The sequence below is a fragment of the Ruegeria sp. BHSA123 genome (assembly GCF_059613425.1).
In genome coordinates this window covers 113,247-169,677 of record NZ_JBXWSL010000002.1, presented here as the reverse complement: position 1 = coordinate 169,677, position 56,431 = coordinate 113,247, and the positions used below count along the sequence as shown (strand labels likewise).

The 56,431-nt window shown below is 57.3% G+C and carries 57 protein-coding genes and 1 other RNA gene (2 of these 58 only partly in view); 25 read left to right on the top strand and 33 right to left on the bottom strand.

Translation table 11 applies throughout. From position 1 onward, the window contains the following. The 7 genes from uppS to AC2FNC_RS01885 all read right to left on the bottom strand — a co-directional run. On the bottom strand, positions 1-64 hold the beginning of the coding sequence (uppS, locus tag AC2FNC_RS01915) for an undecaprenyl pyrophosphate synthase (protein WP_480553445.1). Its footprint begins 668 nt before the window's first position; only the first 64 of its 732 coding nucleotides appear in the window; its start codon is at positions 62-64; the stop codon falls past the left edge of the window. A 9-nt stretch (positions 65-73) separates the two neighbouring features. Then, positions 74-637 carry a ribosome recycling factor gene (gene frr, locus AC2FNC_RS01910; RefSeq protein ID WP_480472657.1) on the bottom strand — a complete coding sequence of 188 codons (564 nt, stop codon included), beginning with the start codon at positions 635-637 and terminating at the stop codon, positions 74-76. A 181-nt stretch (positions 638-818) separates the two neighbouring features. After that, complete coding sequence (acuI, locus tag AC2FNC_RS01905) at positions 819-1,814, bottom strand: acryloyl-CoA reductase (protein WP_496714500.1); 996 nt, start codon at positions 1,812-1,814, stop codon at positions 819-821. A gap of 106 nt (positions 1,815-1,920) precedes the next feature. Then, positions 1,921-3,024, bottom strand: a complete 1,104-nt coding sequence (locus AC2FNC_RS01900) for a dimethylsulfoniopropionate demethylase (protein ID WP_496714499.1) — start codon at positions 3,022-3,024, stop codon at positions 1,921-1,923. After that, positions 3,025-3,159 carry a DinB family protein gene (locus AC2FNC_RS01895; RefSeq protein WP_480623060.1) on the bottom strand — a complete coding sequence of 45 codons (135 nt, stop codon included), beginning with the start codon at positions 3,157-3,159 and terminating at the stop codon, positions 3,025-3,027. Between the two features lie 153 nt (positions 3,160-3,312). Continuing rightward, positions 3,313-4,017, bottom strand: a complete 705-nt coding sequence (locus AC2FNC_RS01890) for a DUF1326 domain-containing protein (protein WP_480516951.1) — start codon at positions 4,015-4,017, stop codon at positions 3,313-3,315. A gap of 4 nt (positions 4,018-4,021) precedes the next feature. Beyond that, on the bottom strand, positions 4,022-4,786 hold the full coding sequence (locus AC2FNC_RS01885; RefSeq protein WP_480517738.1) for a DUF2182 domain-containing protein: 765 nt from the start codon (positions 4,784-4,786) through the stop codon (positions 4,022-4,024). 115 nt (positions 4,787-4,901) lie between these two features. Between AC2FNC_RS01885 and AC2FNC_RS01880 the strand changes: the two genes are divergently transcribed. The 8 genes from AC2FNC_RS01880 (at position 4,902) to AC2FNC_RS01845 (ending at position 11,645) form a co-directional block, all read left to right on the top strand. Continuing rightward, positions 4,902-5,633 carry a FadR/GntR family transcriptional regulator gene (locus tag AC2FNC_RS01880; RefSeq protein ID WP_480472647.1) on the top strand — a complete coding sequence of 244 codons (732 nt, stop codon included), beginning with the start codon at positions 4,902-4,904 and terminating at the stop codon, positions 5,631-5,633. Positions 5,634-5,750: 117 nt separating this feature from the next. After that, positions 5,751-7,151 (top strand): selenium-binding protein SBP56-related protein, encoded by a 1,401-nt coding sequence (locus AC2FNC_RS01875; RefSeq protein WP_496714498.1) that lies wholly within the window; start codon positions 5,751-5,753, stop codon positions 7,149-7,151. A 13-nt stretch (positions 7,152-7,164) separates the two neighbouring features. Continuing rightward, positions 7,165-7,815, top strand: coding sequence for a hypothetical protein (locus AC2FNC_RS01870; RefSeq protein ID WP_480472643.1), 651 nt, complete (start codon positions 7,165-7,167; stop codon positions 7,813-7,815). Positions 7,816-8,032: 217 nt separating this feature from the next. Continuing rightward, positions 8,033-8,379: a transfer-messenger RNA gene (gene ssrA / locus AC2FNC_RS01865) on the top strand. Positions 8,380-8,478: 99 nt separating this feature from the next. Then, on the top strand, positions 8,479-8,910 hold the full coding sequence (locus AC2FNC_RS01860; protein ID WP_496714497.1) for an ester cyclase: 432 nt from the start codon (positions 8,479-8,481) through the stop codon (positions 8,908-8,910). A 131-nt stretch (positions 8,911-9,041) separates the two neighbouring features. Next, positions 9,042-9,857 (top strand): chromate resistance protein ChrB domain-containing protein, encoded by an 816-nt coding sequence (locus AC2FNC_RS01855; protein ID WP_480516947.1) that lies wholly within the window; start codon positions 9,042-9,044, stop codon positions 9,855-9,857. Further along, positions 9,854-11,107 (top strand): chromate efflux transporter, encoded by a 1,254-nt coding sequence (gene chrA, locus AC2FNC_RS01850; RefSeq protein ID WP_480553436.1) that lies wholly within the window; start codon positions 9,854-9,856, stop codon positions 11,105-11,107. Before AC2FNC_RS01855 ends, chrA begins: the two co-directional genes overlap by 4 nt. 76 nt (positions 11,108-11,183) lie before the next feature. Beyond that, positions 11,184-11,645, top strand: a complete 462-nt coding sequence (locus tag AC2FNC_RS01845) for an SspB family protein (RefSeq protein ID WP_480472635.1) — start codon at positions 11,184-11,186, stop codon at positions 11,643-11,645. Positions 11,646-11,672: 27 nt separating this feature from the next. Here the strand turns inward: AC2FNC_RS01845 and AC2FNC_RS01840 are convergent, their stop codons facing one another. Further along, the gene (locus AC2FNC_RS01840) at positions 11,673-12,236 is read right to left on the bottom strand and encodes a hypothetical protein (protein WP_480472633.1); all 564 of its coding nucleotides are present in this window, start codon (positions 12,234-12,236) and stop codon (positions 11,673-11,675) included. A gap of 206 nt (positions 12,237-12,442) precedes the next feature. On the opposite strand from AC2FNC_RS01840, the gene fumC reads away from it, so the two are divergent. Genes fumC through AC2FNC_RS01820 form a run of 4 tightly spaced genes read left to right on the top strand, consistent with a single transcriptional unit; the run spans position 12,443 to position 14,893 of the window. Then, positions 12,443-13,837 carry a class II fumarate hydratase gene (gene fumC, locus AC2FNC_RS01835; protein WP_480472631.1) on the top strand — a complete coding sequence of 465 codons (1,395 nt, stop codon included), beginning with the start codon at positions 12,443-12,445 and terminating at the stop codon, positions 13,835-13,837. Next, a complete protein-coding gene (locus tag AC2FNC_RS01830; RefSeq protein WP_480516943.1) occupies positions 13,837-14,013 on the top strand; it encodes a DUF4169 family protein in 177 nt (58 codons plus the stop codon). Before fumC ends, AC2FNC_RS01830 begins: the two co-directional genes overlap by 1 nt. Beyond that, positions 14,010-14,231, top strand: coding sequence for a ribbon-helix-helix domain-containing protein (locus AC2FNC_RS01825; protein ID WP_267364385.1), 222 nt, complete (start codon positions 14,010-14,012; stop codon positions 14,229-14,231). Before AC2FNC_RS01830 ends, AC2FNC_RS01825 begins: the two co-directional genes overlap by 4 nt. Positions 14,232-14,290: 59 nt before the next feature. Beyond that, entirely contained in the window at positions 14,291-14,893 is a 603-nt protein-coding gene (locus tag AC2FNC_RS01820; RefSeq protein ID WP_496714496.1) for a DNA-3-methyladenine glycosylase I, read from the top strand. A gap of 3 nt (positions 14,894-14,896) precedes the next feature. Here the strand turns inward: AC2FNC_RS01820 and AC2FNC_RS01815 are convergent, their stop codons facing one another. The 4 genes from AC2FNC_RS01815 to AC2FNC_RS01800 all read right to left on the bottom strand — a co-directional run bounded on the left by AC2FNC_RS01815 (position 14,897) and on the right by AC2FNC_RS01800 (position 19,215). Beyond that, a complete protein-coding gene (locus AC2FNC_RS01815; RefSeq protein ID WP_496714495.1) occupies positions 14,897-15,778 on the bottom strand; it encodes a fructose bisphosphate aldolase in 882 nt (293 codons plus the stop codon). Positions 15,779-15,851: 73 nt separating this feature from the next. Then, positions 15,852-17,201: a cytochrome P450 gene (locus AC2FNC_RS01810; RefSeq protein ID WP_496714494.1), complete on the bottom strand. Its 1,350-nt coding sequence runs from the start codon at positions 17,199-17,201 to the stop codon at positions 15,852-15,854. Beyond that, positions 17,198-18,400, bottom strand: coding sequence for a hypothetical protein (locus AC2FNC_RS01805; protein WP_496714493.1), 1,203 nt, complete (start codon positions 18,398-18,400; stop codon positions 17,198-17,200). Before AC2FNC_RS01805 ends, AC2FNC_RS01810 begins: the two co-directional genes overlap by 4 nt. A gap of 62 nt (positions 18,401-18,462) precedes the next feature. Beyond that, a complete protein-coding gene (locus tag AC2FNC_RS01800) occupies positions 18,463-19,215 on the bottom strand; it encodes a cytochrome c biogenesis CcdA family protein (protein WP_480472619.1) in 753 nt (250 codons plus the stop codon). 106 nt (positions 19,216-19,321) lie between these two features. On the opposite strand from AC2FNC_RS01800, the gene AC2FNC_RS01795 reads away from it, so the two are divergent. Further along, a complete protein-coding gene (locus tag AC2FNC_RS01795; RefSeq protein WP_480481072.1) occupies positions 19,322-19,555 on the top strand; it encodes a sulfurtransferase TusA family protein in 234 nt (77 codons plus the stop codon). A 43-nt stretch (positions 19,556-19,598) separates the two neighbouring features. Here AC2FNC_RS01795 and AC2FNC_RS01790 read toward each other — a convergent pair whose 3' ends face one another. The 7 genes from AC2FNC_RS01790 to purC form a co-directional block, all read right to left on the bottom strand. Next, positions 19,599-22,382, bottom strand: a complete 2,784-nt coding sequence (locus AC2FNC_RS01790) for an Rne/Rng family ribonuclease (protein WP_496714492.1) — start codon at positions 22,380-22,382, stop codon at positions 19,599-19,601. A gap of 505 nt (positions 22,383-22,887) precedes the next feature. Beyond that, positions 22,888-24,222, bottom strand: coding sequence for a sigma-54-dependent transcriptional regulator (locus AC2FNC_RS01785; protein WP_480553879.1), 1,335 nt, complete (start codon positions 24,220-24,222; stop codon positions 22,888-22,890). Between the two features lie 12 nt (positions 24,223-24,234). Next, a complete protein-coding gene (locus AC2FNC_RS01780) occupies positions 24,235-25,980 on the bottom strand; it encodes a sensor histidine kinase (protein ID WP_480481076.1) in 1,746 nt (581 codons plus the stop codon). Positions 25,981-26,049: 69 nt separating this feature from the next. Next, positions 26,050-26,718 carry a phosphoribosylformylglycinamidine synthase subunit PurQ gene (gene purQ / locus AC2FNC_RS01775; RefSeq protein WP_480493251.1) on the bottom strand — a complete coding sequence of 223 codons (669 nt, stop codon included), beginning with the start codon at positions 26,716-26,718 and terminating at the stop codon, positions 26,050-26,052. An 11-nt stretch (positions 26,719-26,729) separates the two neighbouring features. Beyond that, entirely contained in the window at positions 26,730-27,773 is a 1,044-nt protein-coding gene (locus tag AC2FNC_RS01770) for a zinc-dependent alcohol dehydrogenase family protein (RefSeq protein WP_480516929.1), read from the bottom strand. 3 nt (positions 27,774-27,776) lie between these two features. Further along, the gene (purS, locus tag AC2FNC_RS01765) at positions 27,777-28,007 is read right to left on the bottom strand and encodes a phosphoribosylformylglycinamidine synthase subunit PurS (protein WP_117872765.1); all 231 of its coding nucleotides are present in this window, start codon (positions 28,005-28,007) and stop codon (positions 27,777-27,779) included. 285 nt (positions 28,008-28,292) lie between these two features. Further along, positions 28,293-29,048 (bottom strand): phosphoribosylaminoimidazolesuccinocarboxamide synthase, encoded by a 756-nt coding sequence (gene purC / locus AC2FNC_RS01760; protein ID WP_209504015.1) that lies wholly within the window; start codon positions 29,046-29,048, stop codon positions 28,293-28,295. 186 nt (positions 29,049-29,234) lie between these two features. Here purC and AC2FNC_RS01755 point away from each other — a divergent pair, with 186 nt between their 5' ends. Further along, positions 29,235-29,555 carry a DUF1476 domain-containing protein gene (locus AC2FNC_RS01755; RefSeq protein WP_496714490.1) on the top strand — a complete coding sequence of 107 codons (321 nt, stop codon included), beginning with the start codon at positions 29,235-29,237 and terminating at the stop codon, positions 29,553-29,555. Between the two features lie 124 nt (positions 29,556-29,679). Continuing rightward, positions 29,680-30,693, top strand: a complete 1,014-nt coding sequence (gene bmt, locus AC2FNC_RS01750) for a betaine--homocysteine S-methyltransferase (protein ID WP_480472607.1) — start codon at positions 29,680-29,682, stop codon at positions 30,691-30,693. A 6-nt stretch (positions 30,694-30,699) separates the two neighbouring features. Here the strand turns inward: bmt and AC2FNC_RS01745 are convergent, their stop codons facing one another. The 10 genes from AC2FNC_RS01745 to AC2FNC_RS01700 all read right to left on the bottom strand — a co-directional run bounded on the left by AC2FNC_RS01745 (position 30,700) and on the right by AC2FNC_RS01700 (position 42,114). After that, complete coding sequence (locus AC2FNC_RS01745) at positions 30,700-31,476, bottom strand: enoyl-CoA hydratase-related protein (protein ID WP_496714488.1); 777 nt, start codon at positions 31,474-31,476, stop codon at positions 30,700-30,702. Positions 31,477-31,551: 75 nt separating this feature from the next. After that, positions 31,552-32,007, bottom strand: a complete 456-nt coding sequence (locus AC2FNC_RS01740; RefSeq protein ID WP_480472603.1) for a cytochrome c-type biogenesis protein — start codon at positions 32,005-32,007, stop codon at positions 31,552-31,554. Then, entirely contained in the window at positions 32,004-33,968 is a 1,965-nt protein-coding gene (locus tag AC2FNC_RS01735) for a heme lyase CcmF/NrfE family subunit (RefSeq protein WP_480472601.1), read from the bottom strand. The genes AC2FNC_RS01740 and AC2FNC_RS01735 overlap by 4 nt, the downstream gene beginning before the upstream one ends. Before the next feature lie 75 nt (positions 33,969-34,043). Continuing rightward, entirely contained in the window at positions 34,044-34,622 is a 579-nt protein-coding gene (locus AC2FNC_RS01730) for a holin family protein (protein WP_496714486.1), read from the bottom strand. Then, a complete protein-coding gene (locus tag AC2FNC_RS01725; RefSeq protein ID WP_480553424.1) occupies positions 34,613-35,224 on the bottom strand; it encodes a holin-associated N-acetylmuramidase in 612 nt (203 codons plus the stop codon). Before AC2FNC_RS01725 ends, AC2FNC_RS01730 begins: the two co-directional genes overlap by 10 nt. A gap of 118 nt (positions 35,225-35,342) precedes the next feature. Further along, positions 35,343-35,789: a cytochrome c maturation protein CcmE gene (gene ccmE / locus AC2FNC_RS01720; protein WP_209504023.1), complete on the bottom strand. Its 447-nt coding sequence runs from the start codon at positions 35,787-35,789 to the stop codon at positions 35,343-35,345. Positions 35,790-35,796: 7 nt separating this feature from the next. Continuing rightward, positions 35,797-36,825: an N-acetyl-gamma-glutamyl-phosphate reductase gene (gene argC, locus AC2FNC_RS01715; protein WP_480553420.1), complete on the bottom strand. Its 1,029-nt coding sequence runs from the start codon at positions 36,823-36,825 to the stop codon at positions 35,797-35,799. A 94-nt stretch (positions 36,826-36,919) separates the two neighbouring features. Continuing rightward, a complete protein-coding gene (gene murI / locus AC2FNC_RS01710) occupies positions 36,920-37,729 on the bottom strand; it encodes a glutamate racemase (RefSeq protein ID WP_496714483.1) in 810 nt (269 codons plus the stop codon). 8 nt (positions 37,730-37,737) lie between these two features. Further along, positions 37,738-38,616, bottom strand: coding sequence for a lysophospholipid acyltransferase family protein (locus AC2FNC_RS01705; protein ID WP_480472591.1), 879 nt, complete (start codon positions 38,614-38,616; stop codon positions 37,738-37,740). 78 nt (positions 38,617-38,694) lie between these two features. Further along, entirely contained in the window at positions 38,695-42,114 is a 3,420-nt protein-coding gene (locus AC2FNC_RS01700) for an indolepyruvate ferredoxin oxidoreductase family protein (protein WP_496714481.1), read from the bottom strand. 169 nt (positions 42,115-42,283) lie between these two features. On the opposite strand from AC2FNC_RS01700, the gene AC2FNC_RS01695 reads away from it, so the two are divergent. The 6 genes from AC2FNC_RS01695 to grxD all read left to right on the top strand — a co-directional run bounded on the left by AC2FNC_RS01695 (position 42,284) and on the right by grxD (position 49,247). Continuing rightward, positions 42,284-43,192 carry a LysR family transcriptional regulator gene (locus AC2FNC_RS01695; protein WP_480472587.1) on the top strand — a complete coding sequence of 303 codons (909 nt, stop codon included), beginning with the start codon at positions 42,284-42,286 and terminating at the stop codon, positions 43,190-43,192. A gap of 271 nt (positions 43,193-43,463) precedes the next feature. After that, positions 43,464-45,710, top strand: coding sequence for a mechanosensitive ion channel family protein (locus AC2FNC_RS01690; protein WP_480623079.1), 2,247 nt, complete (start codon positions 43,464-43,466; stop codon positions 45,708-45,710). Between the two features lie 180 nt (positions 45,711-45,890). Then, on the top strand, positions 45,891-48,050 hold the full coding sequence (gene purL, locus AC2FNC_RS01685; RefSeq protein WP_480493260.1) for a phosphoribosylformylglycinamidine synthase subunit PurL: 2,160 nt from the start codon (positions 45,891-45,893) through the stop codon (positions 48,048-48,050). Between the two features lie 135 nt (positions 48,051-48,185). Further along, complete coding sequence (locus AC2FNC_RS01680; RefSeq protein WP_480472581.1) at positions 48,186-48,422, top strand: BolA/IbaG family iron-sulfur metabolism protein; 237 nt, start codon at positions 48,186-48,188, stop codon at positions 48,420-48,422. Between the two features lie 185 nt (positions 48,423-48,607). Continuing rightward, positions 48,608-48,898 carry a hypothetical protein gene (locus AC2FNC_RS01675; protein WP_480553410.1) on the top strand — a complete coding sequence of 97 codons (291 nt, stop codon included), beginning with the start codon at positions 48,608-48,610 and terminating at the stop codon, positions 48,896-48,898. Continuing rightward, positions 48,885-49,247, top strand: a complete 363-nt coding sequence (gene grxD / locus AC2FNC_RS01670; protein WP_496714477.1) for a Grx4 family monothiol glutaredoxin — start codon at positions 48,885-48,887, stop codon at positions 49,245-49,247. Before AC2FNC_RS01675 ends, grxD begins: the two co-directional genes overlap by 14 nt. 6 nt (positions 49,248-49,253) lie before the next feature. Here grxD and AC2FNC_RS01665 read toward each other — a convergent pair whose 3' ends face one another. From AC2FNC_RS01665 to AC2FNC_RS01655, 3 genes are read right to left on the bottom strand one after another with little or no spacing between them, the layout of a single operon-like run. Beyond that, positions 49,254-49,601 carry an MliC family protein gene (locus tag AC2FNC_RS01665; RefSeq protein ID WP_480553408.1) on the bottom strand — a complete coding sequence of 116 codons (348 nt, stop codon included), beginning with the start codon at positions 49,599-49,601 and terminating at the stop codon, positions 49,254-49,256. Further along, the gene (locus AC2FNC_RS01660; RefSeq protein WP_480472573.1) at positions 49,598-49,993 is read right to left on the bottom strand and encodes a cell division protein ZapA; all 396 of its coding nucleotides are present in this window, start codon (positions 49,991-49,993) and stop codon (positions 49,598-49,600) included. Before AC2FNC_RS01660 ends, AC2FNC_RS01665 begins: the two co-directional genes overlap by 4 nt. Further along, positions 49,993-50,736 (bottom strand): hypothetical protein, encoded by a 744-nt coding sequence (locus tag AC2FNC_RS01655; RefSeq protein WP_480553407.1) that lies wholly within the window; start codon positions 50,734-50,736, stop codon positions 49,993-49,995. Before AC2FNC_RS01655 ends, AC2FNC_RS01660 begins: the two co-directional genes overlap by 1 nt. 236 nt (positions 50,737-50,972) lie before the next feature. Between AC2FNC_RS01655 and tkt the strand changes: the two genes are divergently transcribed. Then, on the top strand, positions 50,973-52,997 hold the full coding sequence (tkt, locus tag AC2FNC_RS01650) for a transketolase (protein WP_496714474.1): 2,025 nt from the start codon (positions 50,973-50,975) through the stop codon (positions 52,995-52,997). A gap of 55 nt (positions 52,998-53,052) precedes the next feature. Here the strand turns inward: tkt and AC2FNC_RS01645 are convergent, their stop codons facing one another. Further along, positions 53,053-54,015: a DUF808 domain-containing protein gene (locus AC2FNC_RS01645; protein ID WP_496714473.1), complete on the bottom strand. Its 963-nt coding sequence runs from the start codon at positions 54,013-54,015 to the stop codon at positions 53,053-53,055. 181 nt (positions 54,016-54,196) lie between these two features. Between AC2FNC_RS01645 and gap (AC2FNC_RS01640) the strand changes: the two genes are divergently transcribed. The 3 genes from gap (AC2FNC_RS01640) to gap (AC2FNC_RS01630) form a co-directional block, all read left to right on the top strand. Further along, entirely contained in the window at positions 54,197-55,198 is a 1,002-nt protein-coding gene (gene gap, locus AC2FNC_RS01640) for a type I glyceraldehyde-3-phosphate dehydrogenase (protein WP_496714471.1), read from the top strand. 71 nt (positions 55,199-55,269) lie between these two features. Beyond that, positions 55,270-55,413: a hypothetical protein gene (locus AC2FNC_RS01635; RefSeq protein ID WP_480493268.1), complete on the top strand. Its 144-nt coding sequence runs from the start codon at positions 55,270-55,272 to the stop codon at positions 55,411-55,413. 82 nt (positions 55,414-55,495) lie between these two features. Then, positions 55,496-56,431 carry the 5' portion of a type I glyceraldehyde-3-phosphate dehydrogenase gene (gap, locus tag AC2FNC_RS01630; RefSeq protein ID WP_480516901.1) on the top strand. The gene runs 69 nt beyond the window's last position, so 936 of the gene's 1,005 nt are visible here — the first part of the coding sequence; it begins with the start codon at positions 55,496-55,498; its stop codon lies off the right edge, out of view.

Below are 56,431 nucleotides of genomic sequence, written 5' to 3'. Positions count from 1 at the left end.
CATCCATGATGATAGCGACATGGCGCGGGCCGCAGACCGGATCGGTTTGGGGATCTTTCGGCATCAGACCAGATCAGACCTGCATGATTTCAGTTTGCTTGGTTTCAAGCGCCGCATCTACAGCCTTGATCATCGCATCCGTCAGATCCTGCACTTCGCTTTCCCACAGCTTCTGGTCGTCTTCAGACATACCGTCCGCTTTTGCCTTCTTGATCTGATCCATGCCGTCCCGGCGCACATTGCGGATCGCGATCCGGGCGCTTTCCGCATATTGGCCAGCGACCTTGCCCAGTTCACGGCGACGCTCTTCGTTCAACTCGGGAATCGGCAGCATTATGATTGTGCCGTTCAGCTGCGGGTTGATGCCCAATCCGCTTTCGCGAATGGCCTTTTCAACCTTTCCTACCAATGACTTATCCCACACATTTATAGTGACCATGCGCGGCTCTGGGACGTTGACGGTGCCCACCTGGTTGATCGGTGTCGTCGAGCCGTAAGCGTCTACCATAATAGGCTCAAGCATCGAAGCCGATGCGCGCCCGGTTCTCAGCGAGGCAAATTCGGTTCTCAGATTGGCCATTGCGCCATCCATGCGGCGTTTCAGGTCATCGGTGTCCAGTTCGAAGTCGTCAGACATGCTGCTCACTCCCCGTATTCAGGTACTCTTTGGATGGGTCTTACGCCATCACATTTGGGATGTATAGCAATCATGAGGCGGTTTTGTACCAATGGCCAGAGGTGTTGCGATCAATTTGTACCAAACGCACCTTCGCAAAACCCGACACGGCATCGTATCGGGTTTAGGCTGTCATCTGCGCTCAGGCATTCAAATCGACAACAACGCGCCCTTTGACCTGCCCTTTCAGGATATCGGCACCCAGTTGCGGAAGATCAAACAAGGCCGCCGGTTGAACCATCGACTCGAGCTTGTCCATGGGCAGGTCGGTTGCGATCCTTTGCCAGGCACGAACCCGGTTTTCATAGGGTTGCATGACACTGTCGATGCCAAGAAGGTTCACACCGCGCAGCAGGAAAGGAATCACCGTTGCAGGCAACGCCGCACCGCCCGCCAGACCCACGGCCGCGACCGAGCAGCCGTATTTCATTTGCCCAAGCACACGCGCCAGCATCGCACCGCCCACGGCATCCACGCAACCCGCCCAGGTTTCACTTTCCAACGGGCGCTTGGTAGTCTCATTCAGCTCATCGCGGGGCACTATTGTCGTTGCACCCAGCGATTTCAGATAATCTCCGGTTTCGGGTCGCCCGGTCACGGCAGCCACCTGATAGCCGAGATGACCCAGAATGGCAGTGGCCACCGACCCGACACCACCGGCCGCCCCGGTTACCAGAACCGGGCCGCGATCGGGGGTCAGCCCGTGATCCTCCAACGCCATCACGGCCAGCATCGCGGTAAACCCGGCGGTACCAACAGCCATCGCCTGCCGGGTATCAAGCCCATCCGGCAGAGGAACCAGCCAGTCCGCCTTGGCACTGGCTTTCTGCGAATAACCACCCCAATGCGCCTCGCCTACCCGCCACCCGGTCAGAACAACCTTGTCACCCGGCTTGTAACGCGCATCGGTCGATGCCTCGACAGTACCGGCATAATCAATTCCGGGGACATGCGGATACGCCCGCACCAAACCGCCCCCCTTGGGGGACAGACACAGACCGTCCTTGTAGTTCACTGTGGAATATTCAACCGCGACCGTGACGTCGCCATGCGGCAGATCATCCAGCGTGAGTTGCCTGACCGACGCGCTCGCCAAACCGCTTTCTTCGTCCTTGTCCATCACAAGTGCATTGAACATCTCTCAATTCCTTTCGTGTTTCTGTAACCGGCCCGTTGTTTCACCTGGCCCCAAATATCCCGGGGGAGTCGCGCAGCGACGGGGGCAGCGCCCCCAAAACCCCCCTTTAAATCCAGAAATGCGGCTGCACGGTCGCGCGGCGCATTCCATCTGGTGTTTCTACGTCCAGCTCCGTTCCCGCATCCCAATGGCTCAGGCGTACCATGCCAATGGCGACGTTGGTGTTGAAATCGGGTGACCACGCGGCCGAGGTCACCTGCCCCACACGCTTGCCGTCCGCGTAAAGGCCCCATGGGCGGTCGCAGCCCGGTACAGGATCGCCGGCAATGGCGACGGGGCGGATTTGCTGAACAGGCCCTTCCTTGGCCACACGCAGCAACGCGTCCCGACCGATACAGCCAATCGCAGTATGTGTGTTGCAGAACTTGCCCAAACCGCACTCATGCGGGGTGTTGTTGTCGGTCATGTCATTGCCATAAGACAGCAGACCACCTTCAATCCGTTCGATCACGTTCGGGCATCCGGCGCGCACCTGCAAATCTTCCCCTGCTGCAAACAGGGCGTTCCACAGGGGCATGCCGATATCGCTGCCTTCCACATAAATCTCGAACCCGCCCTGTTTGGAATAACCGGATCGCGCCACAGCCAGATCGCGACCTTCAAACTGGAACATATCGAATTTGAAGAACCGGATGTCGCGCACCCGGTCGCCAAAGACACGCGCCATCAGGTCGTCGGCTTTGGGACCCTGAACAGCAAGAGGTGACACATCCGGTTCGTCCACCAGCACATCCAGACGATATCCAACGGCGATTCCCTTGACCCACAACAACAGGTCGCTGTCAGCGATTGAAATCCACCAGCGGTCTTCGGACAGTTTTACCGCAACCGGGTCATTCAGCATGCCTCCGGTTTCGTCCACGATGGGGACATAGAAACATTGCCCCGGCAACATCCCCCGTAAATCGCGCGGGGTCAGCATCTGCATCAGACGCGCGGCGTCCGGTCCGCGTAGCTCGATCTGCCGCTCGCATGCGACATCCCAGACCTGCACGTGGGATTTCAGGTGCCGGTAATCGGCTTCGACGCTGTCGAAGACCGTGGGCAACAGCATACGGTTATAAACCGTGTATCCCTTGACCCCTGCGGCCTCGACCCCTTCTGAAAACGGTGTGCGCCGCAAGCGGCGAGAGGCGGAAATCTGCGGCATTCAAACCTCCTTGGGCATAAAGACGATGTCGCTGACGGGCGTTTGCGAACCAACTTCGGTCAGCATTTTGTGCAATTGATCCCGGTGGTGGGTCTGATGGTTGAAGAAATGGATGACACAGTTTTCGTAAGACATTGTGATGTCGACCTCTTTTACGACTAAGCACCTTTTGATTGGCCCAAGCAACAGACAGTTTCTGATGCGACAACTATTGCAGAAACTCGGCCAACTGCGAGTTTTGCCAGTGATTTTACCGCGCCATCTCTTGCGCAAGTGCGCCTGAGATCATCACTTGGGCCCGTGCCAATCAATCGGACAGATTTCAGCGGACTTGCCGCCAAAATCCCAAACGCGCCCGTAGTCGCGCACTTTCGACTTGGTGCCGCGGGCCACGATGATGTCAGGACCCATCCAGTATTTTGAGTTTGAAACCATCACGGGATGTTCGGGGTCTTTGCCCGCCAGCATCTCGATCTCACCCTGAATCTTGCGGCCGATCATGATGCGGCGCTTGGTGCCGTCACGCTCGATCTGAACCGGCGCCCGTTCGGCCCCGATGATTTCGCTGACGAGCATGGTGAACAGACCGGTGGTACCGCCCGCCTGCCCGCTGAAGATTTGCAGCAGCCCGTTATAGGCTTTGCCGCTGGCGCGCTCATCTACGTAAGCCGCCACTTTCCACTGGCCTTCGCCCATCCGGCCGGGAATATCGACCAGCAGGCCGATATTCAGACCCGACAGGTCCTCGCCCTCGTAATGGCCCTCATCAACGACAATACCCATCCAGGCATGACAATGCCCTTCGGTCGGAGGGTGCGCGCCCAGTGAAACGACGCAGGGACAGAACACATCGCACGAGCAGTTCAGGATCAACTCCCCCTTGATGGCCCAGTCCGTCGGGCTCATCTCGCGACGTTTGGGATTGGGCATCCGGCTGTCGATACGCTGGCTGACGGGCAACCGGTCGGCATCCGGTTTTCTGTTCTTTGCCATTGGCTTATCCTCCGTAGTTAATAGGGTAAACGAGCAGGACAAGACCGCCCGCAATCAATACAAATCCCACCGGTCGGGTTACAGCATGACCGATCTGGGGAAGTTTCTCCAAAACCATGAATAGGGTCGCAAGACCCATCCACAAAAGGCTCATGACACCGCCCACAAAACCAAGCGCCATGAAACCCCAGCAGCATCCGACGCAGAAGGCACCAAGGTCCAGCCCCATGCGGACGCCGCCCGCAAATCCAGTTCTCCAATGGCCCAGGAAATAGGCCATAGGGGCGTGGCACACACCATGGCAGACCTCTTTGGCGCGCGAGAACTGAAACGCGCCAACTACGATCATCAACCCGCCCGCAACCCAGCCGGACCTGGCAATGCCCAGCATATCAATCACGCCACCAAACAGCAGGGCCCGCTGCGTTCCCGCGATCACAGCCGCAAACCCGACCCAAACCAACGAATACCCTGCAAGTACACCCAGCCAACCGGCACGGGTGCCATTGGCACCGCGGATCAGGTCGTCATAGCTGCGCAGGGTTGGCACAAGTGTCGGCAGCATCATGGCCGCCATCATGATCGCCCACATCCAGAACAGCGTGCCAAACTCGGCCATCGGCATGTACATATCCATGCGCGGGTCCATCGCAGCCATCGCCTGCCCCATGGGCCCCGGACGACCAATCAGGTCAAGGTCCATGTCGCGGCCCATCGCGAACATGACCCACCACGCCCACAGGATCAGGACATAAAAGCCCAGCCACATTCCGCTGCGCAGCCAAGTACGACTCACTTCGGCCTCCCGACTCAACTCTCTTGCTTTTCAAATGTCAGACTTTTAAATGTCAGACAAATAAAAATTTGCTCAGGGTCTTCTGAACATGAAAACCGCACCTCGGAAAACCGCCGACCTGTCTGCCCAGATTGCGCAAGCCATCCGGGACGCCATTGTTTCAGGCGAGTTGATCGTGGATGCGCGCCTGCCCTCGGAAGCGGAACTTTCCGAGCAATTTCAGGTCTCGCGCCCAACGGTGCGTGAGGCTTTGAAACGACTGGCGGCGCAGTCCCTGATCCGCACGCAGCGTGGCGCTACCGGAGGTGCGTTCGTGAACCGCCTGAGTTTCGAAGATGCCTATTCGCAGCAGATCACAACCTCGACCCTGCTGCTGTCGATGAACGCGGTCAGCTTTGATACGGCCTGCGAGGCCCGCTATGCGCTGGAGCGCGCCTGTGCCCCCCTGTCTGCCCAAAGACGAACGGCGGATCAGCTTGCCACGATGCGGGCGGAAATTTTTCGCCAGTCCCAGCCCGGCCTGACGGATGAGGCATTTTGTGCCTCAGACGTCACGTTCCACAGGGCCCTGGTGGACGGGGCCGACAACCCGGTCCTGTCCTATCAACTGGCTGGCGCGGTCGAGGCGATGCAGCCTTTGATGAACATGATTACCTTCACGGCACGTTCGCGCGAAGAAATCATCGCATTGCACACCAGAATTGCAGACGCGCTTGAGGCCAGAGACGCAGATACCGTCGACGCCGCGCTGGTCGATCTGGAACATTACACACAGCAACTGGCCCACGATGTGGCCGAACGCAAACGGAAACCGGCCTGAGGGCTTAAACGGAAACAAACTTTCAAAGGCAAAGGTACGAGCAGGCAGAATGTCATCCGGCGTCAAGACCGGAACTCTCAATATGAATTGAATGACAATGACTTACGGGAGGACGTTATGAACAAAAGACCGGACCCAACCTTTTATCCGTCAGCCAAGCTGGCAATGGAAGGCCCTGCTGAAACGCTTGCTTTCACGCTGATGCTCAGCCCCGATTTTTCGCAACCTGACGGGCTGGCAGTTGTGAATGTCGATCCAACCTCGGCCGATTTCGGGAAGATCGTGCATCAGGTGATCATGCCCGAAAAAGGCGACGAGTTTCACCATTTCGGCTGGAATGCCTGTTCCTCATCGCTGTCACCGCTCAGCGGTCATGCGTTTCTGGAACGTCGCTATCTGATCATCCCCGGTATCCGTTCTAGCCGGATATACATCATCGATGTAAAGAACCCGCTTGAGGCGAAGATTCACAAGATCATCGAACCCGAGGAAGTCTTTGATAAAACCGGGTATTCACGACCGCACACGATCCATTGCGGGCCGGAAGGCATCTATGTCAGCACGCTGGGCGGCGGCGGCGAGGACGGCACGGATGGTCCTCCGGGTATTTTCATCATGGATTGTGAAAGCTTCGAGATCATCGGGCGCTATGAGATCGAGCGCGGCGTGCAGGACAAGCATTATGATTTCTGGTGGAATCTGCCGCGCGATTACATGGTCAGTTCCGAATGGGGCCTTCCCCCACAATTTGAAAACGGGCTGGTGGCAGACGATCTGCTTTCGAACAAATACGGTCATCGCATCCATTTCTGGAACCTGCGCAACCGGACCAATATTCAGACCATCGATCTGGGCGAAAACCACCAGATGGCGTTGGAAATCCGGCCCGCGCATGACCCGGTCAAACAACACGGGTTCTGCGGCGTTGTCGTTGATACCACCAACCTTCAAGGCGCAATCTTTACGTGGTGGCGCAATGACGACGGCACGTTCGAAGCCAAGAAAACGATCACCATCGACCCGCAACCCGCTGATCCAGATGATCTTCCTGATCTTCTCAAGGGGTTTGCCGCCGTACCACCACTGGTCACCGATATCGACCTGAGTCTGGATGACAAATACCTATATGTCGCCTGCTGGGGCACCGGCGAGATGCATCAATATGATGTGTCCGATCCGATGAACCCGACCCTTGCCGGGAAGGTCGAAATCGGAGGGATTGTCAAAAAGACCAAACATCCGAACGGTCAGACTTTTGGCTATGGGCCGCAAATGGTCGAGATCAGCCGCGATGGTAAACGCGTCTATTGGACCAATTCGCTTTATTCCACGTGGGACGATCAGTTCTATCCCGAAGAAGGCGGCGCGGCCATGGTCAAGGCGGATGTGGGCGAGAATGGCGGGCTGGTTTTGGACCCGAAATTCTGGGTCGATTTCCCCAAAGGATATCGCAGCCACCAAATCCGGCTGGAGGGCGGAGATTGTTCAACCGACAGTTTCTGTTACCCCTCGGTCTGAATTGGAAACCCTGATGACATCAACGGCTGGCCTTTGGCTGGCCGTTGTTCTGAGCGGCGCGTATCACGGGCTGAACCCCGGGATGGGCTGGCCGCTGGCGGTTTCCTCTGCCCTGATGGAGCAGCGCCAATCCGCCCTGTGGCGCGCACTGGCGGCCTTGGCCGGTGGGCATTTCGTTGCCATGCTGGGTGTCCTTCTGCCCTTTGCGCTGATGGCCGTTCTGGTCGATTATCAAAAGGAAATCCGCATCTGGGCTGCGTTGATTGTCATCGCGATGGGGCTTTACATTGCAATCACCCGCCGCCATCCCCGTTTTCTGTCGCGTATACCACCCAGCAAACTGGCTCTGTGGTCGTTTCTCGTGGCTCTTGCGCACGGGGCCGCCCTTATGCTGGTTCCGATCTATCTGGGCCTGTGCCAGCTGGATGAACTGGATGCCGGTCATCAGGCGATTTCCAAAATCATGACAACAAACGGTCTGCTGGTTCTGGGAGTTGCGGCCTTGCATACCGCCGCCATGGTTCTGGGCGGAGGGTTTCTGGCCTTCGCCGTTTATCGTTGGCTGGGGCTGCGTTTCCTGTCCCGCAGCTGGTTCAACCTTGAACTCATCTGGGCGCTGAGCCTTGTTTTGGTTGGTCTTTTGGGGCTGTGGTCGGCGGTTTGATCGCTTTCCTTTGAGCCGGAACACACTGTCCTTGGGCGTAATCAATGCCGGTGCCGCGCTAGACCAGTTCCTGCCATTGGCGCTGGATAACCCGCCTTTCTTGAAGGCAGCTACTTTCGGTGGAATCGAACGGGTGCTAGTGATATGGTTGATCGCTGGAAACTTCAATAGGGTCGCGTAACGCTCTGTAATTAAAGACAACAAAGATGTGCAATCCGGGTTTGCATCCGCCGCTCACCTCACCTATATATGAGATGTCCTTCGGGACTATGGACATAAACGCGCTCGTAATAAGCGGATCGGACCCGGGGGCGGTACCCGGCGGCTCCACCAAAATCCTTCGTTTGAGGATCATGGGGCCGAAACAGGATCGACGAACGTCTAAAGGGGTAAGCTTTGTCTCGGCTGTCTGCCACCGTTACCGGCGAAAACAGTACAATTGCAAACGACAATCGTGCTCCGGTTGCAGTTGCTGCGTAAGCAGTAACAAGACCGAAACTTAAGTCCTTGCGCCTAGCCGCGTAAGGCGGGGTTCGCAGGTACCTGGCAACAGAAACCTGCACTTCCCCCCAATATGTCTGATATTTATGCCGCCCTTGCGCAGATTCAGAGTTTGTTCATTCCTTTTTGCCATCGTGTTCGCAGTTGGACAGGAGCGTTGGGATGACGAATTCAGAGATACTCAGATCCTGGTATTCTGAGGTTTGGGAAAACGGAAACACCGAGGCGATCGATCAGTTCTTTGCACCCGAAACCATGGCCGAGGGGCTGATCCCCGAAATGCAGGTGGGTGCGGACGATTTTCGGGACCTCGTCACGGCGTTTCGTCATGTCTTAGGGGATATCAAGGTGGATTTGCCCAAGATCATCGAGAATGGCGATTGGGTATCCGCAATCCTGCATGTGCAGACGTGCCGGGCCGATAACGGTGCCCCTTTGGAGGTGACCGGTCAGGTCATGGCCCGGTTCAAAGACAATAAGATGGTCGAAGCGTATAATCATTTCGATTTCATCTCGTTTTTTGAAGAGATGGGTCAGTTTCCCGCCGATACCCTTCCCGTGTGCATGACCGGTCAGCGGCCCGACTGGTCCTGACGGTTCAAACCGCAATCTTGACCCCCTATGTTCTTGCGCGGTAGCACTGACTCAGGGGGTCAGCTTGCGAACACCCCGTGAGGCGTCAGCCCAAGCTTCGCATGGATCCGAATGACTAAAGGAGACATGCTATGGCTGCTCTTAACGCCATTACACCGACCCAATTGAGCCGGTTAATCGGAACGCCTCAGGCGCCTGTTCTGATCGATATACGCACTGATGCGGATTTCAGTAAGGATCCGCGGCTGATTCCGGGATCAATTCGCTGTCCGCACACGGAAATCGACGCGATGAGTCGTCTGATTGGTAACGACCCTTGTGTAATAATCTGCCACAAGGGCAAAAAGCTCAGTCAGGGGGTAGCGTCCTGGCTACGAGGGGCGGGCAAAAACGCCGAACATCTGGAAGGTGGGTTTGAAGGGTGGCACGAACAGCGTGAGGCGCCGTTGATCCCCCAGTCGGTATTACCGGCGCGCGTTAATGGCAGCACATTGTGGGTTACGCGCCAAAGACCCAAAATTGACCGCATCGCCTGCCCCTGGCTGATCCGCCGGTTTGTTGACCGCAAGGCACGGTTCCTTTTCGTCGCGTCGGAAGAAGTTCAGGGAGTCGTTGATCATTTTGATGCCACCCCCTTTGACGTTCCGAGTACATTTTGGACGCATCAGGACAGCGGCTGCACATTTGACACGATGATCCGGGCATTTGACCTGCGAACCGAGGCGCTTGAGCGTATGGCCCGGATCATTCGCGCTGCGGATACCGACCAGCATGATCTGGCCCCGGAAGCCGCTGGGTTGCTGGCGTTCTCGGTAGGTTTGTCCCGCCAGTATCGCGATGACCATGCTCAACTTGAAGCCGGATTGCACCTTTATGATGCTCTGTTCCGCTGGGCACGCGACGGGTTTGATGAAAAGCATGACTGGCCATCGGGTCATGGCGCATGAGACCTTCGGCACTGGACCTTTTCAAGGTATTCGGACGGATCGGCCTGTTGTCATTTGGCGGCCCCGCCGCCCAGATCTCGCTGATGCATCAAGAACTGGTCGAGCGCAGGCCCTGGCTGGATGAACAGACCTATCTGCGCGCGCTTTCCTTGTGCATGTTGCTGCCCGGTCCAGAGGCAATGCAATTGGCAACCTATGCTGGCTGGCGCTTGCGCGGTGTCGTGGGCGGGCTGATTGCGGGCAGCCTGTTCGTTTTGCCAGGGGCGTTTGTGATTGCTGTTCTAGTCGCGCTTTATTCAGCATTTGGCGACGTTCCACTGGTGCAATCCGCATTTACCGGCATCAAGGCGACCGTCATCGTGATCGTCCTGCAAGCCCTGCGCAAGCTGTCAGGTAAGGCGCTGACGGATATGGAACATCGTGTCATCGCGGGCCTGTCGTTTCTGTCGATCTTTCTGTTCAACCTGCCCTTCCCGCTGATCATTCTGATCGCGGCCCTGTGGGGGTATTTGCGTCATCAAGGACCCGCTGAGGCAGCCACGGCTCAGGACACGCCGCACCTTGCCCGCTCGGCCCGGACGATAGCGATCTGGTTGCCACTTTGGCTGGGGCCGCTTGTTGCGTTGACACTCAGCGGGCATCAATTGCTCAGCGATTTGGGGTGGTTCTTTGCCCGTCTGGCCGTTGTGACCTTTGGTGGTGCCTATGCCGTTCTGGCCTATATGTCGCAAACCGTTGTGGATCGGTACCACTGGATCAGTGCAGACCAGATGATCGACGGATTGGGGCTGGCGGAAACCACCCCCGGACCATTGATACTGGTTACGCAGTTCGTCGCCATGCTGGCGGGGCAGATCAACGGTGGATTCTCACTGGCGCTTGCTGCGGGCGCTGTCGCACTATGGGCAACGTTCGTGCCCTGCTTTTTGTGGATTTTCCTGACGGCCCCCTATCTTGACCGTCTGGCCACGCGTCCGCGCCTTTCTGCCGCCCTTCACGGCATCACCGCCGCTGTTGTCGGAGTGATTCTCAACCTTTCCGTGTGGTTTGCCCTGAATGTTCTTTTCGAATCGGTGCCAGATATGAATTTGGGTCCGGCGGCAATACCCGTGCCCCGACTGTCCTCGCTCGATATCCCGGCGCTTGCGTTAACCTTTATTGCTGGAATATTGATATTTAGACTAAAATTGGGGATCGGTACGGTGCTGGTTCTGATGTCAATGGCAGGGCTGGCTGCGCATAATATCTGATCAATCCGATCATACCTGCCCTTTCGTTTCCGAACAAAACCCCTATGCTGAGCTTAACCACTTTTGAGGATGACACATGTCGCAAGGCATCGACTATGGCAACCTGATGCACACCGCCATGCGCGGGCTTATCAAGACTGTGCTGACGGATGTATCGAAATCCGGTCTGCCCGGAGCGCATCACTTTTTCATTACCTTCGACACACGCGAAGATGGCGTGGACATCGCGGATTGGCTGCGCGACCGGTATCCGGAAGAAATGACAATCGTCATGCAGCACTGGTTTGAAAACCTCGAAGTCGGAGAGAACGGGTTCGCCATTACTCTCAATTTCGGGGACGCGCCGGAACCGCTCTATATTCCTTATGGCGCGATCAAGACCTTTGTCGATCCATCGGTGGAATTTGGACTGCGGTTCGAAAGCCCGGACGACGAAGATGATGACGATTATGTTGCAGATGACTTGATCGAGGTCGAAGAGGAAGAAGAGGCACATCACGACGCCGATGTCGTGTCGCTGGACAGCTTCCGCAAATAAGCCTTTGAGCCCCGCCCGGCGCGGGGTTCAGCGTTTCATCAGAAATGTTTCGACTGATCGGGATTTCTGGCCGTCTATGAAGCGTGAAAATGACAGGTTCAGCCCGTCTTCGGCTAGTGTTCGGTCGAACTGCTGCAATTCATATCCGCCGTCCACGTCGATGAACAACGAAAACACGGTCAGTGTGTCGCCAACGATACGTCCCCATACGAAGGGTTCACCTTTCATCGGGTCCAGCGGAACCTCATGACCGAACACATTGCGTTTCATCGCGGCCGAGAACACATCCGGGCGGTCCGAGGGCACGAAGTCAATCGAGAACTGCTGTTCTTTTACCCGCCCGTCTAGCTTGTAGGTGGTGGTTTGCCAGCTGACGTTGAACCCGTTTTTGGTCTCGAAAATTGAAACGCTCATATCCCTTGGAGTTGAGGTTCCGTCCGCATCCACGACATTTGCCGAGCCCACATAATCCCCCAGGAACGGGGTAATGTCCGCGGCGCGCGCAGATGCGCCCAAAACGGACAGCCACAAAGCACAGACAGCAAATAACACGATAGCTTTTTCAAGCGTAATGCGATGGAAATTCGACATCTTGTCCTCCAAGGCGGCTACTAACCTATTGTAGCTGAGAGGGGGCCGCGCACAATGGCACATTCCCCGACGATAACAATAAAAGTGACGCACCCCGCGCCTATACCTTTGACGCCCTTGGGTTTAAGGTGCGCGCAACTGGCCGATTGCGTCACGGCTTAGCTGCGGCTAAACGGCATACAACAGCATACCAGACGGAGTGACAGATGTCTCAGACCCGCACCGAATCCGACAGCTTTGGCCCGCTCGAGGTTCCTGCCGACAAGTATTGGGGGGCGCAAACGCAGCGTTCGATCATGAACTTTCCGATCGGTTGGGAAAAACAACCCATTGCCATTGTGCGTGCGCTGGGCGTGATCAAGCAAGCCTGCGCGATGGAGAACAAGGCAACCGGCAAGCTGGATGCCAGAATTGCCGATGCCATCATTCAGGCTGCGGGTGAGGTGATCGACGGCCAGTTTGACGACAACTTTCCGCTGGTCGTCTGGCAGACGGGTTCCGGCACCCAGTCGAACATGAACTCGAACGAGGTCATCGCGAACCGCGCCATCGAAATTCTGGGCGGTGTCATCGGTTCAAAAGACCCCGTGCATCCGAACGATCACTGCAACATGGGTCAGTCGTCGAATGACACCTTTCCAACTGCGATGCACATTGCCACGGCGATGAGTGTTCGTGACGTCCTTCTGCCCGGGCTTGAAAAGCTGGCCTCTGGTCTTGAGCAGAAGGCTGATGAGTTCAAGGACATCATCAAGATTGGCCGGACCCATACACAGGATGCAACGCCTCTGACACTGGGGCAGGAATTCAGCGGTTATGCCCACCAGATCCGTCAGGGGATTGCACGCGTTCACGCAGCGCTTCCCGGCATCTATGAGCTGGCGCAGGGCGGCACCGCCGTAGGCACCGGCCTGAACACCCAAAACGGTTGGAGCGAAGCTGTTGCGGGTCATATGGCGCAGATCACCGGCCTGCCCTTCGTGACTGCGCCAAACAAGTTCGAAGCGCTGGCCGCTCATGACGCTATGGTCTTTATGTCCGGGGCTTTGGCGACCATCGCGGGCAGCTGCTATAAGATCGCCAACGACATCCGTTTTCTGGGCTCTGGCCCGCGTTCGGGGCTTGGCGAACTGATCCTGCCCGAGAACGAGCCCGGCTCGTCCATCATGCCCGGCAAGGTGAACCCGACCCAGGCCGAGGCGCTGACACAGGTCGCTGCGCACGTAATGGGCAACAACGCCGCGATGAATTTTGCAGGCAGTCAGGGCCATTTCGAGCTGAACGTCTATAACCCGATGATGTCCTACAACCTGTTGCAATCGATCCAGCTGCTGGGCGACGCCGCCGACAGCTTTACCGAGCGGATGTTGCTGGGCATCAAGGCCAATGAGCCGCGCATCGACAAGCTGATGAAGGAATCGCTGATGCTGGTGACGGCGCTGGCCCCGACCATCGGCTATGACAACGCCACCACGGTCGCCAAGACCGCGCATAAGAACGGCACAACCCTCAAGGAAGAAGCCATTGCGCTGGGGTTTGTGGACGAGGCAACCTTTGATGCCGTTGTACGCCCCGAACAGATGATCGGCCCGAAAGACTAATGGGCAAGCCGGTCAACCTGAACCGGTATCGAAAAGAAAAGGCGCGGGCCGAGAAGAAGGCCCGCGCAGATGAGAATGCCGTCGCCTTTGGGCGCACCAAGTCCGAGAAAGCAATTGTCAGGCTTCAGCAGGACAAGCAGAAGCGTGACCTTGACAATCACGAGCTGGATGAATGAGCGGTCGGCCGATAAAACGTTCATTGACCCTCAAGGGCCACCGGACATCTGTCTCGCTTGAAGATGAATTCTGGCGGGCATTTCGCGACATTGCGAAAGAAAAAGATCAGCCAATCAATGCACTGGCCGCGCAGATTGATGTTGACCGCGACCCGGAAACCGGATTGGCCTCGGCTATTCGCGTGTTTATTCTGAACTGGTACCGAGACAAGGTTTAACACTTGTCAGATCTTGGTCGTTGGGTGTAACGTCCCCGAGGAACAAAAGGGGTACATTCATGAGCAACACAGTATTGGGGCCAGACGGTCAACCTCGGTGTTCCTGGTGCCAGGCCGCGCCGGAATTCTTTGACTATCATGACAACGAATGGGGCTTTCCGGTCTCGGATGATCAGCGGTTACTCGAGAAACTGTGCCTGGAAAGTTTTCAGTCGGGTCTTAGCTGGCGCACGATCCTGAACAAGCGCGAGAATTTCCGAGAAGCGTTTTATGGATTTGATTTCAACAAGATGGCCGAATTCTCTGAAGCCGATGTTGAACGTCTGCTGCAAAATGATGGGATCATTCGCCACCGGGGCAAGATCGAGGCGGTGATCAATAACTCCCGCCGCGCGCAGGAGCTGGTGGCGTCTGAAGGATCGCTGGCTGCTTATGTCTGGCGGTATGAGGCGGAAACGCCGCCGCCCCCGCAATCGGCATCCACATCGCCCGAGTCGGTGGCGATGTCGAAGGACCTCAAGAAACGGGGCTGGAAGTTTGTTGGCCCCACGACGGTGTTTGCGTTCATGCAGGCCATGGGACTGGTCAATGACCATGCCGAGGGCTGTATCAGCAGAAAAAAAGCGGCACAGTTGCGCCGCTCTTTCACGAAACCCGTCTGAGGATCAGACAGAGGCTTTGAAAATCTTGTCAATATTGCCGCCCAAAGCGGCGTTGAATTCGGCGTCTGACTGCTGTTTCGAGAGACCTTCGGTCAGTGCGCGAGAGAAAGACGCGATCATTTTGCCGTTTTGAATCAGCAGGTTACAGGCCTCTTCGGTCGAATACCCGCCTGACAGCGCGACAACGCGCAGAACGCGCGGATGGTCGGCCAGTTCGTCATACAGGTTTGCCTGTGTCGGGATCGTCAGCTTCAGCATGACCTCCTGCCCTTCGACCAGCTGGTCGAGGTTCTTCAGGATTTCAGCTTTCAGAATCTCCTCGGCCTCGGCCTTGGTTTCTGAATGAATGTTGACCTCCGGTTCGACGATTGGAACCATCCCGGCGTCAGTCACTTCACGGGCTACGTCGAATTGCTGGGCGACCACGGCCGCGATGCCTTCGGCATTAGCCTCGTGGATGACCGAACGTTCCTTGGTGCCGAATACGCCTTCTGCCTTTGCCAGCGTGTCGGCCAGACCGGGGATCGGCTTCATCAGCTGAACGCCGTTGGCCTGATCCTCGAGGCCCTTGTCGATTTTCAGAAAAGGCACGATGCCTTTGACCGACCAAAGGTAATCTGCGACCTTGCGGCCCTCGATCTCTTCCCCGAGGGTGCGTTCGAACAGGATCGCACCGATGACTTTGTCCTTGGTGAAGTCATTTGCCAGAATGATCCGCGCGCGCATCTTTTGTATTTCACCGAACATCTCAGCGTCCGAACTGTAGGTCGACGCGTCAACGCCGTACAACGCCAAAGCTTTCGGGGTCGAGCCGCCGCTTTGATCCAATGCCGCGATAAAGCCTGCGCCGTTGATCATCTGCGCGCGCTGTTCTGCTTTGGCCATAGTGTTTTCCCGTTCAATGATGATTCCGATGTCTCCCCCCGCATACATCACAGTCAGGACCGATGGTAGTTTGTTAGCGCTCAATCAGCCGCAACCATATGCCATCCCTGGATCGAACGGTCAGGTGGGCCACCGGAACCGGCGTTTTGCCGCTGATTGTTTCGAATTTGAAATTTCGCACCAGCATCGACAGGATCAGCGGCCCTTCGACCATGGCAAACCCGGCCCCGGTACAAACGCGGGGACCTGCGGAGAAAGGGATATATGCTTCGCGCTGGCATGTCTTGCCGTTTTCACTGTTCCAGCGAGTCGGGTCAAAGCCGTCGGGATTGTCCCATAACCGTTCGTGACGGTGCAGGTGCCAAGGGCTGATGACGATTTGTGACCCGTTGGGAACGTCCCTGTTTCGGAAACGGTGTGGGCCCGTGGCCTCTCGCACCATCATGGGAACCGGTGGGTAAAGGCGCAGTGCCTCGCGAAACACGTCGCGGCTGATCTTGAGTTTGGAAACCGAGGCAAATGTCGGATCGTCTAGAGTGGCAGCTTCGTCAGCAATCCTTTCCTGCCATTCGGGATAAATTGCCAGCAGATAAACTGTCCACGCCAGAGCCGATGCGCTGGTTTCATGGCCTGCCAGAAAGAAGATCGCGACCTGATCGACCATTTCCTCGGGCCCGAAAAACTGACCGGTTTCAGGGTCAGCGGTCGTCATGATCTTGGTTGCCAGATCGTCGGGTGCGGTTCCGGCCTTGATCGCCTCAGCCCGCTCATGGGTCAGGTCAGTGATCAGGTTGCGAATGTCTTCGGCGTTTTTCCGTGTCGTCCGGGAGTGAAACCGAGGCATCCATTTGGGCAGCGGAACGAAAGCTGCAAGGTTCAGCAGAGGTTGTTCGCGCTGGTAGTTGCGGAACTTTTCAAACACCTTGCTGGCTATGGCGTGGTCGATCGGCACCGAAAACAAGGTGCGAAAAATCACATCCGCTGCGGCGTGGCTTGTTTGTTCTTCGACTTCGATCTGTTTGCCGACATGGGGCCGCAACCGCTCAACACATGCGTCTGCCGCGGCCAGCATGGCGGGAAACGTGTCTTTCAGCCGCCCGCCCTCAAATGCCGGGTCAATGATGCGCCGCTGACGTTTCCACGTCTCTCCATTGGTTAGAAACACCGAATTTCCAAGCAAGGGGCGCAGGCCTTCGCTGATCCGGCCCGATTTAGGGAAATCTTCGGGGCGTTTCCTGAGGACGGTGTCAATCAGGTCCGGTTGATTGATCAGGAAAGATCGAAAGAAGGGTGTCCTGAATTCGGCCATCCACGCGCGATAAAGGCGCGCTGGCTGCGCAGACAGCAGATCCTGACGAAACAGTTTCAGATAGCGCAGTAGGGAAACCTTGTCTGCGCGTGGCTGGGGCTTGGGCGGGGTCATGGGCGCACCGACGTGTATTTGGACACTGGCGTCTCAATCCGGCTGCGCGAAGGTGTGCGCCCAAGGAACCGCTGCTTTAGCGTCAAAGGGCCTGCCGTTATCCGAAAATAGTCGTACAGACCCGGCTTATCGAAGGCGCAAAGGTACTGAAAATGCAGCCGGAAAAACCGCCAGCGCAAGGCTTTCCAATGTTCAGGTAACAGGGTTTGGGTAAAGGCCGCCGACAGGACAAGCGGCCAGCGTTTCTCTGGTCCGGCCACCCCTGTAACGGCCACCGGATCACACAGCGCAAATGCACAGCCATCCCCGGGGGCCGAGACATCGACCCACGTGATGTCTGAACTGGAGGACAGGAATTGAAGGTCGGACCGAAGGCCATGCGCATTTGGCAGAAAGGATACCATAGGCATCACCTGCCCCAGGCTTAGGAACGACAACTCTGCCCCCTGTTTCGGCACAGCCCTGTCGCGGATCAGGTCGGCCAGAACAGACACCCCCATATGCGCGCCCGAACTGTGGCCCACGACCAGTACCTCATCCACACCGGATATCAGAGCGGCTTCAATCGCCTTGCGGAATACGGCCAGTCTGTCCTTCAGTTTAAGCGGAGTTTCCCCCTTCAGCTGCGCGGAATAGGCGTAATCATGCATCAGGTAATAGGCAAACAGCCGGTTGTCGATCTTGCGGAACCACAGCATCAGCGCAACCGCAACGGCGATACCCGGAAACAGACCCCACCAGCCAGCCATCGCCACACATGCCCACACGACTGCAAACGCAACCAGCAGCTGAGACACCAACATCGCCACCGGATAGAGCGCCGCAATCACCGGGCCCTTGCGCAACCGCATCAGGCGCCACAAAGCGCCGGTCGAAATGTATATCCACGCCGTGTGGGCCAACTGCGCGTAGGTTGCAGGGATCGACGCGGACATGCTGTCGCGCACGATGTCTGACCAGACCAGAACTTCGATTTCTGTCTCAACAGACGCACCGTCCTGCAATGATGTCACGGACCAGCCGAACAGACCTTTTGCGGACTTGGGGGCCATGGCGATCTCATATCCCGAGATCCGGGCCTGCGCCTGCGACTCGGTTCGGTAAAGCTCGCGATATCGTCGCGGCGGCATCGGGTCATAACCGGGGATGTAGAACACCCGGCGTTTGCGAACCTGTGACTGATTTCTCTGACTGCTCATGCCTTTACCTTCTGCCGCGCAGGTTAACGCAGGCTTTAGGTCAAGGTAAGGGGGGCAGACGCTCAGCCGAAATTCGCAAGCGCCGGGAAGGTTTCAAGCAACCACCAGCTGAAGCGGGTGAACAGGCCTGTGATCAGCATGATGCCCACGAACAGCAGCAGCCCTCCCATGACCTTTTCGATCACGCCCATATAGGGCTTGATCCGGTTCATCACGGTCATAGAGCGGTTGAGAAACATGGCTGCCAGCAGAAACGGAATACCCAATCCGGCTGCATAAACACCCAGCAACAGCGTGCCGCGCGCCACCGAGGCCTCGGTTGCCGCAAGGGACAGGATCGCGCCCAGCTGGGGGCCGATACAGGGCGTCCAGCCGAAAGCAAAGGCCAACCCAAGAATATAAGCACCAAAGACCGAGCCACCGGAATCGCCGGTTTCGATCCGCGCTTCGCGGTCCAGAAAGGGGATGCGGAAGACATTCAGGAAATGCAGACCAAAGACAATGACAACGGCACCGGACAGTTTGGCAAAAAGCACCTGATTTTGCAGCACGAACACTCCAAAGGCAGATGCGGTAAAGCCCAACAGCAGAAAAACCGTCGACAGGCCCAGCACAAAGAACAGCGCTGACATGGTTGCCTTGCGCCGGGCGCGGGTCTCATCCTGCATTTCGTTGATCGTGACGCCGCTCATATATGCCAGATAGGGCGGCACGATGGGCAGCACACAAGGCGACAGAAAGCTGATCAGGCCACCCAGCAGGGCAACAAACATGGCGGGCAGCAGCCCCGCGTCTATGATTTCTATTCCGAACATGTCTAAGCACATAAGTGATGAATGGCGGTCCGTCACGGGGCCAATGAGTCACATCCTCGTGCTTGGAATCTGGACAATATTACAACTACGCCCTATCCCGAAAATCATGTCAGAGATTACAGATACGCTGGATGCGCTGGGCCTTCTTTGCCCCCTGCCCGTCCTCAAGGCCCGCAAACGGCTGAAATCCATGCCGCAAGGTTCTGTGTTGCGTGTACTGGCTGATGACCCGGCAGCCATCATCGATGTCCCGCATTTTTGCGCCGAAGCTGGCCACACATTGCTGTCTCAGGATTTGGATGGCGAACATCAGGTCTATCTGATCCAAAAATCCGACTGACTTTGTGATATAAAAAAGGCGGGCAAATTTGCCCGCCCTTTCATCAGTTGCCCAACGACCACCATCCGCGCCGTTTGGGCCTGTCGGATTCTGGCTCAGGTTCATCTGCCACAGTTTCAAGCACCGGTTCAGGTTCTGCTGCCACGGGTGTTTCTTCCACCGGTGCGTCTTCGACCGGCTCATCGGCAGATTGAACTTCAGGTTCTTCCATCGCAACGACCGCTTCTGCTTGTGCGACTTCGTCAGTCTGCTCGGCTACGTCTTTTGCTTCCGGCGCAGCGTCAGCAGTCTCATCGGCTTCGCTTTGCTCGGCGACAGCCGCCTCGGCAGGTTCGGCTTCTGCGTCTGAGGCCGCCTCTTCAACCGCCGGTGCATCGGCCCCGGCATCGGTGTCCGGTGCTTCCGACTGTTCCGCACCCTCTTCTGCTACCGCATCTTTCTTACGACGACGCGGAGCGCGCTTACGCTTGGGCTTGGCGGGTTTTTCCTCTTCCGTTGCTTCGGCTTCGGTTGTCTCGACAGCGGTTTCCGTTTCAGCGGATTCGCCTACGGCATCCTCCTGCTCTGACCCTTCGCCGTCATCCGCGCCCTGTTCCGCCGCGTCACCGTTGCCCGCGCCTTTCTTGCGACGACGACGGCGGCGCTTGCGCTTGGGTTTGGTATCATCTTCAATCGACGCGATATCCTCTTCGGCTTCCTCCTCTTCCGAAGAATCCACCAGATCCATCAGCGAGGCATCGACCGACACGACAGGAGCTGTCGCTTCGGGAACAATGCGGCTGGCGGTCTTGAATTTCTCCATCGAGAAATCCGGGCTGACCAGATGCACATCGCCTTCGATCCGTACAGACAGGCCATAGCGCGATTCGATCTGGGCAATATGCTCGCGCTTCTGGTTCATCAGGAAGTTCGCGATACTGACCGGGCAGCGCACCAGAACCTCGCGCGAGCGGCGGCGCGTGCCTTCTTCTTCGATCTGACGCAGGATCGACAGCGCCATGTTGTCGTCCGAACGGATCAGGCCGGTGCCATGGCATGCCGGGCATGGCTGCGTGGTCGCCTCGATCATACCCGGGCGCAGCCTCTGACGGCTCATCTCGAGCAGGCCAAAACCCGAAATCCGGCCGACCTGAATGCGGGCACGGTCGGTTTTCAGCTTGTCCTTAAGACGCTTTTCAACCGACGCATTGTTCTTGCGCTCGTCCATGTCGATGAAATCGATGACAATCAGACCGGCAAGGTCACGCAGACGCAACTGACGCGCCACTTCTTCCGCGGCTTCCAGATTGGTTTTCAGCGCCGTTTCCTCGATCGAGCCTTCTTTCGTGGCCCGGCCCGAGTTCACGTCGATTGCCACCAGCGCTTCGGTCACGCCGATCACGATATACCCGCCAGATTTCAGCTGAACGGTCGGGTTGAACATCCCCGCCAGATAGCTTTCCACCTGATAGCGCGCAAACAGCGGCAGCGCGTCCTCGTACCGTTTCACATTCTTGGCATGGGACGGCATGATCATCTTCATGAAGTCCTTGGCGATGCGGTATCCGCCCTCGCCCTCGACCAGAACCTCGTCGATATCGCGGTTATAAAGGTCCCGGATCGACCGTTTGATCAGATCGCCTTCTTCATAGATCTTCGCAGGTGCAATGGATTCCAGGGTCAATGCCCGGATCTGCTCCCACAGGCGTTGCAGGTATTCATAGTCGCGCTTGATTTCCGATTTTGTGCGCTTGGCGCCTGCAGTCCGGATAATCAAACCCGCCCCTGTCGGAACATCAATATCCGCGGCGATCTCTTTCAGCTTTTTGCGGTCAACTGCGTTGGTGATCTTGCGGCTGATCCCACCGCCACGCGCGGTGTTCGGCATCAAAACACAATAGCGACCTGCCAGCGACAGATAGGTCGTCAGGGCTGCCCCCTTGTTGCCGCGTTCTTCCTTGACGACCTGCACCAGCAGCACCTGGCGCACTTTGATCACTTCCTGAATCTTATACCGGCGTGGGCGTGGCTTGCGCTGAGGGCGGATGTCCTCGCTGTCGTCTTCCTCGGCTACGGTTTCAATCGTGTCATCTTTCGCGGCTGCGTCAGCGTGTTCCTCATCCGCATCGCCATCATCTGCGTCCGGGTCATTCTCAGACAATTCAGACGCTTCATCGCCATCGTCAGCGATTGAAGCATCCGCCGCGTCATCAGAATCCCCTGCTGCATCGTCTTGTGAAGACTCGACCGTTTCAGCCTGAGCCTCGTCTTCCGAAGCCGTTTCCTCAGCAGTGTCATCTGACACAGCTTCTGGCGCTTCGTTGTCCGCAGGCTCCTCAACAGGTGTTTCACCGACGATTTCCATAGGCGATGTCCCCTCGGGCACCTCCATGTCGGCATCGTCAAGGTCGATGGTTTCCATACCGGTCGGCTCGGTCGAAACTTCCATCGTTTCGACCAGATCGTCCGATTTAAGATCCGCGGCCTTTGATCGGGCGCGCGAACGCCGCTTTTTCGGCTTGCCCTCGTCGGCCTCATCCCGCGCCTTCATGGCCTCGGCATAGGCGCGATCTTCCTCCATCAGCGCCTCGCGGTCGGCGATGGGGATCTGGTAATAGTCCGGGTGAATTTCCGAAAACGCCAGGAAGCCGTGCCGGTTCCCGCCATAATCCACAAAGGCCGCCTGGAGCGACGGCTCAACCCGTGTTACTTTTGCAAGATAGATGTTGCCAGCAAGCTGGCGCTTGTTTTCGGATTCAAAATCGAACTCCTCGACCTTGTTTCCGTCGACCACCACGACGCGGGTTTCCTCCGCGTGGGTGGCATCGATAAGCATTTTCTTAGCCATGAGTCCTTGGTGCACCGCGCCAAACGCGTTGTCCTGACCCGTCCAGGTGGACAGGCACATTTGGGGAGGTGTCTTGTCAGGGCGATATCGGACGGCGCGCGGCAGGGTCTGGCGCTGTGGCCCCCTGCCCGGTCACTCAATCGTTGCGCGCGCGTCATCGCGGTTCTTCTCCGACAGGCGCGTTAGCCGCAGCCTGCCCATTTATTCCTTTCGCCCAGACGTTCCGGGCTCAGGTACTACATTGCCCCGAAAGGGGCACAATCGGTCTGCTTTGCGGCGAATAATATGTCATCACCTTCAGCAAAGCAGCGAAACTCAATGATTCGGGGCTTATGGACACAAAACTGGCCCGGCCCGTCCGGACACAATAAAAGCAGTCCTGTGGAAAAGACAATGGGCAAACTGCACCGCCCCCAACCGTGGCATGCGGGATCGCCTTCATCTGGCCAAAAATATCCCGGGGGAGTCGCCAAAGGCGACGGGGGCAGAGCCCCCGTCACAAAGTTTACAGATAGTCCGACCGCTGGAGGCCGTATTTGGCCATCTTTTCATTCAGCGTTCGGCGCGGCAGGCACAGTTCATCCATCACAGACGCGATAGATCCTTTGTGCCGCCGCATCGTGTTGTCGATCAGCATCCGTTCAAAGGCTTCGACATATTCCTTCAGCGGCTTGCCTTCGGTGGTCATGACCGGCTGCATTTCCTCGTGATCCGACATCAACAGCGAGGCGATCGTTCCGGACCCACGGCGCGATTGCAGTACCGCGCGTTCGGCAATGTTGATCAACTGGCGCACGTTCCCCGGCCAGGGCGCCTGCAACAGCTGCGCGGCTTCCTGAGCGCTTACCTGAGGCGCATCACAACCGTATTCTTCGGCGAACTGCTCGCTCAGACGGGTAAACAGGGTCAGGATGTCCTCGCCCCTCTGGCGCAGGGGCGGCATGGTGATGCGCAAGGCGGCCAATCGATAGAACAGATCAGGCCGCAAGACATCTTCGGAGGTTTTTCCGGCCTCTTGCAGGTTCGAGATCGCTACGATGCGTGTCTCGGCCGGCGTGCCCTGCTCGTTCATCACGCTGAGCAGCTTGGCTTGCAGGGAATCGCTGAGCGCTTCGACATCTTCCAAAACCAGCGTTCCGCCCCGCGCCTCTTCGATGGCGGGCAATTGGGCGTCTTCAGGCATCATCGGCCCAAACAGACGTTTGGCCAACGCGTCTTCCTCGTGCGCCGCGCAGGACACCAGCACGAATTTCTTGCCGGCACGGCTTCCAACCGCGTGCAGGGCGTGTGCGACAAGCGTCTTTCCGGTCCCTGTCTCTCCGTCGATCAGCACATGGCCATCCGCCTGACCTAGATCGAGGATATCCTCGCGCAGGCGTTCCATAACCGGGCTGGCACCGATCAGTTTGTTCATGATCTGGGTGCCGCCGGACAATTCCCGGCGCAGCGCGCGGTTGTCCAATGTCAGACGCCGCGCATTGCTGGCCCGTTTGGCCAGTTCAGACATGCGGTCGGGGTTGAAGGGTTTTTCAAGGAAATCGAATGCACCGACACGCATCGCCTCAACAGCCATCGGAACATCGCCGTGACCGGTGATCATGATCACGGGCAAGGTGCTGTCAGCGCCCATCAGCTTTTTGAGAAGCTGAATGCCGTCCATTCCGGGCATCTTGATGTCCGAAATCACTATCCCCGGATAATCCGGACCCAACACCTTCAGCGCATCTTCCGCGCTGGCGAAGGTTTCCGTGTCATAGCCGGACAAAGCGAGCCACTGGCTGATTGATTGGCGCATGTCCTGTTCATCGTCAACAATGGCAATTTTCATGGCTTGTGCCATAGTCATTCCTCGTTATTCCGCGGCTTCAAGGCCGTCGCTTCCCAGTGCAGGCAACTGCATTTCAAACACCGCACCGCCATATTGGCCGTTGCGTGCAGTCAGCCGTCCCCCATGGTCGTTCACGATCCCCGACGAGATGGCAAGCCCCAGACCAACACCGTCTCCGGGCTGTTTGGTTGTGTAGAACGGCTCGAACAGGTTTTCGATATCCTCGATTCCGTGCCCGTTGTCGCGTACGGTCAGCACAGCCGTGTCACCAGCTGCCAGGATGATTTCCACATCCGGCTCCGCCACTGATTTGGTGGCGTCCAGCGCGTTTCGCAAGAGGTTGACCATGACCTGTTCGATGCGCATTCGGTCCCCCATCACGATCACGGGTTCCTCTGGTACGATCTGTGTGATCTTCACGTGTCGCTGACGCAATTGCGGCTCCATCATCGACAGGGACGAGGCCAGCGCTTCACCAAGATTTACTGGTGAAAACGCATCCGCACCCTTGCGCGCATAAGACTTGAGCTGCCGGGTAATTGCCCCCATCCGTTCGATCAGACCATCGATGCGGCCAAAGCTGGCAAGGGCCTCTTCCGGGCGGTTGCGGCGCAGCAGCAGACGGGCCCCGGCCAGATAGGTTTTCATTGCCGCCAGAGGCTGGTTCAACTCGTGACTGACCGCTGCCGACATCTCGCCCAGGGCGGCCAGTTTCGAGCTTTGCGCAAGCGTCTGTTCCGCCAAATCCAGCGTCTTTTCAACCCGTTCACGTTCAGCGATTTCCCGCTGTAGCCGTGCATTCAATGCGCGAAGCTCTGCCGACTCGCGCTGGAACAGGGTCATGCGCAACGTGGCACGGCGGCTCAACGCATAGAACGCAAGCGCCAGAAGAATCGCAAACCCCATGATTTCCAGCGCCAGAACGCTGTTCACCTTTTCCCGGATCGAGGCATAGGTCGTGAACGAGGTCATCTGCCAGCCGCGGAAAGGAATGCGCGTCTCGATCCGCATCACCGCTTCGCCCTGAAGATAGGCATCAGGCGGCAGCGCGGTCCAATCGGTTGTTGCCCGGATCGCGCGCTGGATCGCCCCTTGTGGCGGTTGGCGCAGCATCGCCGTGTTCTCATCCAGCCCGCGCCAGCGGGGTTCCGTGGACAAAATGATGTTGCCGGTGCTGTCGGTAACCATCACCGCGTCCGAGATACCTGCCCAAGCGCGTTCGAACTTTTGCAGGTCAACCTCGACGACGATTACGCCCAGGAACTCGGCCCCGTTCTCCAACCGGCGCGAATACACAAAGCTGTACCCGCCTGCGTCCTTGGGAATAACAGAGAAGATCGTCGCGTTCGAGCGGATCGCATCCACAAAATATGGCGTGTTCCGATGTCCTTCGCCCAACCTGTTTCGGTCGGTCGCGGCAACTGTGCGCCCGTCGCTGTCCAGCAAAACCAGTGAGGCCGCGCCGATCTCTTCCACGAATGAAATAAGGCGTTGGGTAGACAGGGTGTAATCGCCTGACTGCAATGCCGAAATCAACGTCGGGTCGCGGGCCAGCAATTGCGGAACAATCGAGTTGCGGCGCAATTCACTCAGCAAGTTGCCCGAATACAGCGTCAGTCGCAGCTCTGCCCGGTTGCGCGTGGATTCGGTGAACCTGTCAGTCAACAGCCGGTTCGTCACCCAGACCGTTGCAATTGTCGCGACCAGCAGAACAAGAACCGCCAGCCGCAACCGCCAGCCCAGCGGCGCACCACGAAACGGTTTCAACATATTTGACCAGCCAGATCGAACTTCTGTGTTCATGGCAAAAGGTTACGCCCCGGCGGGCGAGACCTCAAGTCACGCCGCTTCAAACACACCTGACAATGCGCGGAACAACGCCACCCCGTCTGTGCCGCCATGACCCTGATCGGCTGCGCGTTCGGGGTGCGGCATCATTCCAAGAACGCGGCGGTTTTCCGACAGGATTCCGGCGATATCCCCGATCGAGCCGTTCGGGTTTTCGGCATAGGTAAAAGCGATCCGGTCCTGATCTTTCAGCGCGGCCAGCGTCGCGTCATCCGCAAAATAGTTGCCATCGTGGTGCGCAATCGGAATACCGATCACATCGCCTGCGTTGTAGCCGCTGGTAAACGCGCAGTCGCTGGTCTCAACCCTTAGGCCAACGGTCTTGCAGATGTATTTCAGCCCAGCATTGCGCAGCAATGCGCCCGGCAAAATGCCGGTTTCGGTCAGAACCTGAAAACCGTTGCAAATGCCTACGGCATAACCGCCGCGCTGCGTGTGTTCGACGACGGCCTTGCAAATCGGCGATTGGGCCGCGATTGCGCCGCAACGCAGGTAATCTCCATAAGAGAACCCGCCCGGCACGCCCACGATATCAATACCTTCGGGCAAAGCCGCGTCTTTGTGCCAGACCATATCGACCTGAAAACCGGCCTGCTCAAAGGCGACGGCAAGATCTCGGTCACAGTTGGATCCGGGGAAAACGATTACGGCTGCACGCATGGCGGGCCCTCCTACGAGACAAAATCTGTAACAACCGCAACACCCGGAGGCGTTGGATGGTCAAAAGCGGCAAGCTCGGCGCTTACCTGGTTTAGGGTTATTTTCCGGGTCACCAGCGGGCTCAGGTCGACCCCTTGACCCGCGATCAGCGACAACAGCGACGGATAGCGCCAGCTTGGCATCCCACGGGTGCCAAATACGGAGAGCTGACCAGAATAGAGCACATCCATCGGCAACGACATCTGTGCATGGTCCCCCGTGGGCATTCCGATTTGCACCATGCGCCCCATTTTGCGCAGGGATCGCATGGCGGAAACGGTCGTGGCTTCGACGCCAAGCGCCTCGATCGCAACATCGGCGCCGCCACCGGTGATGTCTTTCACCGCCTGTGGGGCATCACATGTCGCGGCATTGACCACCGCGTCGGCGCCCAGAGTTTTGGCATAGGCCAGCTTGTCCTCGGTGATATCGACAACGATTACACGCGTGCCGAGCGCCTTGCCAAGAAGAAGCGTTGATATTCCGACACCGCCGCCGCCAAATACAGCGATCCACTCGCCACCCTGCACCTGCGCCCGGCCAACAAGCGCCTGCCATGCTGTGGTTACGCGGCACCCCAATGCGGCGGCGATTTCAGGCGCGATACTGTCGGGCAAAGATGTCAGGTTGGCATCGGCATGAGCCACGGCAACATATTCAGCAAAAGCCCCGTCACAGGTAAAGCCGGGCACGACCTGGTTCGGACAGATTGTCTGATGACCCTTTGCGCAGTCCGGGCAATGCCCACAGGCAAGGATAAAGGGCGCAATCACCCGGTCCCCAACACGCCACCGTTTAACGCGCGCACCGACCGAGACCACCTCGCCGCAAAACTCGTGACCGGGTGTCATGGGCAGGACAACGTCCGGGTCTGAGCCCGACCACGCGTGCCAGTCGGACCGGCACACACCGCAGGCCAGCACTCGCACCACAACACCGTCTTCGGCGGGAACCGGATCGGGGATCGTCGACACCTCAAGCGGTTGACGATAGGTGATCAGACGCGCGGCCCGCATCAATCAGACCAGTTCGATCTCGTAGCGTTCGATGACGGTGTTGGCCAAAAGCTTTTCGCACATCTCGGTCACGTCTGCCTCGGTTGCGCCATCGGCAAGCTCAAGATCGATGACTTTGCCCTGACGTACGCCTTCGACCTGATCAAAGCCCATTGCACCCAATGCGTGCCGTACTGCTTCGCCCTGCGGGTCCAGCACCCCGTTCTTGAGCATCACATGAACCCGTGCTTTCATTTTGGCAACTCCACCTGAGGGCCGCATACAAGGCCCATTTCGTTGCGCGGGGGATAGCGCGCCTGATGGGTTTCGACAACCCTGTTTCAAACGCAGTTTGCCGCAGGTAGGTGACGATCCTGCGCCGTCAGTTGGACCCGAGTAGTTTTGCCGGCACGGCAGCTGGAAGCTTCGGAATGGTCATCTGATCAAACGGCCCGGCCACACGCAAACACCCTGCTCTACCAACAACTTGGCAAAGACAAAACGCCGCCCTGAGGGGGCGGCGCTGCTAAGGCGTGGTATTTAGTTGATCAGCGTCGGCTTGGTGACGTTGCTGGCAGGCAGCACACCCAGTCTTCGGGCGACCTCGGAATAGGCATCTGTCAGGCTGCCCAGATCGCGGCGGAATACATCCTTGTCCAGTTTCTGACCGGTCTTGATATCCCACAGGCGGCAGCTGTCCGGGCTGATTTCATCCGCAACGACCAGCCGCTGATAGTCGCCTTCAAACACGCGCCCGATTTCGATCTTGAAGTCAACCAGACGAATACCCACCGCCAGCATCACGCCGCTCAGGAAATCGTTCACGCGCAGTGCAAGGCTGAGGATGTCGTCCATGTCCTGCTGGCTGGCCCAGCCAAACGCGGCGATGTGTTCCTCGGTGACAAGAGGATCGCCCAAAGCATCATCCTTGAAGCAATATTCAACGATCGGACGTGGCAATTGCGTCCCTTCTGCGATGCCAAGACGTTTCGACATCGAACCGGCCGCGTAATTGCGCACGATCACTTCCAGTGGAATGATCTCGCAATTGCGCACCAGCTGTTCGCGCATATTCAGGCGCCGGATGAAGTGGTTCGGAATGCCAATCTGGGTCAGCCCGGTCATGAAGAACTCGGACAAACGGTTGTTCAGCACGCCTTTGCCGTCAATCACGTCTTTCTTCTCGGCATTGAACGCGGTGGCGTCATCCTTGAAATACTGTACGATGGTGCCCGGCTCTGGGCCTTCATACAGAATTTTGGCCTTGCCTTCGTAGATTTTCTTGCGACGCGCCATAAGCGACCTTTCCAGACTGGCGAAAGGGAATGAGTCCCTTCACGTTGGCGTCCTCATAGTGCAAGCCCTGCGTTCCCGCAAGTTCGCTGCCCCGAGGGCCTTTGACGCAGCGCAAATACCTTGCACCCAGAGTGTCCTATTGTCATATCATCAGTGAGAAACGGTAATCCAAGGGGTCCCCAACCAATGACCACATTCGACGAACGTGAAGCCGCGTTTGAAAGCAAATTCGCCCATGACGAAAAGATGCAGTTCATCGCTCGGATGCGCCGCAACCGCTTTATGGCTGTCTGGGCGTCTGCGCTGAAGGGCGAAACTGTTGAACAGGCACGGAAATACGGCCAGGAACTGGTTCATACCGACCTACAGCATGTCGGCGAAGACGATGTTGTCGAGGCGGTCAAAACCTACTTGGGTGATCTTGCGGATGAAGCCACGATCCGTTCGAAAATGGCCGAGCTTCTGGTTGAAGCCAAAGAACAGGTGATGGTGGAAGGCGAGCACTGATTGCCTGAAATGCAAAATTCATGATCTTCATGAGTTTTATGAAATTGATTTGACGCCCTGGTCATGAGACACGGGGCGTCTCTGTTTTTTTGCAGCGTTTATACGCTTTTTCTGGAATAACCCTATGACAAACGCGCTGAGCAAACTTCTGGACACCAAAGACGCCATCCTTGCGGACGGTGCAACGGGGACCAATTTATTTAACATGGGTCTGCAATCAGGTGACGCGCCTGAGCTGTGGAATGTGGATGCTCCGGACAAGATCAGGGCGCTTTACCAGGGTTCCGTCGACGCGGGCAGCGACCTGTTTCTGACCAACACGTTTGGAGGCACTGCGGCGCGTCTGAAACTGCATGATGCGCAGAACCGCGTGGGCGAGCTAAACCGTATCGGCGCAGAACTTGGACGTGAAATCGCGGACAAAGCCGGGCGCCCTATTGTCGTGGCCGGATCGGTTGGACCCACCGGCGAGATTATGGAACCGGTCGGCAGCCTATCGCATTCCGACGCGGTTGAAATGTTCCATGAACAGGCCGAGGCTTTGAAAGCGGGCGGAGTTGACGTTCTTTGGGTGGAAACCATCAGCGCGCCAGAGGAATTCCGCGCGGCAGCCGAGGCCTTTGCGCTGGCCGACATGCCCTGGTGCGGCACGATGAGCTTTGACACGGCCGGGCGCACGATGATGGGTGTCACCTCGGCCGATCTTGCGCTTTTGGTTGAAACCTTGCCAAACCCACCGATCGCTTTTGGGGCCAATTGTGGCACCGGTGCGTCGGATATCCTGCGCACGGTTCTGGGTTTTGCAGCGCAAGGCACCGAGCGTCCGCTGATCTCAAAGGGCAATGCGGGCATTCCGAAATACGTGGATGGCCATATCCATTATGACGGGACACCCGAACTGATGGGTCGGTATGCTGCCATGGCACGGGATTCGGGCGCAACAATCATCGGCGGGTGCTGCGGGACCATGCCCGATCATCTGCGCAAAATGCGCGAAGCGCTGGATACCACTTCGCGCGGCGAGCGCCCGACACTGGATCAGATCACCGAGGCACTGGGGCCGTTTTCGTCGGCTTCGGACGGAACCGAGGACGACGCAGGCCCCGAACGCCGCACGCGTCGCCGTCGCCGCGCCTAACGCTTATCAACGCCCTTCGAATTTCGGAGGGCGTTTTTCCATGAACGCCACCACACCTTCTGCAAAATCCCGCGACCGGCCACATTCACCTTGAAGATGCGCCTCGGTTGCAAGCTGCTGCTGCAATGTGTTTTCGTAGGTCCCGCGGATGGCACGCTTGATCGCGCCATAGGCGGCGGTTGGACCTTTGGCCAGATATTCTGCCCTTTTGTGCCAATGTGCGGCAAACGCATCATCGGGGACAGCTTCCCAGATCATGCCCCATTCTTCGGCCTGCCGGGCGCTGATCTTGTTAGCAAACAAGGCGGCCCCCATTGCTTTGGCCAAGCCCATCTGACGCGGCATGAACCAAGTGCCCCCGGCATCGGGCAGCAAGCCGATACGTGCAAAAGCCTGCAGGAAATACGCACTCTCCGTTGCAATAACCACGTCCGCACACAGCGCAAGGTTGGCCCCTGCCCCCGCAGCAGGTCCGTTTACAGCCGCGATCGTCGGAACAGGACAGCTGTGGATGGCTTCCAGCATCGGCTCGTACTCGTCGCGCAATGATCGTTCCAGATCGATCTTGCCGGTCGATGATGCATCTCCCAGATCCTGCCCGGAACAAAACGCCGGCCCCGCGCCGGTGATAACGATACAGCGCGCTTTAACCGCGGCATCTTTCATCGCGTGGGTAATCTCTGCCCGCATCCGAGTGGTCAGCGCGTTCATCTTGTCCGGTCTGTTCAGGGTCAGAACCGCCAGACCATCCGATATGTCCAATAGAACCGTTTCGTAATTCATGAAAACTTTTCCCTCGCGCCACGTGTTTCAGCACACTTACTTGTCCGGGCAGGATGGGAAAAGCAGAACCAAACGTCAGTCTTCAAGAATTTGGCGAAGGCGTTCCTGTTCTTCCGCACTTAGAGCTTCGGTTTCACCCGAAACCTGCGCCCTTGCGCGTGTGCGAAGAAAGTTCAGCCCGACTGCGGCAGCGATCAGCAGCATGATCGGCCCGGCAAGCCACAACAGCAGGTTCGAACCACTGGTGGTGGGCTTGAGCAGGACATATTCGCCGTAGCGGTCAACGATAAACGAGATGGCCTCTTCGTCGCTGTCACCCGCAACCAAACGTTCGCGCAAAAGCAGACGCAGATCGCGCGCCAGATCGGCGTTGCTTTCGTCAATGCTTTCATTGCGACACACCAGGCACCGCAATCCAACACTCAGGTCGCGCGCCCGCTGCTCCAGAACCGGGTCGTCCAGAACTTCATCAGGTTGTACCGCAAACACGGGTGCTGCAAGCAGCAGCAGGATCAGAACAAGGCGCTTCATTCTGCGGGTACTCCGCCAGCGGGGGATTTACGCGCGCCTGCGGCGACGCGGAAGCGCCTGTCGCTCAGGCTGAGGACACCGCCGAGCGCCATCAGGATACATCCACCCCAGATCCAGTTCGCCAGCGGTTTGATATAGGTTCTCATGACCCAGCCACCGTCTGCCTGCTGATCCCCGATGACGACGTAAAGGTCACCAAGAAAACGATAGTCAATCGCGGCCTCGGTCGTCGGCATGCGTGCGACGGGATAATCCCGTTTCTCGGGATGCAGCGTTCCGATGGCGCGACCGCCCTTTTCCACCAAAACATCAGCCGTGGTTGAAAAATAGTTCGGCCCCTGTACCCGTCGCACGTCCTGCAACGTCAGTGTAAACTGACCTACTTCGAACGGCTGGTTCAGCTGCGCCACACGGATATCTTCTGCCTCCCACGCGGTCAGACCGGCAATCGCAAAGATCGTCACGCCAAGGCCGGTATGGGCAACTGCCTTACCCCAATCGGCGCCCGGAAGTCGGATCAGACGTTTGAAGCTGCCATTGCGGCCTGTCCGGCTCCACAAATCAATGGCGGCACCGAAAGTGATCCATGCCCCCAGAAACAGGCCTACGGGCCCTAGCGCGCTGCGACCGGTCTGCATTGCCCAAACCAACAACGCAATCGCCAGCGCCAGACCAAAGGCATAGCGCAGGGACCAGGCCGTTTTGCCCAACCGACCGCGTTTCCACGGCAGCATGGCCCCGATCGGCAGGATCAGACCCAGCAAAACCATGAACGGTGAAAAGGCCGCGTTGAAAAACGGCGCCCCGACCGAGAGTTTGCGGTCGAACATCATCTCGGCCACCATCGGCCACATCGTCCCGACAAAGACAACGAAACAACTGACCGCAAGAAGGACATTGTTCACGATCAGCGCGCTTTCGCGGCTGACCATGCCAAAAACGCCCTTGGCCTCCATCGCCTGCGCCCGCGCGGCAAACAAGGTAAGCGCGCCACCGATGAAGAAGACCAGAATGATCAGGATGAACACACCGCGTTCAGGATCATTGGCAAAAGCATGTACCGAGGTCAGCAGACCTGAACGCACGATAAACGTGCCGATCAGGGAAAATCCAAACGCAATAATTGCCAGCAGAATGGTCCAGCTTTTCAATGCTTCGCGCTTTTCCACGACAATTGCCGAGTGCAACAGCGCCGCCGCTAGCAGCCAGGGCATGAAGGATGCGTTTTCCACCGGGTCCCAGAACCAGAAACCGCCCCAGCCCAGTTCGTAATAAGCCCACCAGGATCCCAACGCGATTCCGATAGTCAGGAAAACCCATGCCGCCAGCGTCCAGGGGCGCACCCACCGGCCCCATGCTGCATCGATACGCCCTTCGATCAGGGCAGCAATCGCAAAGCTGAATGCCATGCTCAGCCCGACATAGCCGAGGTACAAAAACGGCGGGTGGAAGGCCAGCCCAGGATCTTGCAGCAGTGGGTTCAGGTCACGCCCGTCAAACGGAGCGATGGCAAGCCTGTCAAACGGGTTCGACGTGAACAGGATGAAACCGAAAAACGCCACGGCAATGGCCGACTGAACGGCCAGAACACGGGCCTTGAGTGTCGGTGGCAAGCCGCCACCAAAGAAAGCCGCCATCGCTCCAAACAGGGTGACGATCAGCACCCACAGCAGCATGGATCCTTCGTGGTTGCCCCATGTTCCGCTGATCTTGTACAGCATCGGCTTTGCCGTGTGGCTGTTCTCGACCACAATCCTGAGGGAAAAGTCAGACGTTACAAACGCCCAGATCAAAGCACCAAATGCAAACGCCGTCAGCAGGAACTGGACGATCGCGGCGGGCTCTGCAAAGGCCATCCAGCCGGTCCAGCGTTTTGAGGCGCCGATAAGTGGAACAACGCTTTGCACTATGGCGACAAAGAACGCGAGGATCAGGGTGAAGTGGCCAAGTTCTGTAATCATGCCCCGGAATATACGCCGGTGCGGAACCGGGGGCCATGACCTTTAGCTAGTTCTGCACGCACAAAGTGTCGCGGGTCAGATACCGCGAAGCTTTCGCCAATCGTTCAGAGCCTGGTTTTCTTCGGGAAGTACGACATCGCGGGTCAGTACAGCATCCGGACCGGGATCGGCAGCACCGGGGCTGTCGCTCTGCATGGTGCGCAAGGCCTGGATATTGCTCATGACCGTTGGCAGTTGCGTCATGGTTGAGCGGATATCCCGCTGAAAATCCTGAATTTTACTCTGGTGACGCGCGCCAAAGTAAAACGACACGATCACGCCCAGCAACCACCACAGCGGCTCTGGTACCAAGGCTATGCCCTGCATCCGTGCGGCAAACCATATTGGGTCGACCATGGCGGCAACGAACAAGCCAAGCGTACCCAATGCCAGCGCCGGGCGCGGCAACCTGTTCACGCCGTCCATGACACGGTCAAACAGACCCTTCTGAGGCGCCTGAAATTCGGAACCAAACTGTAACATGGCCTGAGTTTGAACCTCATTTGCGCGCACCGCGCTTGCTTCTGTGTTTTCACGATAGAGTTCTGCGGTTTCCTGCAAGACGTTGCGGCCGTTTCCAAACAGCAGCGCCAGCACACCTGAAATCAGCCCCATGCCGCGATCCTTTTGTTAAAATCGCTGTCCGAAAGGTGATAACGCGGCGAAAGAAATTCTTCGGCCCGTATTATCCAGCCGCCTTTGCCGCCTGATCGGCTACGCGCGTATTTTCTGGATGCAGGCCGCCGATCAGCAAGGCGAAAATAGTAATTTCGCCGCGCAATCCCGTAAGCGTCGCGCAAGACGCCGGGCTCTGGCTGCGCCGCGCTTTCGCAGGCCGCCACGGTTTGCGGGCCGATTATGCCATCGGCAGTGACGTTAAACCCCATTTCCTTTAGCAGCCGCTGAAGAATCTTCACCGCCTGCGCACCGGCATTCACATACATGTCGAAAACAGAGGCATGCAGGGTTTCGGGCAGCTCACCAATGCGCGGCTTGTCGAAATAATGCTGCACAAAGATGTCGACCGCTTGCCGAGGGGACAAAGCGCGCACATCCGCCTCGTCAATCCGGCCGTCGCCGGTCAGATCCAAGCCCAGCCTGCGCAGGGTGTGAATCGTGACCCCGAACTTGGTTGCTCCGCCCGGATCGTCGGGGTCATAAACAAAGCCCCCTTCACGGGCCACAATCTCTTTGGCAATTTGGCGTACCGTCTGCATACCACCCTCGTAACGTTAGGTGGCCACACCGTTTCCGACAGACATTAACGATTCAAAACGAAACGGAGCGCTGCATGCACCATGCACGCAACGCTCCGAAGCAGGTTCAGAGAGTTTATCAGCTTTCTTCCGCGCCTTTATAGACACCTTGCTCTTTCAGAGCGTCCATGACCTCTTTCGGCATGTAGGTTTCATCATGTTTGGCAAGAATTTCAGTCGCTTCAAAGACCCCGTTCACGTAACTGCCCGTGCCGATCATTCCCTGATTTTCCGAGAATAGATCAGGCAGAACACCTGTGAACGAGACCGGAACGCTTTCGCCACCATCCGTTACAACAAAACGAATGGTTTCGCCCTGTCCGCGAATGATCGAGCCTTCTTCGACCAAGCCGCCAATCCGGAACACTTCGGTTGGTTTCGGCGGCTCAGCAATCACCTCACTGGGTGAGCGGAAAAAGTTGATCCCGTCCTGCAATGCCCAGCCAATCAACGCTGTTGCCGCCACCAAGGCAACAACTGCCACCAGAATGACTTGTACGCGCCGACGTTTCTTGAGCGTTTTCATACCATCCTCACGGGAAAAGCGGGGCCATCATCAGGCCCAGAGTTTCATCTTCACCTAACATCAGGTTCGCGTTCTGCAAGGCTTGCCCACTGCTACCTTTTGTCAGGTTATCCAGCGCCGCAATCACAATTGAGCGCCGCTCAATCCTATCCGCCACAACACCGATATGACAGAAATTCGACCCCCGCACATGGTGGGTTGAAGGAGTCTCACCTATCGGCAGCATCTGGATGAACGGCTCGTCCGCGTAGGCTTTGGCAAGCGTTTCGTAGATGCTGTGCGGGTCGCCCTTCACATAGGTTGTGGCCAGAATACCCCTGTTTGCAGGGATAAGGTGGGGCGTGAACTGCACATGCACAGCCCGACCGGCAAGTTTCGAAAACTCCTGATCAAACTCGCCAAGATGTCTGTGCGTCCCTCCAACGGAATAGGCGTTGCTGCCTTCGCTCAGTTCAGCGTGCAGCAGGTTTTCCTTCAATGACCGCCCTGCCCCTGACACGGCGCATTTCAGGTCCAGAACGATATCGTCCAGATCAATGACCCCGGCAGATATCAGCGGCCGCAGAACATATTGCCCGGTCGCCGCATTGCACCCGGTGCCCGCAACAAGCCGTGCCCCCTTGATGTCTTCGCGGTAGAACTCGGTCAGACCATAGATCGCCTCTTCCTGCTGTTTTAGCGCGGTATGCGGATTGCCGTACCATTTTTCGTACTCGTCAGGGTCGGCCAGCCGGAAGTCGGCAGACAGGTCAATGATTTTCAGATCTTTCGGCAAGTCCCGGATCACTTCCTGACTGGTTTTGTGCGGCAAAGCGCAAAAACACAGGTCAACCTGCGAAAAGTCGATCTCGGAGATTTTGCACAGATCAGGCAGATCCATGTGGCGCAGATGCGGGAAAACCTGCGCCATGGTCATGCCAGCCTTACGTTCGGCGGCCAGCGCGACGATATCCATGTTCGGGTGCTCGGCGATCAGCCGCACCAGTTCAGCGCCGGTATAGCCCGAAGCGCCCAAAATTGCGATTTTATGGGTCATGTCAGACCTCTTTCACTTGAGTGTCACATGTTTCGACCGCCGATGTGACGGCCTTGAAATAAGGGAAGCAAAGTGGCTGCGTCCTTGACCTAAGTCAGGCAGCCTGGAACGTGATTTGTCGTCGGAGGAACTGCGTCGCCCGGTCGCTGACTACATTGGGTTTGCCAGTTGTCAGAAAACCACTCGGGCCCTCGCCCAACATGTTGGGGTGACGTTGCAGGTAATCTGCCAGACTGTCAGCAACAAGCGCACCCTGGCTGTAAACCTGCACATCGTCACCCAACGCCGCCTGGAATGCTTCGGCCATCAACGGGTAATGCGTGCAGCCCAGAATAGCAGCCTGAGGTTCTGGCATTTTGCGTTTCAGCGCATCCACATGGCTGCGCACCAAGGCTTCGGCCAGGATCATGTCACCGTCTTCTATGGCATCCACAACGCCGCCACATGCCTGTGCCTCGACATCTACTCCGATGGCCCGAAATGCCAGTTCCCGCTGAAAGGCCCTGCTGGACACGGTGGCAGGCGTTGCAAACAACGCCACATGTTTGACGGCCACTTCGCGCGGCGGAGAATTGTCGCCCCATTGCCGTTCGGTCAGTGCTTCGATCAACGGGACAAAAACGCCAAGAACGCGTTTGCCGCTGGGCACGCCTTCTTCCTGCATCCGCCGCAACGCTGCGGCGCTGGCCGTGTTGCAGGCCAGAATCACCAGATTGCAGCCACGCGACCACAGATCTTGAACCGCCTTGCGGGTCAGCTGATAGATATCCTCGGCATCACGCACACCGTATGGCGCGTGTGCACTGTCTGCAAAATACAGGAAATCAACGTCCGGCAGACGTTTCTGTGCGGCACTCAGGACGGTCAGACCGCCCAAACCGGAATCAAAGATACCTACTGCCATTAGATCACTCAGGCGCGATGCCGTTCCTCAAACTCATAGCCGTAATCATAAGACTTCAACGGCGTTGGAGACAGCTCATACGTGGCTTTGCGCAGGAAATCCATCATCTTGCGCGTATCCTTGCTGAGCGGGTCCAGAATGTCGCGCCTGATCGGCTCTCCGACTACGACCTTCACCGGTGTATCAACGCGTTTCTTGAACTCTTTGATCAGCAGGCCCATCCGCAAAGTACTGTGCAGATGGCTGGCGATCTGAAACAGACGAGAGGTGTGGCCATCAAAGAAAACCGGAACAACTGTGGCATTAGATTTCGCCACCATCCGCGCGGTAAACCCGCGCCAACCCGGATCCATGGGGTGGGAAAACGGCTTAACCCCGGTGCTGACCGTGCCGCCGGGAAAAATGCCGATCGCCCCGCCTTCGCCCAGATATGTGAGTGCGGTTTTGCGGGTCTCAAGGTTCAGCTGCATCGCCTCTTTCGTTTCATCAAACGAAATTGGCAGAATGATGCGATTCAGGTCTTCGGCCTTGCGAAACACCCGATGGGCCAGAATGCGGAAATCACCCCGCGTCTCGGACAGGATATGTCCCATCATCAGGCCATCCAGAATTCCGTAGGGATGATTGGCAATCAGGATCAGAGGACCGTCTTTCGGGATATTCGAAAGCGATCCCCCCGCCACGTCCAGTGTAAGCCCATAGCGTTCGACCATCACAGCCCAAAAGTCGCGCCCATTGGCAACGTCTTTCTCGTACCCGTCCGCGCGTTTGATCAGGCGCATACGGCCCGTCGTGTTCTCCATCAGCTTGATGACCATCCGCCCACCTTTGGTTTCGGCGGAATGCGCATAGGAAATGTCGCGAACGGCATGACGACGGGAAGGCATATGGGTCTCCGGTTTGCTGCCTGCAAAATAAGTGCAAGTAACGATTTTGCCTAGCTATCGTGACACGCTTGTGACGTTTTATTCCGCCGCAGCCTGCAACCCTGTCCCTCCGCCGCGAATGACGGCCAGCAACTCCTCGCGCCGTTTGGCTGCTTTGGCCTCGTTCTCGCGCAATACGGGGCCAAACCCACGGATATCCAGCGGCAAACGAGCCAGGGCAGCAATCGCATCGCGTGTTGTCTGCGATACAAGCGGCAGAACCTCGCGCATGTCCTTTTCATATTGACGGATCAACGCACGTTCCATCCTGCGTTCCGACGAATAGCCGAAGATATCCAGTGGCGTACCGCGCAGTGCCTTCAACCGGGTCAAAAGCTTCAGTGGGCCAAGGATGGCTTCGCCAAACGCACGTTTGCGGGGTCTGCCGTTGCTGCCCGATCCCCCCAAAAAGGGCGGGGCCAGATGGAACGTCATCTTGAAGTCGCCATCGAACTCGGCAGCCGCTTTGTCACGGCTTGTCAGAAGAAGGCGCGCGACTTCGTATTCATCCTTGTAGGACAAAAGCTTGTGATAGCCTTTTGCCACCGCCTCGCGGATATCCGCATCCTCAACACTGTCGACCAGCTTGCGATACCGTTTGGCCAGCCGCGCACTTTGGTAATCGGTCAGATGGCTTGCGCGGAATTCGATCTTCTGATCCAGCGATCTGGGCATCTCGGTCACGGTCGGGGACAGAATGGATTGCACTTCAGCGGGATGCAGAACGGCCCAACGCCCGATATCGAACGCACGCTTGTTCCGTTCAATCGTAGTTCCGTTCAATTCGATGGCATCAAAGATCGCCTGATGGCTGACGGGCAACAACCCCCGCTGCCACGCCGCGCCAAAGATCATCATGTTGGAATAGATCGAGTCGCCCATCACGGCGCGTGCCAACTCGGTCGCGTCAAACAGCGAGACACCTTCTTTTAACCGTGCCTGGAGGGCCAGTTCCAGCTGATCGGTAGGAATTCGGAACTCGGTATTGCGCGTAAAGTCGCCTGTTACCGTCTCATGGCTGTTCACAACGGCGCCTGTACGGCCTGTGCGCGTCAGGCCCAAAGTTTTGGCTCCAGCGGACACCACCAGATCACCGCCGATCAGCGCATGGGCTTCGCCGGTTGCGACACGGATGGCGCTGATGTCTTCGGGTGCGTTGGCCAGACGGCAATGGATGTGAACCGCGCCGCCCTTCTGCGCCAAGCCCGCCATTTCCATCATGCCCGCGCCTTTGCCGTCAATCTGGGCAGCCTGCGCAAGAATCGCGCCCAGCGTGACAACACCGGTTCCCCCGACACCCGTGATCACCACGTTATGGGTGCCGCTGATCTTGGGCAACACCGGCATCGGCAGGTCCGGCAAGTAGATTTCGGTCGTTGCCTCTTTACGGATCTTCGCCCCCTCAAGCGTGACAAAGGATGGGCAAAAGCCGTTCAGGCAGGAATAGTCCTTGTTGCAGCTTGACTGATCGATGGCGCGCTTACGCCCAAGTTCTGTTTCCTTGGGCACAATCGACACACAGTTCGACTGCACCCCGCAATCGCCGCAGCCTTCGCACACATCGGTATTGATAAACACACGCTTGTCAGGGTCCGGGAACGTGCCGCGTTTGCGGCGACGGCGTTTTTCGGCCGCACAGGTCTGAACATAAACGATGACCGAGACGCCCTCGATCTCGCGAAATTTCTCCTGCACCTGCATCAGTTCCGCACGCTCGAACGTCTGAACACTCGACGGCAAAGCCTTGAAGTTCACGTCTTCCTTTTCGTCATAGACCAGAGCAACCTCACAGACACCCATGGCCTTGACCTCGGCAACGATCCGTTCTGCGGTCAGATCGCCTTCATTCTCCTGCCCGCCCGTCATGGCGACGGCATCGTTGAACAGAATCTTGAAGGTGATGTTCGTGCCCGCTGACAACGCCGCGCGGATCGCCTGAACGCCCGAGTGGTTATAGGTGCCATCGCCAAGGTTCTGGAACACGTGTTTGGTGGTCGAAAACGGTGCCTCACCGATCCAGTTCGCGCCTTCACCGCCCATCTGGGTAAAGCCGGTGGTGTTCCGGTCCATCCACTGAACCATGTAATGACAACCGATCCCTGCATAGGCACGGCTGCCATCGGGGACTTTGGTCGAACTGTTATGCGGGCAGCCCGAGCAGAAATACGGAAGCCGCGTTGCAATTTCCTGTGCGTTGTCAGCCCGGCGTGCTTCGGATAATGAGGCCAGACCCGCACGAATACCATCGGTTTCGCGCCCTTCTTCGATCAGGATCTCACCCAGCTTTTCGGCAATCATGATCGGGTCCAGCGCGCCGCGGGTCGGGAACAGTTCATCGCGATGCAACGTACCGGCGCCGCCCTTGTACCACCCATAAACCCGGCGGCCGCGACGGTCGTCAAAGATAGCTTCTTTGACCTGAACTTCGATCAGCTTGCGCTTTTCCTCGACGATCACGATCAGGTCCAGTCCTTCGGCCCAGTCGTGGAACCCGACCATGTCCAGCGGGAAGGTTTGTCCCACCTTGTAGGTCGTGATCCCCAGCCGCTCGGCTTCGGACTCGTCGATGTTCAAAAGCGAGAGCGCATGGGTCAGGTCCAGCCAGTTCTTACCGGCCGCAACAAACCCGATCTTTGCACCCGGTTTGCCCCATATCCGCTTGTCCAGCTTGTTGGCATGTGAAAACGTCTCGGCTGCAAACCTCTTGTAATCGATGACGCGCGTTTCTTGCAGGTGCGGCGTGTCCCCAAGGCGGATATTCAAACCGCCTTCCGGCATATCGAAATCAGGTACGACAACCTGCATTCGGTCGGGGCGACCATCCACAACCGAAGTAACCTCGATTGTGTCCTTCATGGTCTTTAGCCCAACCCAAACCCCGGCAAAACGGCTGAGGGCATAGCCGTAAATTCCGTAGTCGAGGATTTCCTGCACGCCCGCCGGGCTGACGACAGGCATATACATATCCACCAGTGACCATTCGGACTGATGCAACACGGTCGAGCTTTCGCCAGTATGGTCATCACCCATCGCCATAAGCACACCGCCATGCTTGGCGGTACCGGCCATATTCGCGTGGCGCATGACGTCACCGGACCGATCTACGCCCGGCCCCTTGCCGTACCAAAGACCGAAAACCCCATCGAACTTACCGTCGCCGCGCAAGCCGGCCTGTTGGCTGCCCCACAGCGCTGTTGCCGCCAGATCTTCGTTCAATCCAAACTGAAACGTAACATCGCTTTCGGACAACGGCTTTTGCGCCCGCATCATCTGCTGATCAACAGCGCCCAGTGGCGAGCCACGATATCCAGTCACCAGCCCCGCAGTGTTCAGTCCCGCCTGCCGGTCTCTGGCCTTTTGCATCAGCATCAACCGGACAAGCGCCTGTGTTCCGTTCAGAAGAACGGGGCTTTTCTCAAGATCGAACCGGTCGTTTAACGTAATCTGTGGCTGACTCATCAGACGTCTCCCCTCGCCAGATCAGTGTGCATGTACTCAGCGCATTTTAGGTCATAATTTCTGACCTGTATAGGTTTTATGCACTGAACCGTAACGATTTCGGCCTTTGATTGTAGAACTTGTTACCTGTTTCATATAGGCGTTCGAAAAGATAACGAAAGTTGCGGCGATGGATTGGGACAAGCTTAGAATATTTCACGCGGTGGCCGATGCGGGCAGCCTCACACATGCCGGGGACAAGCTCAATTTGTCTCAATCCGCCGTGAGCAGACAGATCCGCGCGCTGGAAGAGTCATTGGATGCCACCCTTTTTCACCGTCACGCCCGGGGGTTGATTCTCACCGAGCAGGGTGAACTGTTGTTCGACGCCACATCCGCCATGTCAAAACGGCTGGACGCAGCAGCCGCGCGCATTCGCGACAGCGAGGAAGAGGTTTTTGGCGTTCTTCGGGTCACGACGACCTTTGGATTTGGCACGCTTTGGCTCGCCCCGCGCCTGCCCAAGCTTTATGAACAATTCCCTGATCTCAACATCGACCTGATGCTGGAAGAACGTGTTCTGGACCTCCCCATGCGAGAAGCGGATGTCGCCATTCGCATGAAGGAACCCAGTCAGGCAGATCTGGTGCGCAAACGCCTGATGACGGTTCAGATGGCGCTTTACGCTACGCAAAACTATATCGAAGCCCATGGTGGAATGCTGAAATCACTGGAGGATATCCAAAATCACCGGCTGATCTGTCAGACACCCGCGGCACCCCAAGTAGGTGCCAGTGCGGCCATGGTACGCCATCTTATGACCTACAATCCTGCTTCGCTGTTGACGGTGAACAACTACTTTGGCGTTCTTCAGGGTGTGTTGCACAATCTCGGGATTGGGGTTCTACCAGATTACGTCACACAGGATTTCCCGCATCTTGTGCCGGTTCTGTCGGATATCGAAACCGCTGACGTGCCGGTGTATCTGGCCTATCCCGAAGAACTTCGACATTCAAAACGTGTCGGGGCGTTCCGTGACTTTGTGCAGGACGAGATTATCGCACAGCGCAAACAGCTGAAAAAGATGGGGAAACTATAGCTATGCACACAAAGCATAGCGGGCATGAGGTCATTTCAGGGTTAATTTCCTTGAACGTTCACAAACTGACCCCTAAATGAGCACTCGAAGACGGTGATGCTGAAACGCTCATCATCTTCATACCTCCCTGTTGGACTATGGCCGAGCTTATTGCTCGGCCTTTTTTTTGCTCAAGGTGTTGTATCAAGTCAGCGAAAGCTCTGGGAAAAATACACGCATAGGCATATGATCCCAAAAAAAACGAAACAATTTCGTGTTCGAGGGAAAATCCATGTTCCACCTATTCCGCCTTGTGTTGGCGATTGTCTCCGCTTTATTTTTGGCGGTTCCGCTATATGCGCAAGACACCGGCTCAACATCCACAGTGACCATTCCAGACGATTTAACGCCTGAACAGGTCGACGGTCTTGTTGCCCGCATGTCAGATGATCAGGTGCGCGCAATTCTTTTGGAACGCCTAGATGCGGTTGCCGAAAAACAGGCTGCCGAGAAGGCGAACGTGGAAGACCCGCTAACCGAAATAAGCGAAATATGGGCCGAGATGGTGTCGTCCTGGACACACGTTCTGACCACGCTTCCAAATATCGTCACAGCACAGATAACTGCGTTTGGCAATTTCAGCGACACGTTTGGAACGAACGGTGTCTTTACCCTGTTTGGGCTTATTCTTTCTGTGTTGATTGCTGGTTTAATAGCCGAGAAGCTGTTCATTTTCCTGACCCGTCGCTGGCATGAAGCGACCGAAGTTGGGGAGGAGGCTGATCTCAAGGGAGCTGTCAGTTATCTGTTCCGCAGGTTCTGTCGCGAAATTGCCGGGCTGATCGTGTTCTATGTCGTCATTCGCGCGATTGGTCGCGGGATTCTGACACCCGAACAGATCACCTATGCCGGTCCGTTTGTGTTCTATCTGATCTGGATCCCGCGCCTGGGGGCTGCGGCCTCACGTTTTGTTCTGGCACCGGAGAAGCCCAAATATCGGTTGGTGAGTATTGACGATCATTGGGCAAAGTATCTGCATCGCAATCTGATCGGGTTGTTGATCCTGATCGGGTTCACGCTGTTTGTTGTGCGCTTCAACGCTCTTAATGGCGTGACAGGCGACGATACACGCATCGGCTTCTGGCTGAACGCGGCAACCCATGTCTACATCGCTATCATCGCATGGACCGCGCGCGAAGGGCTGTCTCAGATGATGCTGGGAACAGATCCGGATCACACGAAATTCGATGAAGAAGTTGCGCATTATTATCCCTACTTCGCCATTGGCGTTTCGGTGACAATCTGGCTGCTGGTCGAATTCCTGGTCGCGCAACGCGATCCATCGACGCTGAGATTGTTGGGTCGTGGTGCGCATTTCACAACCATGTTCTGGTTGCTGATTGCCCCTGCTCTCGACACGTTGATCCGCGGGCTGGTACGCCATTTGCAGCCGCCGATGTCTGGCGAAGGCCCGCTGGCCGAACGCGCTCATCGCGCGGCCAAGCGCAGCTACATCCGGATTGGGCGGGTCATTGCCGGGCTGATCATTGTCTTCATGATCGCCCGCACCTGGCATCTTGACCTACGCAATGTCGCCTCGGCCGGTGTCAGTGCCGAAGTTGGCGGTGCTGTCATTGAATTCCTTCTGATCATCGCAGTCGGCTACATCCTGAACGAGGTCGTCTCACTATGGATCAACCGCAGGCTGGCCAAAGAGCAGACCGCGGCTGAAGCGGTCGACGAGGAAGCAAGCGGTGAAGGCGGCGGTGCCGGGGGCTCTCGTCTGGCGACGGTTCTGCCGCTGATGCGGATTACGGCCCAGATCACCATCTCGGTTATCTTCGGTCTGCTGGCACTGGGTGCGCTGGGTATCAACATCACACCGCTTCTGGCCGGTGCCGGTGTTCTGGGTCTGGCCATCGGCTTTGGTGCTCAGAAACTGGTGGCGGATATCGTCGGTGGTGTTTTCTTCCTGATCGATGATGCCTTCCGCGTCGGCGAATATGTCGATGTGGGCGGAACCACAGGAACGGTCGAAAAAATCTCGATCCGTTCGATGCAACTGCGCCATCACAGGGGGCCTGTGCACACAATCCCTTATGGCGAAATCCAGAAGCTGACGAATTACAGCCGTGACTGGGTGATCATGAAGCTGAAATTCACCGTGCCCTTTGATACCGATCCCAACAAGGTCAAGAAAATCTTCAAAAAGATCGGGGCCGAGATGATGGAGGACGAAACCCACAAAGAAGGCTTTCTGCAACCGTTCAAATCGCAGGGCGTGTTCGACTTCGACGATGTCGGCATGATCATTCGCGGTAAATTCATGGCAAAGCCCGGCAAGCAGTTCACCTTGCGCAAGGAGATCTTCAACAAGGTCAAGGCCGAGTTCAAGGCCAACGGCATTGACTTTGCCCGCCGCGAGGTGCGCGTTGCAATTCCCGGGCTGGAAGAGGTCGAGCATCTGACGCCCGAACAGAAGACTGCTGTCGGCGCCGCAGCTGCTGCCGAGGTCAACAAAGACCAGGGATCGGCGTAGTCTTCAGGGTTTACGTCGGCGATTTGCAGCAGGACTGCTGTGCGGTTTAACGGAACCGGCCGTGATGCCGGTTCCGTTTTTCTTTGAAAGACGCGACCTGCGCCGTCTTGACCCTTTCCACACGCGCGCGCTTGCCCTACAAGGCGCGCAATCTCGGCCCACTTGGACACAGGACAGAAGATGCAAGAGCCCGCTATCACACCCGATCTGATTGCAGCACATGGGCTCAAGCCCGAGGAATATGACATGATCCTCGAGATCATCGGGCGTGAACCGACCTTTACCGAGCTTGGTATTTTCTCGGCGATGTGGAACGAACATTGTTCTTACAAGTCGTCGAAGAAATGGTTGCGCACTCTTCCAACCTCGGGGCCTCAAGTCATTTGCGGCCCGGGCGAGAATGCCGGTGTCGTGGATATCGGGGACGGTCAGGCCGTGGTTTTCAAGATGGAAAGCCACAATCACCCGTCCTACATCGAACCCTACCAAGGTGCGGCAACGGGTGTCGGCGGCATCCTTCGGGACGTGTTCACAATGGGCGCGCGCCCGATCGCTTCGATGAATGCGCTGTCCTTCGGTGAACCCGGCCACCACAAAACCCGCCAGCTGGTCAACGGCGTGGTCGAAGGTATTGGCGGCTATGGCAACTGTTTCGGTGTTCCCTGCGTTGGGGGCGAGGTCCGCTTTCACCCGGCTTACAACGGCAACTGCCTTGTGAACGCCTTTGCCGCCGGTTTGGCCGACAGTGACAAGATCTTCTACTCTGCCGCGTCGGGCGTGGGCATGCCGGTGGTCTATCTTGGTGCAAAAACTGGTCGCGACGGTGTTGGTGGCGCAACGATGGCCTCGGCCGAATTTGACGACACCATCGAGGAAAAACGCCCCACTGTTCAGGTGGGTGATCCCTTCACCGAAAAGCGCCTGATGGAAGCAACACTGGAGCTGATGCAGACCGGCGCCGTGATCTCGATTCAAGACATGGGTGCTGCGGGCCTGACCTGTTCCGCCGTTGAGATGGGCGACAAGGGTGGTCTGGGCGTGCGCCTGGATCTGGAAAACGTCCCCCAGCGCGAAGAGAATATGACAGCCTATGAGATGATGCTGTCCGAATCTCAGGAACGCATGCTGATGGTTCTCAAGCCCGAGCTTGAGGCCGAAGCCCGCGCCGTGTTCGAGAAATGGGACCTGGACTTTGCCATCGTCGGTGAAACGATTGCCGAGGATCGCTTCCTGATCATGCATAACGGTGAGGTCAAGGCCGATCTCGTCCTGTCCAAACTGTCTTCGACCGCGCCCGAATATGATCGCCCTTGGGTGCCGACGCCCGAAGCCGAAGACCTTGCCGAAGTGCCTCAGATCGACCCGATTGACGGCCTGCGTGCCCTGCTGTCGTCGCCCAACTACGCGGGCAAGCAGTGGGTTTATGAGCAGTACGACACGATGGTGATGGCGGATACAAACCGGACACCGGGCCTGGGTGCGGGTATGGTGCGTGTTCACGGCACCGACAAGGTGCTGGCGTTCACCTCTGACGTGACCCCGCGCTACGTCCGCGCCAACCCGGTTGAAGGCGGCAAACAGGCGGTGGCCGAAGCCTACCGTAACCTGACGGCTGTTGGGGCCAAACCGCTGGCCACAACAGACAACCTGAACTTCGGCAACCCGGAAAAGCCCGAAATCATGGGTCAGTTTGTCGGCGCCGTTCAGGGCATCGGCGCCGCAGTCGGCGCGCTGGACATGCCGATCGTATCCGGCAACGTGTCGCTGTATAATGAAACCGACGGTCAGGCGATCCTGCCAACGCCCACAATCGGCGCTGTCGGGCTGCTGAATCACAGCGATGAAATCATCGGCAACGAGGTGCGCGAGGGCCACGTGGCTTTGGTGATCGGCGAAACCAAAGGTCATCTGGGCCAGTCCGCCCTTCTGGCCGAGGTCTTCAACCGAGAAGATGGCGACGCGCCGCATGTGAATCTGGACGCTGAAAAACGCAACGGCGATTTCATTCGCGCCAATCGTGGAATGATCAAGGCCTGCACAGACCTGAGTGATGGGGGCCTTGCGCTTGCGGCCTTCGAACTGGCCGAGGCCGCCGGGGTAGGCGTGTGTCTGGATGATGCACCGACGGAATTTCTGTTCGGGGAAGATCAGGCACGGTATTTGGTCGCTTGCAACTTTGATCAGGCCGAAGCGTTGATGATCGCGGCGGGTCAGGCAGGTGTACCGCTGGTCTCGGTAGGTCGGTTTACTGGCGATACCGTCAGGATCGGCGGCTCGGAGGCCTCGTTAGAAGACCTGACGGCCGTTTTCCGCAACAGCTTTGCCGACGCCGTCGCCTGATCAGGCTGTTTAAATATCGCTCGAAACCTGCGCCCTGAATAAGCGCAGGTTTCGTCGTTTTGGCACATTCATGTGCCCTTGCGCGCCAGGTTCAAGCGCTCTACATCTTTGGAAAGACCTTCAGGAGTTACCTACATGCCGATGAGCGCCCATCAAATAGAACACCTGCTGCGAGAAGCCTTTCCTGATGCGGTCATTCAGGTTGGCGGCAACGACGGTGTTCATATGTCCGCCATGGTGGTGGACGAAAGCTTTCGCGGCAAAAACCGAGTTCAACAACAGCGCGCCGTCTATGCGGCCCTGAAGGGCAAGATGGATGGCCCGGATGGAGAGCTGCACGCACTGGCATTGACCACGAAAGTGCCTGAATAGTGGACGAACCGATAGGATGGGCTCTACTGAGACTAACCTTTCTGTTCTTAGACGTTATCAGCTCCTTGGCGATCCTGTTTTGTGATCTACCGAAGCTACTGAAATATGGGCCCAGATATTGGCGCGTCACAAGGAATATGAGACGGCGAAAACTCACACAGCGCGAAGGTTGAGAGTGCCCAATTATGAATGGCTTGTTGTTCTGGATAGGTTTATTTGCAGCATTGATAGTTGCCGCCGCGCTGATCGAAGCCTATGTCAAACGCAACCGAAAAAGAAAACTGTCCGATATGCGTCCGGATCCGGGTGAACTCAGCAAAATGGGCGGCCTTGAGAGATATGGGCTTGATCCGGTGAAAATGGCGCAGGCTGAACACCGGCAGCTTGAAACGGAAGGATGGGCACCCAGTTTGCCCAGTGATGGAACAATCCCCGCAGATGCGGATGAAAAGGGAAAACAAGATGACCGACGTTAAGACCCGGATCGACGAAACCGTCAAAGAAAACGATGTGGTGCTGTATATGAAAGGCACCAAGGAAATGCCGCAATGCGGGTTCTCCTCGCGCGTGGCTGGCGTGCTGAACTATATGGGCGTCGAGTACACGGATGTAAATGTTCTGGCCGACGAAGAAGTGCGTCAGGGGATCAAGGATTATTCCGACTGGCCAACTGTGCCCCAGCTTTATGTCAAAGGCGAGTTTGTTGGCGGTTGCGATATCATCACCGAGATGACCCTGTCGGGTGAACTGGATGCGTTGTTCGACGAAAATAATGTCGGCTACAACAAGGAAGCAGCCGACAAAATCCGCGAAGCAAACGCGTAATCCGGCCTACCGGCTGGAACAACCCCGATAGATCTCCTGCTCATTGGCGGCGCCCGCCGCCAAATAGCTAACCGACGCGTCCCACCCTTTCGAGCGCAGGATGTAGGTTCCACCTTCACCAAAGGACTCGTAGCGGATACCTGATCCGCTTTCGACCTGACGCATCACAACCAGAGAATTGTCTACCAAGGTTGCCGCTGCCCCTGTACTATCCGGTGCGTTGAAATAGGTGACAGGCAGCGGTATTCCGTTTTCGCAGGTGAAGGTGACAGACAGAATATCGATTTCGGCCAGTGCCGTTGTTGCGGGCATGACCAGCGCCGCAACACAGATGAATTTGCGCAGGACCTTCATCGTGCCTTTTTCTCCTCAACTACCGCGGCCAGCGCTTCGGCTCGTGCGGCCAGTTCGGCCAGCGTATCTGTAACAGATGGCGGAACCACAGCCACTTCGATGCGCTCAGGTTCGGGCGCCGGGGCGCTTCGCAGCGCCTGAAGCTCGGCTTCGGCTTCGGCCAGTTTCCCTTCGAGCGATTTGACCTTGTCCTCTGTTGCCGCAGTCTTGTCGGCCAGCATCAAGCCGGCCATCAGCAACATGCGGGATTCCGGCATACGACCGATCTGATCGGACAGCACCTGTGCCTCGTCGTCCAACACTTTGGCGGCAGCGTGCAGAAAGGGCTCTTCCCCGTCCCGGCAGGATACCTCAAAACCGCGCCCGCCGATATGAATGGTCACTTCGGGCATCACTCTACCTCACCTTCAACAAGTTTCGCCTGCGACAGCAGAGGTTCCAACCTTGCAAGAACTGCCTGCGCTTCGGCGGCGTCTGACGCCTGTGCTGCGCGCGTTGCTTCCAGTTCCGCGACGGTGGCCCGGTTCAGCAGCTCGGCATCTGCGACACCTTCGGCGGCGGCGGCGCGCAATTCCTCTATCGCAGTGCGCAACTGCTCGTTTGCCTTGCGCATCCGTTGCAGATCGTCGTCCAGTCGCGACATTGCAGCGCCGTGACTGGTCCGTTCAGCGCGCAGCATCTCAAGCTCGGCGCTCAGGTCGTCGACGCGGACTGTATCTGACAGTTCGTCCTTTAGACGGCTGTTTTCCGCTTTCAGCGCCTCCAGCTCGGTGCTGTTGTCCAATGCGGCCTTGGCTTCGGCCAATTCAGCGCGCGCGGCTTCGACCGTCGCGATTTTCGCACGGGCTTCTTCCAGCTCGGATCGCAGAGCGTCTGTTTCGGCTGTATTGGTCGGAGCGCTTCGCAACTCCTCAAGATCGGCTCTCAGCCCGTCCACTTCCTGTTCGTGCTGTTCCTTTAGGGTTCTCAGACGTTCCTGAAGCTGCGCGTTCGCAACTTTTTCATCTTCAAGCGCTGCCTGGAGGCCGTCATCCGGCCGGGCATCTACGGACGCGCCGCCCAATGCGTCGACGCCCGCTCCGATACGGTCCATCGCCGCAATAATGCGGTGCTGTAATTCCTCAAGTTGGCTCATGCCCCTGTCACCTCTTTATCAAGGTTCATTCTGTTGCGAAGCGATCCGAATCAAAATCGAATCCCGCCTGCCGCTAGTCTAACGGAATGCGACAGAAAATACCCACTGTTTGCTTTCAACTACTTGGACCACGCAGTTCACGCAATCCAAGCGGATAAACCCTGGTTCTGCTTGCACTTTGAGTGCTGAGTGGTATTGAGCCCGCAATCTGCTTTTTATCCAAAGGAACAACGCCCGTGGACCTGACTGCGCTGCGCAATGCCAACCCCGAACACTGGGACAAAGCTGCGGCCATCCGCACATTGACCCTTGATGCCGTCGCCGCTGCAAACTCCGGACATTCTGGTATGCCCATGGGCATGGCGGATGTCGCGACCGTCCTGTTCGAAAAGCATCTGAAGTTTGACGCCTCGGCCCCGAACTGGCCGGATCGTGACCGCTTCATCCTGTCCGCAGGCCATGGTTCGATGCTGGTCTATTCGTTGCTGTACCTTACGGGATATGAAGATGTAACGCTGGAGGAGATCAAGAATTTCCGCCAGCTGGGCGCAAAAACCGCAGGCCACCCAGAAAACTTTCTGGTCGCTGGTGTTGAAACCACGACCGGACCGCTGGGTCAGGGTATCTCGAACGCCGTGGGCTTTGCGATGGCCGAGGAAATCCAGCGCGCGCATTATGGCAAGAAGGTTGTAGACCACTATACCTATGTCATCGCGGGCGACGGCTGCCTCATGGAAGGCGTAAGCCAGGAGGCAATCACCCTGGCCGGTCGTCACGAGCTGAGCAAGCTGATCGTCTTCTGGGACAACAACAACATCACCATCGACGGCACCGTCGACATCGCCGACCGCACCGATCAGGTTCGTCGCTTTGCGGCCTCGGGCTGGCATGTGATCGAAATCGACGGTCATGACCCCAAGGCCATCGACGCGGCCATCGTTCAGGCGAAGAAGTCGAAAAAGCCGACCATGATCGCGTGTAAAACCCACATTGCTCTGGGCCACGCGGCGCAGGACACGTCAAAAGGGCACGGCGCGCTTACCGATGCGGATCAGCTGAAGGCCGCCAAGAAGGCTTATGGCTGGGTGCATGACGCGTTTGACGTGCCTGCCAATGTCAAATCCGCATGGGAAGCTATCGGTGCGCGTGGCGCTGCCGAGCGTTCGGAATGGGAAGCGCGTTTCGCACAACTGTCCGAGCGTAAGCAGGCTGAGTTCACCCGCGCCTATGCGTTCGAGGCCCCCAAGCGTCTGGCCGGAGCCATTCGCGCCTTCAAAAAGCAGATGTCCGAAGACCAGCCGAAACTGGCCACCCGTTCGTCGTCGGAGAAGGTCCTGAACGTTGTAAACCCGATCATGACCGAAACCGTTGGCGGTTCGGCGGACCTGACCGGGTCAAATAACACAAAATCGGCCGATATGGGCGTGTTCCTTCCGGAAAACCGCAAGGGTCGCTATATCCATTATGGTATCCGTGAACACGGCATGGCGGCGGCGATGAACGGCATGGCGCTGCATGGTGGTATCCGCCCCTATGGCGGTACATTCATGGCCTTCACCGATTATGCCCGCCCGTCCATGCGTCTGGCGGCGCTGATGAAGATCCCTTCGGTTTTCGTGATGACCCATGACTCGATCGGTCTGGGCGAAGACGGCCCGACCCACCAGCCTGTCGAGCATCTGGCGATCTCGCGTGCAACCCCCAACACTTTTGTCTTCCGCCCGGCTGACACCATTGAAACGGCCGAGGCATGGGAACTGGCGCTGACCTTCAAGGACAGCCCCTCTGTCCTGTCGCTGACCCGTCAGGGTGTTCCAACGGTACGTACCGAGCACAAGACCAAGAACCTGACCGCACAAGGTGCTTACGTTCTGGCCGAAGCAGAAGGTAAGCGTCAGGCAATCCTGATCGCCACAGGTTCCGAAGTGTCGCTGGCCATGGAAGCCAAAGCGATGCTCGAGGCCGAGGGCATCGGCACCCGCGTCGTCTCGATGCCGTGCATGGAGCTGTTCGCACAGCAGGATGAAGCCTACCGCAAGCGCGTCCTTCCGGCGGGTCCGGTCCGCGTTGTTATCGAAGCCGCGGTTCGCGCTGGTGGCTGGGATCGTTGGTTGCTGGGTGAACGTGGCCGCGAAGCCAAAGCCGGATTCATCGGCATGTCCAGCTTTGGTGCCTCGGCCCCTGCGGGAGAACTGTACAAGCATTTCGGCATCACCGCCGAAGCAACCGTTGCAAAGGTCAAGGAATTGTTGGGGCTGTAAATCAGTCCCACCTGATCGAGCAAAGGGCGGCCTTGGCCGCCCTTTTCATTTGGGTTCAATGTGTTTTAGTATTCTTTGAAAGCAACGGGGCAACCAGCTTGGTTGCCAACGGGATCAGAACAAACCCCCATGCCAAGCCAAAAACACCGTCCATGGTTGCTTTGGCGATCCACTCGACAACATTCGTCCATTCCTCGGAAACCGTATGCCCAATAGCATAGGCCCAGTCATGGATGTGATGCGCCAGCCAACCAAAGCCCAACACCTCCATCCCGTGGATGACGATCGAGCCCCCCACCCACAGCATCGCCGCTGTTCCGACAATGGACAGTGTTTTCATCACCCCGGGCATTGCCTTGACCAACCCTCGGCCCAGACCGCGACCGATAGGTGTCGGCGCGTTCTGCGCCAGATAAAGCCCAACATCATCCATCTTCACGATCAGAGCCACCGACCCATAGACGGCCACCGTCACGCCGATCCCCACAACGGCCAGCGTCGCGGCCTGCATCCATAGGTTCGGGGCTTCGATCGCCGCCAGTGCAATGGTCATAATCTCGGCAGACAGAATAAAATCGGTCTTGATCGCGCCCTTGACCTTCTGCTCTTCCAGATGGCCCGGGTCCCGGTTTTTCATATCCTCTTCAATGACATGGCTACCATGAGGAAACAGGACGTGAAAAATCTTCTCGGCGCCTTCAAAACACAAATATGATCCACCCAGCATCAACAGTGGGGTGATCAGCCACGGGGCGAAATTGGCCAGCAACAAGGCCACCGGCAACAGGAGTATGATTTTGTTGAAAACCGAACCGCGCGCGATACGCCAGATGATCGGCAATTCGCGCGCCGGGGCAAAGCCCTGAACGTATTTTGGTGTTACCGCAGCGTCGTCAATGATTACGCCTGCAGTCTTGGCCCCTGCCTTGCCTGCCGCTGCCACGACATCATCCACCGATGTCGCCGCGACCTTGGCGATCCCGGCCACATCGTCCAACAAGGCCAAAAGACCACTCATCGCGTTTCCTTTCCCGTTCGCTGCCGCATCCGGACCCTACCTGATCCAACGGCTAGCGCAAGCGTTAGCGCAACCGTCGCAGGTTTGCGCTAACACCTTAAAAATATGCCGTTTTTGCCCTTTTGAGATTCCCATTTCGCCGCTATATGGCCCTCAACGCAAGCGCATCAGGAGACGTCACATGACCATCAAGGTCGGTATCAATGGTTTTGGCCGTATTGGCCGCTGCACCCTGTCGCACATCGCCGCGTCGGGGCGTAACGACATCGAAGTGATCAAAGTCAACGCAACCGGCCCATTGGAAACCTCTGCGCATCTGCTGAAATATGACAGCGTTCATGGGCGTTTCCCGCGCGAAGTTTCAATCGAAGGCAACACGATGGATCTGGGTCGTGGCCCAATGCAGATGTTTTCGACCTACGATATGAACGAACTGGACTGGGACGGCTGTGACGTCGTTCTGGAGTGCACCGGTAAATTCAATGATGGCACCAAGGCCAAAACACATCTGGATCGCGGTGCGGGCAAGGTGCTGCTGTCCGCCCCCGGCAAAAATGTGAACAAGACCATCGTTTTTGGTGTGAACCACAACACCCTGACCGCAAATGACAACATGGTGTCGAACGGCTCTTGCACAACAAACTGCCTGGCCCCGCTGGCCAAGGTGCTGGACGAGGGTGTCGGCATTGAACATGGCATCATGACCACCATTCACGCCTATACCGGAGACCAGCCCACGCTGGACCGTCGCCACAGCGACCTCTATCGCGCCCGCGCTGCCGCAATGTCGATGATCCCGACCTCAACCGGTGCTGCCAAAGCTTTGGGTGAAGTTCTGCCAAACCTGAAAGGCCGTCTGGACGGGTCTGCCATCCGGGTCCCTACCCCGAATGTTTCAGCGGTTGACCTGACGTTCCGTGCGTCGCGTGACACCTCGGTGGCTGAGATCAACGCAATCGTCGAAGAAGCAGCCAAAGGCCCGATGCAGCGTGTTCTGGGATATGAGCCCGCGCCGCTGGTATCAACCGATTTCAACCACACCGAAGAAAGCTCGATCTTCGCACCCGACCAGACCCGCGTCGTCAATGATCGCATGGTGCGCGTGCTGGCCTGGTATGACAACGAGTGGGGCTTTTCGGTTCGCATGGCAGACGTAGCCGTCGCCATGGGCCGCCTTAACTGACCCTTCGGACTTCGCTTGTACGTTGGTGCCCGCTCAGGTTATCTGAGCGGGCATTTTCATTCGGAACCGACATGAACAATCAAATTGCTATGTGGCTTGGCGTCCTATTGCTTGGGGGCATGATGCTGGACGTGGCCTTGTATGGTACCGAGCACATGTTGTTCCTCGGCAAGAAGCTTTACGACTTTCTGGACTGGCTCGCTTTTTGGCGATGACAGAGGTTTTTCTTGACATTTCTCTTGATCTGTAATTGTTAGCGCTAACTCATATAACTGAGATATTTGTACGGAGCGAACCATGACCCTGAAACTAGCGATCAACGGATTTGGACGGATCGGGCGCGGGGTTCTGCGCGCGGTGATGGAAAGCGGACGTACAGACGTTGAGATCGTCGCGATCAACGACTTGGGCAAACCCGACATGAACGCGCATCTATTCGAGTTTGACAGTGTTCATGGCCGTTATCCCAACCCTGTCACGCTTACAGACGCCGGCATGGATGTGGGGCGCGGCCCGATCCGCCTGAGTAGTGAGCGTAATCCCGAAGACCTGCCTTGGTCTGATATCGACGTTGTTCTGGAATGCACCGGGGTTTTCCGCACCCGCGAAGCAGCGGAACGTCACTTCAAGAACGGATCGCGGAAAGTCCTGATCTCAGCCCCTGCACGGGGTGACGGCGGTGTGAAAACCATCGTCTTTGGTGTCAACGATAACGAACTGACCGCCGACGATCTGATCGTATCGAACGCATCCTGCACCACGAATTGCCTTTCTCCGGTTGCCGCAGCTTTGGACGCTGGTCTTGGCATCAAACATGGCAACATGACCACCGTTCACGCCTATACCGCCAGCCAGCCGGTGCATGACACAGTTGGAAAAGACCCCTACCTGTCGCGCGCCGCAGCCCTGTCGATGATCCCCACTACAACCGGTGCAGCCGCCGCTGTGGGGCTGGTACTGCCGCAACTCAAGGGCAAATTGACCGGTCAGGCCATCCGGGTACCAACTCCGAATGTTTCGGTCGTTGATCTGGTTGCCGAGGTTTCGCGCCCAACGACCGAAGATGAGGTCAATCAACTTTTCATTGACGCCGCAGCAAAGATTCCCGGTGTTCTGGCGGCGGAAAGCCGTCCTCTGGTCTCGGTCGATTTCAACCACGACTCGCACAGCTCGACGGTGTCACTGGCAGAAACCAAAGTCACCGACGGCACGCTGGTTCGCGTGCTGGCCTGG

Coding starts and splice junctions, on each gene's coding strand:
- frr (WP_480472657.1), bottom strand. CDS start 637: ATGTCTGACGACTTCGAACTGGACACCGATGACCTGAAACGCCGCATG.
- acuI (WP_496714500.1), bottom strand. CDS start 1,814: ATGTTCAATGCACTTGTGATGGACAAGGACGAAGAAAGCGGTTTGGCG.
- AC2FNC_RS01900 (WP_496714499.1), bottom strand. CDS start 3,024: ATGCCGCAGATTTCCGCCTCTCGCCGCTTGCGGCGCACACCGTTTTCA.
- AC2FNC_RS01895 (WP_480623060.1), bottom strand. CDS start 3,159: ATGTCTTACGAAAACTGTGTCATCCATTTCTTCAACCATCAGACCCAC.
- AC2FNC_RS01890 (WP_480516951.1), bottom strand. CDS start 4,017: ATGGCAAAGAACAGAAAACCGGATGCCGACCGGTTGCCCGTCAGCCAG.
- AC2FNC_RS01885 (WP_480517738.1), bottom strand. CDS start 4,786: ATGTGGCTGGGCTTTTATGTCCTGATCCTGTGGGCGTGGTGGGTCATG.
- AC2FNC_RS01880 (WP_480472647.1), top strand. CDS start 4,902: ATGAAAACCGCACCTCGGAAAACCGCCGACCTGTCTGCCCAGATTGCG.
- AC2FNC_RS01875 (WP_496714498.1), top strand. CDS start 5,751: ATGAACAAAAGACCGGACCCAACCTTTTATCCGTCAGCCAAGCTGGCA.
- AC2FNC_RS01870 (WP_480472643.1), top strand. CDS start 7,165: ATGACATCAACGGCTGGCCTTTGGCTGGCCGTTGTTCTGAGCGGCGCG.
- AC2FNC_RS01860 (WP_496714497.1), top strand. CDS start 8,479: ATGACGAATTCAGAGATACTCAGATCCTGGTATTCTGAGGTTTGGGAA.
- AC2FNC_RS01855 (WP_480516947.1), top strand. CDS start 9,042: ATGGCTGCTCTTAACGCCATTACACCGACCCAATTGAGCCGGTTAATC.
- chrA (WP_480553436.1), top strand. CDS start 9,854: ATGAGACCTTCGGCACTGGACCTTTTCAAGGTATTCGGACGGATCGGC.
- AC2FNC_RS01845 (WP_480472635.1), top strand. CDS start 11,184: ATGTCGCAAGGCATCGACTATGGCAACCTGATGCACACCGCCATGCGC.
- AC2FNC_RS01840 (WP_480472633.1), bottom strand. CDS start 12,236: ATGTCGAATTTCCATCGCATTACGCTTGAAAAAGCTATCGTGTTATTT.
- fumC (WP_480472631.1), top strand. CDS start 12,443: ATGTCTCAGACCCGCACCGAATCCGACAGCTTTGGCCCGCTCGAGGTT.
- AC2FNC_RS01830 (WP_480516943.1), top strand. CDS start 13,837: ATGGGCAAGCCGGTCAACCTGAACCGGTATCGAAAAGAAAAGGCGCGG.
- AC2FNC_RS01825 (WP_267364385.1), top strand. CDS start 14,010: ATGAGCGGTCGGCCGATAAAACGTTCATTGACCCTCAAGGGCCACCGG.
- AC2FNC_RS01820 (WP_496714496.1), top strand. CDS start 14,291: ATGAGCAACACAGTATTGGGGCCAGACGGTCAACCTCGGTGTTCCTGG.
- AC2FNC_RS01815 (WP_496714495.1), bottom strand. CDS start 15,778: ATGGCCAAAGCAGAACAGCGCGCGCAGATGATCAACGGCGCAGGCTTT.
- AC2FNC_RS01810 (WP_496714494.1), bottom strand. CDS start 17,201: ATGACCCCGCCCAAGCCCCAGCCACGCGCAGACAAGGTTTCCCTACTG.
- AC2FNC_RS01805 (WP_496714493.1), bottom strand. CDS start 18,400: ATGAGCAGTCAGAGAAATCAGTCACAGGTTCGCAAACGCCGGGTGTTC.
- AC2FNC_RS01800 (WP_480472619.1), bottom strand. CDS start 19,215: ATGTTCGGAATAGAAATCATAGACGCGGGGCTGCTGCCCGCCATGTTT.
- AC2FNC_RS01795 (WP_480481072.1), top strand. CDS start 19,322: ATGTCAGAGATTACAGATACGCTGGATGCGCTGGGCCTTCTTTGCCCC.
- AC2FNC_RS01790 (WP_496714492.1), bottom strand. CDS start 22,382: ATGGCTAAGAAAATGCTTATCGATGCCACCCACGCGGAGGAAACCCGC.
- AC2FNC_RS01785 (WP_480553879.1), bottom strand. CDS start 24,222: ATGGCACAAGCCATGAAAATTGCCATTGTTGACGATGAACAGGACATG.
- AC2FNC_RS01780 (WP_480481076.1), bottom strand. CDS start 25,980: ATGTTGAAACCGTTTCGTGGTGCGCCGCTGGGCTGGCGGTTGCGGCTG.
- purQ (WP_480493251.1), bottom strand. CDS start 26,718: ATGCGTGCAGCCGTAATCGTTTTCCCCGGATCCAACTGTGACCGAGAT.
- AC2FNC_RS01770 (WP_480516929.1), bottom strand. CDS start 27,773: ATGCGGGCCGCGCGTCTGATCACCTATCGTCAACCGCTTGAGGTGTCG.
- purS (WP_117872765.1), bottom strand. CDS start 28,007: ATGAAAGCACGGGTTCATGTGATGCTCAAGAACGGGGTGCTGGACCCG.
- purC (WP_209504015.1), bottom strand. CDS start 29,048: ATGGCGCGTCGCAAGAAAATCTACGAAGGCAAGGCCAAAATTCTGTAT.
- AC2FNC_RS01755 (WP_496714490.1), top strand. CDS start 29,235: ATGACCACATTCGACGAACGTGAAGCCGCGTTTGAAAGCAAATTCGCC.
- bmt (WP_480472607.1), top strand. CDS start 29,680: ATGACAAACGCGCTGAGCAAACTTCTGGACACCAAAGACGCCATCCTT.
- AC2FNC_RS01745 (WP_496714488.1), bottom strand. CDS start 31,476: ATGAATTACGAAACGGTTCTATTGGACATATCGGATGGTCTGGCGGTT.
- AC2FNC_RS01740 (WP_480472603.1), bottom strand. CDS start 32,007: ATGAAGCGCCTTGTTCTGATCCTGCTGCTGCTTGCAGCACCCGTGTTT.
- AC2FNC_RS01735 (WP_480472601.1), bottom strand. CDS start 33,968: ATGATTACAGAACTTGGCCACTTCACCCTGATCCTCGCGTTCTTTGTC.
- AC2FNC_RS01730 (WP_496714486.1), bottom strand. CDS start 34,622: ATGGGGCTGATTTCAGGTGTGCTGGCGCTGCTGTTTGGAAACGGCCGC.
- AC2FNC_RS01725 (WP_480553424.1), bottom strand. CDS start 35,224: ATGCAGACGGTACGCCAAATTGCCAAAGAGATTGTGGCCCGTGAAGGG.
- ccmE (WP_209504023.1), bottom strand. CDS start 35,789: ATGAAAACGCTCAAGAAACGTCGGCGCGTACAAGTCATTCTGGTGGCA.
- argC (WP_480553420.1), bottom strand. CDS start 36,825: ATGACCCATAAAATCGCAATTTTGGGCGCTTCGGGCTATACCGGCGCT.
- murI (WP_496714483.1), bottom strand. CDS start 37,729: ATGGCAGTAGGTATCTTTGATTCCGGTTTGGGCGGTCTGACCGTCCTG.
- AC2FNC_RS01705 (WP_480472591.1), bottom strand. CDS start 38,616: ATGCCTTCCCGTCGTCATGCCGTTCGCGACATTTCCTATGCGCATTCC.
- AC2FNC_RS01700 (WP_496714481.1), bottom strand. CDS start 42,114: ATGAGTCAGCCACAGATTACGTTAAACGACCGGTTCGATCTTGAGAAA.
- AC2FNC_RS01695 (WP_480472587.1), top strand. CDS start 42,284: ATGGATTGGGACAAGCTTAGAATATTTCACGCGGTGGCCGATGCGGGC.
- AC2FNC_RS01690 (WP_480623079.1), top strand. CDS start 43,464: ATGTTCCACCTATTCCGCCTTGTGTTGGCGATTGTCTCCGCTTTATTT.
- purL (WP_480493260.1), top strand. CDS start 45,891: ATGCAAGAGCCCGCTATCACACCCGATCTGATTGCAGCACATGGGCTC.
- AC2FNC_RS01680 (WP_480472581.1), top strand. CDS start 48,186: ATGCCGATGAGCGCCCATCAAATAGAACACCTGCTGCGAGAAGCCTTT.
- AC2FNC_RS01675 (WP_480553410.1), top strand. CDS start 48,608: ATGAATGGCTTGTTGTTCTGGATAGGTTTATTTGCAGCATTGATAGTT.
- grxD (WP_496714477.1), top strand. CDS start 48,885: ATGACCGACGTTAAGACCCGGATCGACGAAACCGTCAAAGAAAACGAT.
- AC2FNC_RS01665 (WP_480553408.1), bottom strand. CDS start 49,601: ATGAAGGTCCTGCGCAAATTCATCTGTGTTGCGGCGCTGGTCATGCCC.
- AC2FNC_RS01660 (WP_480472573.1), bottom strand. CDS start 49,993: ATGCCCGAAGTGACCATTCATATCGGCGGGCGCGGTTTTGAGGTATCC.
- AC2FNC_RS01655 (WP_480553407.1), bottom strand. CDS start 50,736: ATGAGCCAACTTGAGGAATTACAGCACCGCATTATTGCGGCGATGGAC.
- AC2FNC_RS01645 (WP_496714473.1), bottom strand. CDS start 54,015: ATGAGTGGTCTTTTGGCCTTGTTGGACGATGTGGCCGGGATCGCCAAG.
- gap (WP_496714471.1), top strand. CDS start 54,197: ATGACCATCAAGGTCGGTATCAATGGTTTTGGCCGTATTGGCCGCTGC.
- AC2FNC_RS01635 (WP_480493268.1), top strand. CDS start 55,270: ATGAACAATCAAATTGCTATGTGGCTTGGCGTCCTATTGCTTGGGGGC.